The sequence below is a fragment of the Streptomyces sp. NPDC056480 genome, assembly GCF_042795405.1.
GTDB lineage: Bacteria > Actinomycetota > Actinomycetes > Streptomycetales > Streptomycetaceae > Streptomyces.
Genome location: NZ_JBHTSA010000020.1, coordinates 1 through 56,922, shown reverse-complemented (window position 1 = coordinate 56,922; position 56,922 = coordinate 1). Strand labels below are relative to the sequence as shown.

Sequence of the window (56,922 nt, the reverse complement as noted above, 5' to 3'; positions counted from 1 at the left end):
GTCACGGTGATGGCCGTCGTCCTGATCGTGTCGCTCGCCGTCCCGGACGTGTTCGCGGACGCGCCGGGCGGGCTGCCGACGCCGCTGGTGTTCGTGCTCTGCTACGGCGCGGTGCGTGTCCTGCACCTGGCCTCGTACTGGATCTCCAGCCCCGACGACCCCGCCCTGCGCGCCACTCTGCGCCGCACGGCCCTGACGTCCGTCGTCCCGCCGCTGGTGCTGCTCCTGATCGGCAGCGCGTACAGCGGCCGGGTCCAACTCCTGCTGTGGCTGGGGGCGGTGGCCGTCGACTACCTCGGCATCTTCGTGACCGGCGCGACCGGCTGGCGGGTCAACTCCCCCGGGCACTTCTCCGAGCGGCACGGCCTGATCGTGATCATCGCGCTCGGCGAGTCCATCGTCGCGATGGGCGTCGGCGTGTCCGGCTTCCCGCTGACCTTCGCCGTGCTCGGCGCCTCGGCGGCCGGGCTGCTGCTCTCGGCCGGGCTGTGGCGGCTGTACTTCCGGCAGCTCGGCGAGGCGGCCGAGCACCGGCTCGCCGGTCTCCACGGCGACGACCGCACCCGGTTCGCGCGGGACGTGTACACGTTCCTGCACCTGCCGCTGGTCGCGGGCGTGGTGCTCACCGCGCTCGGGATGAAGAAGGTCCTCCAACAGGTCGCCGACACCGGGCACTACGGCCTCGCCGAGCCCCTCCACGGCGTCGTCGCCTGGTCGTTGACCGGGGGCGTCGGTGTGTATCTGCTGGGCGCGGCCGCGATCGTGCTGCGCACCACGGGCCGGCGGCCGACGGCCCTCGCCCTGGGCGGCGTGTGCTGCCTGGCGGCGGGCCCGCTCGTCGGTCTCGTCCCGGCCCTGGTGGCGCTCGTGTCCCTCGCCACGGTCGCGGCGGCCCTGGTGTGGCTGCACGGACGGCGGCGCGCGGCCCGGCCGTTCGAGGCCGTCGAGGCGGCCTGAGCGAGGGAGGGGGAGGACGGCCGCTGCCTCGCCCGCTGCCCGGTCTCAGTACGCCGCCGGCCGGTGGCCGATGAAGGCGCGCAGCCGGGTGGTGTCGGCGGCGGTCCAGCCGGGCGGGGGGAGGACGGCCGCCCAGCCGTCCACGGCTCCGGCGCCGTAGCGGTGGCCGTGCGGGGCGTCGACCCCGTACGAGACGGCCATGTCGACGGAGGTCTGCCAGAAGGCGACGAAGGGGAACCAGGTGATCTCGGGGGTGATGTCGGGCCCGAGGGGTTCGTCCAGCCAGGCGGGCCTGTCGAGGAGGAGGTCGGGCGACCACCAGACGACGGGGTCGGAGGCGTTCTGCAGATATACCGCGCGCGGGTGTTCCCATGCGGCGGCCGGGCGGGCGAGGTCGGTCTCGGGGAACTGGGCGAAGCGGATGTGGGCGCCGTCCCGGTACTGGGGGCGCCAGACGGGGCTGCCCGGGTCGCGGTCGCGGCGGATCTCGCGGGAGATCGGGGAGAAGTCGGGGGCGCCGAGGAGGAGGGCTCCGTCGGTGGAGGCGAGGAGGTCGTCGGCGCTGTCGAAGGAGGCTTCGACGGCGTAGGCGCCGAGGCTCTCGCCGGTGACGACGAGCCGGGGCCGGTGGCCGTCGGGGAGGGTGTCGAGCCTGGCGCGTACGGCGTCGACGAGGGCCCGGGTGGCCTGGCCCGCCTTCTCCTTGTCGACGAGGAAGGAGACCCAGCTGGGGAGGTACGAGTACTGGACGGCGACGATCGCGCTGTCCCCCTCGTACATGTACTCCAGGGCCTCGGCGACGTTCGGGTCGACCCAGCCGGTGCCGGTGGTGCCGGCGACGGCGAGCACGGCGCGGTCGAAGGCGCCGGTGCGTTCGAGTTCGCGGACGGCGAGCCTGGCCTGGGCGGCGAAGGGGCTGTCGTCCTGGAAGGCGGCGGGCAGCGCGGACGGTATGTAGACGCGGACGGGGTCGCGGGCGGGCCGGCCGGTCCAGGCGCTGAGGGTGTCGCGGGTGGGGGTGGAGCCGGCGAAGTTACGGCCCTGGTAGCCGAGGTCCTCCCAGGGGATGAGGGAGCCCGGTCCGCCGGAGACGAGCCGGGAGGCGGGGCGTCTGATGCCTTCCTTGGTCCCGCCGTTGGTGGCCTCGGCGATGCGGTCGGCGATGTCGACGACTCCTCGGTCGAAGACGATGTCGCGGACGCCGACGAGGACGAGGAGGGCGGAGACGACCACGCCGACGGCGAACGCGACCGGCCGGGGCATGAGCCGGCCGAGCTGTCGTATCAGGGTGACGGAGCCGAGTCGGACGGCGCGGGCGACGAGGAGCGCGGCGAGCAGCAGGCCGAGGGCGATGAGGGCGATCATCGGCGTGTGCCAGGTGAGGGCGGGCGGGAGCCCCTGGAGGACCCGGAGCTGACGCTGCATCCGGGCGCTCTCGGAGATGAACCAGACGGCGAGGACCGGGCTGAGCAGCCAGTACGCCTGCCAGCAGCGGGTACGGAACCGGGTGGGCGGCCGCCACGGGGCGACCGTCCGGTAGAGCCAGGCGAGGCCGGAGCCGAGGGCGTATCCGATGACGGCGGTGATCCCGCCGACGAGGCCCTGGAGGTACCAGGGGCGGGGCACGAGGGACGGGGTCAGGCTCGACCAGAAGAAGACCGTGGCGAGGCAGAGCGCGGTGAGGTCGGGCCAGCGGCGGATGCGGTACGAGGGGTCCGGGCGGTCCCAGTAGGGTCGCCGCGCGAAGGCGAGGAGCCGTTCCGCGGCGCGGCGCGGGAAGGGCGGACGAGGCGGGGGGCCGGCGGTGGCCCCGGGTCCCCGCAGCACCTCCCGCTCCTCGCCGGACGCGGGTCCGGCGGACCGATCGGGGCTGGTGTTCCGGGTCGGTCGAGGTCATCGGAACACCCTCGTACGCCCGGACACCGGTACGCAATCGGATTCGCCGCGGCCCGCGTCGGGGCGTGACGGAGGGTCAGCGGAGGCGTTCGTCCCGGTACGCGGGCGGCTCGGGTGCCGGCTCCGGGGCGGGATCGGCCGCCGGGGCGGCGGGCTCGGGCGCCCGGCGTTCGGGGCGCTGGGACCGGGAGGCCTCGGCGCGCAGCAGGGCCTGGAGAACGGCGAACGGGTCGACGGGCATGGCGGAGCTCCTCGTGGTGCGGGGGGGGTGATGTCGGGGCTGCGGAGAGGCGTGGGCCTCTCAGCAGCGCATCACCACGCACCGGAGCGCGTCGCCGCGCGGGCCGGGGACGGGGACGTGGGCCGGGGTGCGTCGCCGGTCCCGGGCGCCGTACGGGAGGCGGCGCGGGTGCCGGACCGGGCGGATGCCCGTCCGGTGCCGGCGGGAGCGGCCGGGCAGTCCGGCCTCGGTGCCGGCCGGGTCGTGGGTCTCGCCGCTCGGGTCGGAGGCCGGGGAGGCGGCGGCGGGCCGGAGTTCGGCCCCGCCGGTGAGCGTGCCGGCGGCCCCGGTGCCGATCAGCGCGGCGAGGACGAGGAGCAGCACGACCCAGAGGCGCCGGCCGGAGGCCGGGCAACGGCGCCGCCACCCGGGCCACGAGGACCCCGGTCGCGCGGAGTCCTGCCGCGCGCAGTCCTGTCGCGCACACCCCGGTCGCGCGCACACCTGCCGCGCGGCCCCCTGCCTCGCGCGCGCCGGGCGGCCCGCCGGGGTGGCGGGCGGCGCGGTGGTCGGCTCGGGCGCGGGGCTCACGGAGATCCGTACTGCCCCGCCGGGGTCCCGACACGCGTGTCCGGCCCGAGATCCGCCCGGGCGGCCTACGGGTGGGGACCGTGATTCACCGGTTCACCGCACGGGCGGCGATCACGTCACCGCACGGGCGGCGATCACGTCACCGCATGGGCGGCGAACACGCCGGTCAGGAGCTCGTCGTCCCCTCATCCGCGGCCGCGCGCCGCCTGCGGGCCGACATCCCCGCGTACACGAGCACGCCCACGAAGAGGAACAGCACGCCCTGGTAGACGGCTGCGTAGCCGGAGCCCGCGACCAGCCAGAGGGAGAAGCCGAAGGCCGCGAGGGTGAGGACGGTGTCGCGGATCAGCCGGGGGCGGTGGACCCGGTCGGACTGTCCGGAGAGGAGGAAGTGGAACTGCGCGGCGGAGGAGAGCAGATAGGGCACGGTGGCGGTGAAGGTCGTGACGAGGACGAGGGTCTCGAAGACGCCCGCGGTGCCTGCCGTGTAGTTGTAGACGGTGAGCAGCGAGGCGAGGACGACGGTCACGAGGACGCCGACCGTGGGGACCCCGCGCCGCTTCCTGGCGAAGACCTTCGGGAAGAGGCCGTCGCGGGCCGCCGCGTAGGGCGTCTGGGCGCTCAGCAGGGTCCAGCCGTTGAGGGCGCCGAGCATGGAGACGAGGGCCATGCAGGCGACGGCCGTGCCGCCCCAGGAGCCGCCGAACATGAGGTTGACGGCGTCCGTGAAGGGGGCGCTGGAGGCGACGAGCCGCTCGTGCGGGACGGTGCCGAAGACGGACAGGGTGGTGAGCAGGTAGAGGAAGGCGGCGGCGAGGGTGCCGAGGACGGTCGCGCGGCCGACGTTGCGGCGCGGGTCGCGGACCTCTCCGGCGCTGACGGCGGCCGACTCGACGCCGAGGTAGCTGAAGAGCAGGATCGCGGCGGAGGCGGAGACGGCTCCGAGTGCGCTCTCGTCGCCGGCCCGGAAGGGCCCGAGGTTGGAGCTGTCGAAGAAGAGGAGTCCGCCGACGGCGACGAGCAGCAGCGGGACGAACTTGAGCACGGTCGCGACGATCTGCACGGCGCCGACGTAGCGGGTGCCGGCGAGGTTCGCGAGGGCCGGGAGCCACTGGACGAGGAGCGCGGCGGCGAGGGTGGCGGGCATCGATCCGTGCAGCGGGATCAGCACGTCGAGGTAGCCGACGGCGGCGACGGCCAGGGCGGCGTTGGAGACCCACGCGGTGATCCAGTACGACCAGGCCGTCAGGAATCCGGCGAAGTCGCCGAAGGCCTCGCGGGCGTAGACGTACGGTCCGCCGGTCCTGGGGTGGCGGTGGGCGAGGCGGCCGAAGACGAGGGCGAGGGCGATCGCGCCGAGGGTGAGGATGCCGAAGGCGACGAGGCTGATGGTGCCGTAGGGGGCGACGGAGGCCGGCAGCAGGAAGATTCCGCCGCCGATGATGTTGCCCATGACCAGGGCGGTCGCGACGGGGAGGCCGAAACGGCGGGAGTGCTTGCCGTCTCCCCCGGCGGCTCCGGAGGTTCCGGTGACTCCGGTGACTCCGGTGACTCCGGTGACTCCGGTGGCCTTGGGGGTTCCGGTGGCCTCGGTGAGCCCTGGGGTCCCCGGGGCTTCGGTGCCGCTCTGTGGAGTTGTGGTGGCCGTGCTCATGCGGTGGTGCGCCTTCCGTCGTACATTCCGGGCCATCGTCCGGTAGCGGCGAACAGGCGTCCAAATCAGCGGTTTTTGTCCTGTGTGACCGGCCCATCAACCGGAAGAAGTGATTCCGATCCGTCCGTGGGCGGCGAAATCTCCAGCGGGACCTGCGGCCCCGAGCACTCCCGCAGCCAGCGCCGCAGCACCCGGTGCACCTGCTCCGCGCCGACCAGCTCCTCCCCCGCCCCGACCGGCGGCGACAGCTCCGGCGGCGAGAGGAGGAAGGGATACGACTGCTCGCCGCCGAGGCCTCCGTGCGAGCCGATCTGCTCCTCGAAGGCGTGCACGGTGCCCGTCGCCGGGTCGTACATCGAGTTGACCATGATGTCCGCGACGTGCGGGAAACCGTCCGTACGCCGTACCGCCCGCGCCGCGCCCCGGCCGAAGACGGCGAGCGGTCCCCCGTCGTCGAGATCGGCGACCGGCACCTCCACCCCGTCGCGGGCCAGCACCACCGAGCCGTGCTCGGCACTCGCGACCAGGACGAATCCGATGCCCGGATGGTGGGAGAGGGCGCGGAGCAGCGCCGGGTGACGCCGGTCGATCTCCTCCCGGGTCATCCGGTGGGGCACGTCGGGGAACGAGATGAGACCGAGGTTGCCTGAGGCCAGGACGAGCGGCTCGGAGAGCCGGGCGGGCAGCTCCTTCGCGGTCTCCCCGCTCTCGTCCACCGGCCGGTGCAGCGCGAGGCGCAGCGCGTCCCTGGCCGCGTCCCGCGCCTCCGACCCTCCCCCGGACTCCGTCCGGGGGTACCCCCCGCGGATCCTGCGAACCCGGCGCGGCACCGGAAGGCCGCACCCGGCCCTGACCAGGTCCTTGAGCGTCAGCCCGTACGCGCCCTCGAAGGTCTCGCCGGGACTCTGCCCGTGGTCCGAGAGCAGCACGATCCGGTACGGGCGCGGCGCGTGCTCGGCGACGGTGGCGATCAGCGCGATCGAGCGGTCGAGGCGGCGCAGGACCTGGTCGGTGTCCCGGCCGTGCGGGCCCGAGTGGTGGGCGACCTCGTCGTAGGCGACGAGGTCGGCGTAGACGGCGGTCCGCCCGGCGAGCATGTCCCCCATCACGGCCGAGACGACGACGTCCCGCTCCACGACCGTCGCGAAGGCGCGCACGAAGGGGTACGTGCCGCCGCGCGAGACCCGCGGGGTCTCGCGGCGCAGCAGGGCCCGGGTCGACTGGAACACCTCGCGGCCGCACTCGGCGACCAGCGATCCGGCGGTGCGGACGGCGTTGGCCGGGTCGGAGAAGTACGCGAAGTAGCCGGCGCGCGAGCGGTTGCGCGGGCCGCGGCGGGCTGCCATCGACAGGACGAGCGCGAGTTGGTCGGCGCCGCCGCTGAACAGGTTGCCGCGCGAGGCCCCGTCGACGGTGAGCAGGCCGCCGTCCCCGGTGCGGCGCACGGCCCTGCGCTGGAGCTCCACGGCACTGGCCGGGCGGTTCGACACCATGAGCCGGCCGGTGTCCTTCTCGTACCAGCGGAAGGCGGGCACGTCCTCGTTGGAGCCGTGCAGGATGCCGAGCTGGCTCGCGCCGGTCTGGCTGGACCAGTCGGTGCGCCACGGGGTGAGCCGGTGGCCCGCGTCGATCCAGGACGCCACGGTGGGCATGAGCCCGTCGGCGACGGCGCCGCGCAGGACGTCGTGGCCGACGCCGTCGAGCTGGAGGAACACCGTCCCGGGGACGTGCTCGGGCGCGTCGTCCGACGCGCGGGGCCGGGTGCGGCCGGTGAGCCGGTAGAGCCTGCGCCGGTAGGCGTCGTCGTCGCGGACGGCGAGGGCGGTGGAGGTGGCGGAGGCGACGGCGGACATGACGGCGGCGACCACGACGGCGGTCTCGGGGTTGGCGGCGCCCCGCCCGTCGGGGATCAGCCAGAGCGCGACGAGCAGCATCGAACCGTTGAGGAAGAACACGAGCAGACCGAGCACGAGCGCGGGGACCAGCAGCAGGCCCCGCACGATCACCGGCCACACGAGGGCGCCGAGCAGGCCGAAGGCGCCGGCCGCGGCGGCGGCGGTGAGCGCCGTCCTCGTGAAGGTGTCGCCACCGGCGGACTGCAGCTCGAAGTCGGGGAGCAGCCCGGCGAGGATCAGCATCGTGAGCGTCGACACCGCCCACACCACGATCACCCGCCCCAGCGCCCCGCCCGCGGACCGCCAGCGGTCGGCGCCACCCCATCGCCCGTCACCCACGCCCGCTACACCTTTCACCCGTTTCCTGCCTCAAGCGTGGCACAACGCCCACGGGTGGCGGGGAAAACGAGTGACGGCGATCGGCCCGGGTGTGTCAGGTCGTACGTGCCGCGTACGTCGGACCGCGTGTGAAGAGGTGGGTGGGAGCGCGCGTGAAGACACGGGTGGGAGCGCGTGTGAAGACGTAGGCGGGTGGGCGCGTGAAGGCGTAGGCGGGGGCGCGCGTGAAGACGTACGAGAAGTCGTACATGAGGTCGCGGGAGAGGTCGCCGCCACGGATCGCTCCGTCGGGGCGCCGTGCCGGGTCGCCGGGCGCGCGGAGGCGGTCTCAGCAGCCGTCGTACCCGGCCGTCGGCATCGAGAGCCGCCGGTGGACCCCCGCCTTGGCCGCCGCGTCGTACTCCGGCTCGCACGCCGGCCCGTCGGAACAGGCGGTCTCCACCCGCACCCCGCGCCGCGCGCACTCCGCGCGGAAGCCGGGCACGGAGGTCAACGCGCGCGCGAGGACCCGCTCGTTGGCGGCGACGAACACGTCGACCGCCCCCGCCTCCACGTCCACCCACAGGGCCTCGTGATCGGGCCGGATCCCGTAGAACAGCAACTGGCGGGCGACCACGTACCCCTTGTCGTCGGCCCAGCGCGCACACACCGCGTGCTGGCGGCGCGTGTCCACGAGGAAGGGGTCGCTGTCCAGCTCTTCGAGCGGGGTGAGGCTGGCGATCGCCGCCACCCGAACGTCGTCCATGCGCCGACCCTACTGCGGGACGGGACGGCCGAACATCCTCCGGCGCCCGCTCCGGACATTTACCCTCGATACGGAGTGAGGGTACGAGCGCGGACATCGTGAACGGCGGTGGACGACGGCCGGAACCCGAGACGACGGAGGGCGGCATGCCGGTGGAGGTCACCTGGTGGGGTCACGCGACCTGCACGGTCGAGGACTCCGGGGTCCGCTTCCTCACCGATCCGCTGTTCGCGCGGCGGCTCGCGCACCTGCGGCGGCGGCGCGGCGCCCTGCCGCCGCCCGAGGCCGCGGTCGCCGAGGCGGTCCTCGTCTCGCACCTGCACTCCGACCATCTGCACCTGCCGTCGCTGGCCCGGCTCGCGCCCGGGACGCTCCTCGTCGTGCCGCGCGGCGCCCCCGCCGCCGTACCGGGGCTGCGCAGGCTCGACGGGAACGGGCTGCGGCTCACCGAGGTGGAACCGGGCGACACCGTGACGGTCGAGGGCGTGACGGTACGGGCCGTGCCGGCGCTCCACGACGGACGGCGGCTGCCGGTGGGACCGCATCGCGCCCCTGCGCTCGGGTACGTCGTCGAGGGCGAGGCACGGACGTACTTCGCCGGGGACACCGGCCTCTTCGACGGGATGGCGGATGCGGTGGGCTCGGTGGACGTGGCGCTGCTGCCGGTCGGCGGCTGGGGCCCGTATCTGGGGCACGGCCATCTCGACGCGGGCCGGGCGGCCGAGGCGCTCGCCGCGCTGTCGCCCGCCGCGGCGGTCCCGGTGCACTACGGCACGTACTGGCCGATCGGGCTCGACGGGATCAGACCGCACGAGTTCCACGCGCCGGGCGACGAGTTCGTACGGCACGCGGCGCGGCTGGCGCCGAAGGTCGCCGTCCATCTGCTCGGGCACGGCGAGCGGGTACGTCCGGAGGTGGCCCGGTGAGCCGGCGGACGAGGGGTGGGCGGACGGCGCGGTCGGGGGGCGGCCGGTGATCCACGGGCTCACCGGGGTCGTGACGGCGGTGCGGGAGCTGCCGCCGGAGTCGACGCAGCAGGCCGTCGGCTATCCCTCCCTGTTCCTCCTCGTGGCGCTCGGCGCCCTGGTGCCGGTCGTGCCGACGGGCGCGATCGTCAGTTCGGCGGCGGTGGTCGCCTTCCACCAGAGCTCGCCGCTCGCGCTGCTCTTCGTCTTCCTGGTGGCGGCGTTCGCGGCGCTCCTCGGCGACACCGCCCTGTACTGGCTGGGGCAGCGCGGGGTGCGCTCCCGCAACGGCTCGCGGTGGCTCGCCGCGCTGCGCGGCCGGGTGACGCCGGAGCGGCTCGCCCACGCGCAGGAGCGGCTCGACACGCATCAGGTGTCGGTGCTCGTCCTGTCCCGGCTCGTGCCGGCGGGGCGGATCCCGGTGATGCTGGCGTGTCTGCTGTCGGAGATGCCGCTGCGGCGGTTCGTGCGCGGCGACCTGGCGGCCTGTCTGGCGTGGGCGGCGACGTACCAGCTGATCGGGATCCTGGGCGGTTCGCTGTTCCCGGAGCCCTGGCAGGGTGTCGTCGCGGCGGTCGGCCTCACCGTGCTCATCAGCGCCGTCCCGGGGCTGTGGCGGCGGTTCCGGGGGCCGCGGGCGAAGGTGGGCGAGGCGTCGGGGCGGTAGGCGCGGGGCGGAGTCGGGCGAGGCCTCGGGGCGCGGTGCCGGGCCGCGGTGCCTGGGTGTGGTGCCGGGCCGCGGTGTCGGGCTGTGGGCCCGGGGGCACGGGAGGTGGGGGCGGGGTGGGGGCACGCCCTTGTCAGGGCGCGAGCACCCGTGAGCCGCCGACCGGCAGGTCCCACAGGTCCTCGCGGCGCAGCCCGGCCTGCTCCCAGGCGGTCCTGACCCGGGTGAGGGGTTCGAGGACGGGCTCCGAGGACAGCACGAAGGTCGCCCAGTGCATCGGGGCCATCCGCCGCGCCCCCAGGTCCTGGTGGGCGCGGACCGCCTCCTCCGGGTCGGTGTGGACGTCGCTGAGCCACCAGCGGGGGTCGTAGGCGCCGATCGGCAGCAGGGCCAGGTCGATGCCGGGGTACCGGCGGCCGATCTCGGCGAACCAGTGGCCGTACCCGGTGTCCCCCGCGAAGTGGACACGCCGCCCGGAGCGGTCGGTGAGCACCCAACCGCCCCACAGGGAGCGGCAGGTGTCCAGGAGGGTGCGCTTGGACCAGTGGTGGGCGGGGACGAAGTCGAAGCGCACGCCGTCGAGTTCGGCCGCCTCCCACCAGTCGAGTTCGGTGACCCGGCTGAACCGGCGGCGGGCGAACCAGCGGCCGAGGCCGGCCGGGACGAAGAGGGGGGTGTGCCGGGGAAGCCGCTTCAGGGTCGGGGCGTCGAGGTGGTCGAAGTGGTTGTGGCTGATGACGACGGCGTCGATGCGCGGCAGGTCCTCCCAGCGGACGCCGACGGGGGTGAGCCGGGCGGGTGTGCCGAAGATCCGGCGGGACCAGACCGGATCGGTGAGGACGGTGAGCCCTCCCATCCGCAGCACCCAACTGGCGTGCCCCGCCCAGGTGACGGCGAGGGTGTCGGGTCCGGCGGGCGGCAGCGGACCCGGCTCGAAGGGCAGCAGCGGGATGTCACGGAGGCCTTCGGGGCGGGGGCGTACGGCTCCCTCGCGGGCGAGGCGGGCCAGGGCCCGCACGCCGGGGAGCGGGGCGGTGAGCCGGTCGGAGAAGCTGCGGGGCCAGTCGAGGCGCAGGCGGCCGACGGGATGGAGGACGGGCGCGGGCGCGGGGGAAGGGGCGGGAGCGGTGGCGGGATCGGGCTGGTACGGGGCGGCCTGGGCGGCCCGCGTGGGGTGTGCCGTCCGTTCCGTCATCTGCGGGCTCCGTTCTGCGCGGATGGTTCGGCTCGTGCGGAGGGTGGTCGGTCTGGTCCGGGTGATGCGGAGGGGCGGGGGCGGCCGGCCCGTACGGTGCGCACGGTCCGTACCGCGCTCACGGTCCGTACGGTGCGCTGGACCCGTACGACCACGGCTCCCGCGGCGTGCGCGGGTCGCTTCGGCGGGCGGCCGACCGGGGGTGCTGTCACCGGAGTTCCTCCAGCATTCCTCCGAACTCCGCCAGCTTCGCCGCCACATGGGGAAGCGTCTCCGGGTCCCTCGCTCCGAGCGTCTCCGCCCGTTCCTCCTCCGTACCGCCCAGGAACATGCCGGTGCCGAACCTGACGCGCAGGGCGCCGAGTTCGTCGCCGAAGCGGTGGCCGCCGGTCGCGGGGGCGCCGAGGCGCGCGCCGAGGTGGCTCTCCAGCTCCAGGGAGTCGGTGACGCCCCGGGCGGCGAGACCGGCCCGCAGGGGCCCGAGGTCGGCGTACAGGTGGCGGCCCGCCTGCGGCGGCCGGGCCAGGGCCCCGGCGGCGAGTACCGCGCGGTGCGCGGCCGCGGCCAGCCGGCCGTGGACGGCGGCCGCGCGCCGGGCTCGTACGGTGACGTCCTCGGGTTCGTCCAGGGCGTGCGCGGCAGCGGGGGCGACGGGCCCGGGGACGACGGCCCCGAGGGCGGTGAGTACGTCGAGGACGCGGGCGCGGCGATCGGTCCAGCGGTCGGCGCGCGACGGGTCGGTGGGCGGGAAGCGGGCGACGGCGCAGGGCCAGGCGGCCGGGGTGAGGGCACCCCCGAGGTCGGAGAGGACGGTCACGTCGTCCGGGCACATCTCGGCGGGGCTGAGGAGCACGGTGTCCTCGGGGTGGTGGCGGGTGTCGCGCCAGGTCTCGTCGCTGATGACGTGCAGTCCCTCGGCGACGGCGGCCTCGCACGCCTCGCGGACGAGTTCGGGCGGGGCGACGGTGGCGGTGGGGTCGTCGGCGACGGAGAGCAGGAGGACGCGCGGGGTGCCGCCCTCGGCGCGGATCCGTCGGACGGTCTCCAGGAGGGCGTACGGGTCGGGGACGCCGCCGGCCTCGGCGGGGGTCGGTACGTGGTAGGCCGGGCGGCCCAGGAGTCGGGCCTGCGGGGTCCACCAGGCGGGGCAGGGCCGGGGCAGCAGGAGGTCGCCGCCGTGGGCGGCGATCAGGGCGAGCAGCAGCGCGGGGGCGCCGGGGCCGGCCACGACGTCCTCGGGGTGGGTGCGCAGGCCGCGCCGCCACCAGTAGCCGGAGGCGGCCTCGCGCAGCACGGGGCCGCCGCCGGGCGGCTCGGGGGCGGTCCGTCCCGCGGCGGCCGCGAGGAGCCCGGCGAGTCCGGGCAGGACGGGCAGGCCGGTGTCGGGGGCGGGAGGGCCGTAGCGCACCGGGCCACGGCCGTCCGGAGCCGTCTGCCGCATGTCCCGTACCTCCTGAGGGCACGGGGGCGCCGGCACGGCACCCCCGTGCCCTTTATACGAAGGTTCGGCCGTTTCCGCCGCTCCAGGCGTCGGTTCAGGCGATCACGCGGACGATCGTTCAGGCTTCGGTTCAGGCTTCGGTTCAGACGACGGTCACCGGGTGGCGCACGATCGCGTTGAAGAGATAGCCCTGGGTGTTGTGGACGGCCCGCTCGGGCTGGGTGTTGCCGGCGGTGTCGGTGGTCCGCGAGAGCAGGGTGACCGGTCCGGTGGCGCGCGGGAGCCACGGCGCGCTCCAGCGGACCCAGCCGTCCCGCCGCGGGGTGTCGTGGAGGTGGGCCCGGCGCCAGTGCGCGCCGCCGTCGGTGGACACCTCGACCGCGCGTACGGGGGCGTGCGCGGACCAGGCCCTGCCGGTCAGCCGGTGGAGACGCCCGGCCTCCAGGGTGGCGCCGAAGGGGAGCTGGTAGCCGGACTTGACCGTCTGACGGCTGATCGGGGCGCTGCCGCCTGCCGGGTGGGCGTCGCCGAAGAGGCGGTACCAGTCCGTGGACCAGGGCGAGCTGAGCGGACGGGTGGAGACCTCGATGTCGCCGAGCCACTTGATGGAGGCGATGCCGACCCAGGAGGGCACCACGAGCCGCACCGGATGGCCGTGGTCGTACGGGAGGGGCTCGCCGTTCATCTCGTACGCCAGGATCACGTCGTCGAAGGCCTTGGCGACCGGCAGCGGGCGGCGGACCCGGCCGTAGTCGATCCCTCCGGAGACGTACGGGTCGTCGAGGCCGCGCGGCTGGAGGTCGACGGCGTCGCGGGCGATCCCGGCCTTGCGCAGCACGTCGGCGAGGCGCACCCCGCGCCAGCGGGCGGCTCCGACGGCGCCGAGGGTCCAGGCGGTGCCGGTGACCGGCTGGCCCTGCTGGCTCGCGTAGAGGCTGCGGCCGTTCCCGGCGCACTCGATCAGGGCCGTCCGGGTGACGGAGGGCAGGTCCCGGAGCTGCCCGTAGGTGAAGTGGACCGGGTTGCGGCCGTGCAGGCCGTCGCCCCAGAGGGTCAGGCGCCAGTCGGCGGCGTCGAGGACGGGGGTGGTGGTGTGGTTGCGGACGAAGAAGCGGTCGACGGGGGTGAGGCGTCCGGTGTCCCCGAAGCCGTCGAAACGCGCCTCGGCGTTGGTGCCCCGGACGGTGAAGTACTCGGCCGGGAGGGCCTTGACGATCCCGGGCGCGGCGAGGGGGACGGCGGCTCCGGCGGCCGTGGCGCGTGCGGGGGCGTTCGCGAGGGCGTGCCCGGATGCCGCGGAGGCCGTGGTGGCGGTGGCGAGCCCGCCGAGGGCGGAGACCGCCGGGGCCGCCGCGAGGACCTTCAGCACGGAACGGCGGGCGGGCGCGGGCGAGTTCGGCACGGGACTCCTCGGCGGGTGGGAGAGGCGCGCCACCGGGCGGCGGCGCGGCCGATCCTAGGGGCGGAAGGGCGGTCGGGACGGGCCGTTCATCGTGCTGTCACAGGGGGTTCGTCAGGTCGGTCCGGACGGTGGCCGGTCCGGCGGACCGCAGGTGCGGAGGCGGACGCGGCGAGGGGTCGGAACTGTGAAGGCGGGTCCGGGAGGCGGCCCGAAATTGCGAGGCGGCCGGGGTGTCGTGCGGACGACAATGCGGCATGCCGATTCGAGAGGCCCTTCCCGAGGACGCGGCGGGCATCGCAGCCGCGCACGTGCTGTCCTGGCGGGCCGCCTACCGCGACCTGCTGCCCGGCCCCTACCTGGACGCCCTGGACGTGGAGGAGCGCACCGCCACCTGGCGGGCCCGTCTCACCGCCCCGCGACGGCCCACGGTCCTGGTCGAGACGGGCCCCGACGAGCGGGTGCGGGCGTTCTCCTGTCTCCGCGCCTGGCCGGACGACGCGTTCGACCCGCGGACCACGGCCGAACTCGCCGCCCTCTACGCCCTGCCGGAGGTGTGGGGCACGGGAGTCGGGCGGGCCCTCCTGGCGGCCTCCACGGAGGCCCTGGTGGCGGCCGGGTTCCGCACGGCGGTGCTGTGGGTGTTCGCGGGGAACGCGCGGGGGCGCCGCTTCTACGAGGCGGCGGGCTGGCGCCCGGACGGGGAGGCCGTGCGGGAGGAGACGGGCGGCCGGATGCTCGAAGAACTCCGGTACCGGGGGGACCTGTTGACCTGAGCCACCACACCGACCTTGTCCACATCTCAAGACACGGATCTCATCATGCGACATCCCTGCGTACGGTGGTGAGCACGCACCCACACCGAGGGAGTCGCTCCGATGACGCATGCCTCCACCTCCTCCGCGCAGCCCACGGGCCACGAGACGGCCCATGAGACGGCCGTCTACACCCATGGCCACCACGAGTCGGTCCTGCGCTCGCACAACTGGCGGACCGCCGCCAACTCCGCGGCCTATCTGCTGCCCGCGCTCTCCGCGGGTCTGGACGTCCTGGACGTGGGCTGCGGACCCGGCACCATCACCGCCGACCTGGCCGCCCTGGTCGCCCCCGGCCGGGTCACCGCGGTCGACGCGGCGGAGGAGGTCCTGGCGAAGGCCCGTACCGTCGCGGCCGAACGCGGCCTGGAGAACGTCGAGTTCGCCGTCGCCGACGTGCACGCCCTGGACTTCCCCGACGACTCCTTCGACGTGGTCCACGCCCACCAGGTGCTCCAGCACGTCGGCGACCCGGTGCGGGCGCTGCGCGAGATGCGGCGGGTGTGCCGCCCCGGCGGGATCGTCGCGGCCCGCGACAGCGACTACGGTGCCTTCGCCTGGTATCCCGAACGGCCCGTCCTGGACGACTGGCTGGACCTGTACCACCGGGTCGCCCGGTCCAACGGCGGCGAACCGGACGCGGGACGGCGGCTGTTCTCCTGGGCACGGCAGGCCGGCTTCACCGACATCACGACGACCGCCGGCACCTGGTGTTTCGCGACGCCCGATGAGCGGGCCTGGTGGAGCGGCCTGTGGGCGGACCGGACGACCGGCTCCGGCTACGCCGACCTGGCCGTGACCGGCGGCCACGCGACGAAGGAGCAGCTGACGGAGATCGCGGACGCCTGGCGGGAGTGGGGTACGCGGGAGGACGCCTGGTTCATGGTCCCGCACGGCGAGATCGTGTGCCGGGTGTCCTGACCGGCCCGCGGGCCGGAGGGCGGGCGGGGCGGGCGGGGCGGGCTTCGGCGCATCCGGGGAGAAGCGGCCGTCGGGGCGGTTCCCGCCGAACCCGGCGTGGTCACCAACCGGCCCGGCGTGGTCACCGCCACCGCCCAGCCCGGGCATGGCCACGCTCGACCCTGCGTGGTCACGCTCGGCCCTGCGTAGTGACCTCCCAGCCCGGGCGTGGTCCCCGCCCGGCCCTGCGTGGTCACGCTCGGCCCGGGCATGGTCACGCTCGGCCCGGCGTAGTCACCGCTGGGCCCTTCCGTGGTCGCCGCGGAACCCGAGGCGGTCGGCGAGCGCCCGGTGGCGGGCGTTCCGGGCCTCGTCGACGGGCGCCGCGTACGTGTCCAGGAGCTGGAGGAGGAGGCGGAAGCCGAGGTCCGGGTCGACCGCGGTGACCACGTCCTCCAGGACCCGGGCCACCCCGCGCAGCCGTTCCGCGTCGGCGTGCACCGCCTCGCGCACCTCCCGCAGCACCGCCTCCGTGAGATCGGTCCTGGCGGGCGAGAGGAAGGGCGCGTAGGCGGGGTCGACCTCCGCGAGGTGGGCGTGGCACACCTGGGAGACCTGCTCCAGCCAGGCCCGCCCGTCCGCGTCGAACTCGTCCTGGTCGAGGACGTGCGGGCGCCCCGAAGCGGTCCTCCAGAGCAGGCCGACCGCCTCCTCCGGCAGGGCTGAGTCGAGGAGCCGCCAGGCGTCGTCGAGGAGCACCGCGGCGTAGGCCCCCGGAGGGTGTCCCGGGGCGTCGTCGGCGACCCGCTGGATGTGCTCGCGCGGGGTGCCCGCGTGGATCCACTCGGTCCCGCGGAGCGCGGACGCGAGCTCCGGCAGCCCGAAACGGCCGTGTGCGAAGTCGCGACGGCCCGGGTCGAGGGGGCGCCAGCGCACGGTCAGTCCCTCGTGGACGGCGGCCGGAGGGTAGGCCAGCGCGTCCCCGAGGGCGAGCAGCCGGTCGTACGCGTCCGCGTCGACCGGCACGGAGTACGCCTTGAGCGCCCTGAGGAACAGCCGGAGCCCGAGGTCGGCGTCCGCCTCCCGCACGACCCGGAGGAGGGCCGGGACGATGCCCGGTACGGCGACACGGAGCCCGAGACCGGCGGCGGCCGACTCGATCTCGGCGGCCACGGTCGTGCGCAGCTCCTCCTCCGGCACGACGGGCCGTGTCGCGTCCAGGGACCGTGCCTCGTACGGGTCTCGCTCCGGAGCGCGCGGAGGGCACAGCTCCGCGACCCCGTCCAGCCAGGTCCGGGTGTCCGTGCCCTCCTCCGCGGGGTCGAAGCAGCGGCGTACGGCCGCCAGCCACACGGTGCGGAGCACGTCGTCCGGCAGCGGGGACTCCAGGAGCAGCCGTACGTCCGCGCCGAGCCGGTGGTCGTCGTCCTCCGCCTCGGACGCGGCGACGTCGAGGACCACGGCACCGTCGAGGCGGAGGGTCGACCGGGCGCACAGGGTGCCGGCGAGTCCGCTGAGCCCGAAGTCGGCCGCGTAGTCGTAGAAGTAGACCTCCCGCGTGCGCGCCATTCCCGTACCTCCTGCCTCCCGGGCGGAAGGGGCGCCCCCCGGCGCGAAGGACGCCCCTTCCCATGGTCGGCGCAAGGCGCGTCCGGCGCCCCTTCCGCCGGAGGTGCCGGGGCGGGGATCAGCGCGGTCGGGTGGCGGGCGGCCGGTCGTCGTGGGTCACCGTGGTGGCGCCCACGAACGGCAGCAGCCGGTGGGCCTCCTCGTCCAGGGCCGCCCGGTCGGTGGCGCGGAGCGGGCGGAACGGGGCGAGTCGCAGGGTTCCGGCGTCGAGTGACCACGTTCCGTGCACCCGGCCGTCCACGAGGAAGGTGGGCCGGACCTGCGCCGAGCCCGGCATCACGCGGGGACGGTCCTCGTCGCCGATGATCCGGGTCCGGTCGGCGTGGCCGAGCAGGACGTTGTCGAACGCGGGCAGCAGTCGCACCGGGGCGGGGGTCTCGGGGTCGGGCAGCTCCGCGCCGGCCAGGTCGAACAGCTCCCCGCCTCCGGGGCCGGAGTATCGGCGCAGCTCGGCGCCCATCTCCGCGACGACCTCGCCCAGGCGGGTCAGCCCGCACCAGGCCTGGACGTCCTTCACGCCGGCCGGGCCGAAGGCGGCGAGGTAGCGGCGGATCAGCTCCTTCGCCGCGTCGCCGTCGCCGTCGCCGTCGCCGTCGCCGTCGCCGGTGGCCGCGATCGCGAGTGGCCGTCCGAGCCACGCTTCGGCGGGCGTGACGGAGATCGCCGACCGGTTGCCCCAGGCACCCCAGGAGCCCGTGGCGGGATCGTGGACGAGCGGAGTCCGCAGCTCGACCTCCCCCGCCAGGATCCGTCCGTCGTGACCGGGGTGGCGTTCGGCGAGCTGCCGGGCCAGTTCCCTGCGGGGCAACGTCCCGCCCCCGAGCAGGGCGAGCCCCTCGGTGACGAGGGACTCCGCGTCCAGGCCCGCGCCGTGCCCGGTGGCGCGGTTCCGGGTGAAGTACGACGAGCCGGCGGTGCGGTCGAGCACGGGCTGCACCAGCGGCCGCAGGCGGCGGAAGTCGCCGGCCGCGGTGAGGTGCTGGGTACTGCGGAGCAGGGCGGACCGGACGACCCTCCGGTCCTCGACGAGCGCGGTGAGATCCGCCCGGGTGAAGCCGTGGATCCTGCTCCACAGGCCGACGTAGGGCCAGTTGGGCTCCTGCGCCTGGAGGGCGACCAGACGCCCGATCACGTCGAGCGGCGTTCGGTCGGTGCGGGCGAGCAGGAACTGCCGGTCGAGGAGCGCCCGGTTCAGGACCCGGAGGGAGAGGGCGGTCACGACAGACGCACCGAGACGTTGCCCCGGTAGGCCCCCTGGAGCAGCGAGAGGAACGCGCCGGGCACGTCCTCGATGCCGCCCTCGACGACCGTCTGCGGGTGGACGAGGCGGCCCTCGCCCAGCCACGCACGGAAGTGTCGCTGCCAGGCCTCGAACTGCTCGGGCGTGAGGTGGCAGGAGAACGGCAGCAGGTCGACGCCCCTGGCCTCGGCCGCCGCGCGGTCGGGCTCCGGGAAGCGGTCCGCCGCGTCGCCGAGCTGGCTCGACAGCGAGCCGCACAGGGCGAACCGCGCCCCGGGCCGGGCGGCGCGCAGCGCGGCGTCGTACTGCTCGCCGCCGACCACGTCGAAGAACACCGAGATGCCCTCGGGCGCCAGCTCCCGGAGCCGGTCGGCCGGGGAGCCGTCGTGGTAGTCGAACGCGGCGTCGAAGCCGAGCTCGTTCACCAGGTACGCGGCCTTCGCCGGGGTTCCCGCGCTGCCGATCACCCGCGCCGCGCCGAGACACCGGGCGATCTGACCGGCCAGTGAACCGACCCCGCCCGCCGCGCCGGAGACGAACACCACGTCGCCCTCGCCGACGGCCGCGACGTCGGCCGTCCCGTAGTAGGCGGTCGGCCCCTGGCCGAGGTGATGGCCGACGTCGGGGAAGAGCGACGGGTCGAGCTTGTCGTACGCGGCGGCCGGGCCCGCCGAGTACTCGCTCCAGCCGGTCATCGACCGGACCAGGTCGCCGGCGGCGAGCGCGGGGCTCGCGGACCGGACGACCGTGCCGACGGTGGCGACGCCCACCCGCCGCCCCGGCTGCCAGGGCGGCACCGGGAGGGTGGAGTCGGCCCGCATCAGCTCCAGGTACGTCGCGGCGAGCCCGACCCGTTCGGTGCGCACCAGGACCTCGCCGTCCACCTCCGTCTCGGCGACGGTGAAGTGGCCGGGCGTCGGGACGCCGGTGATCTGAGCGGCCAGCCGGATCTCACGAGTGATCATTTCTTGGTCCTCAATCCTCACATCGGTCGCGTGGCGGGGCACCGGTGGCGATCCGGTCCGGCTCCGTCCGACCCGGCTCCGTCCGGTCCGACCCTGGCCGGTCCGGCCTCTTCGGTCCGGTCCGGTGCCCTCGACATCGACTCTAGGGACCCTTCCGGTCACTTTCCGGCCGGAACTCCGGGCAGTATTCCGGCATGGCGAACACCAGCTCACGGACCCTCAGGCTGCTCTCCCTGCTGCAGACCCACCGCCACTGGACCGGCCCCGACCTGTGCGAACGGCTCGGGGTCTCCGAGCGGACCCTGCGCCGCGACATCGACCGGCTGCGCGAGCTCGGCTATCCGGTCGGCGCGGCCCGTGGCACGGACGGCGGCTACCAGCTCGCGCCCGGCGCCGTGCTGCCGCCGCTCCTGCTCGACGACGAGGAGGCGGTGGCCCTCGCCGTCGGCATCGGCGACGCGGCGCAGAGCGGGATCTCGGGGATCGAGGACGCGTCGCTGCGGGCGCTCACCAAGGTGGTGCGGGTCCTGCCGCCCCGGCTGCGGGCCCGGGTCGACGCCCTGCGGACGGTGACCGTCTCCGCCGCGGCGCCCGGGCCGGCCGTCGCGGCGGCGGTGCTCACCACCGTCGCGCAGGCGTGCCGGGACGAGGAGCGGCTGCGGTTCGGCTACACCGCCCGGGGCTCCGCGGTCACCGAACGCGAGGTCGAGCCGCATCGCGTGGTCGCCCTCGGCGGGCGCTGGTACCTGGTCGCCTACGACCTGGACCGGCAGGACTGGCGCAGCTTCCGCCTCGACCGGCTGACCGGGCCGACGGCGACCGGAGCCCGCTTCCGGCCGCGTCCGCTCCCGGCCGAGGACGCCGCGGCCTTCGTGCGGGCGGCGAGCGGGGCTCCGGTGCCGCACACGGTCGAGGTCCTCGTCCACGCGCCCGCCGCGCGGGTGCGGCAGACGGTCGGCCGGTGGGGCACGGTGGAACCGGTCGGCCGGGACAGCTGCCGGCTCACCATGACCTCGACGTCCCTCGACTGGCCGACGCAGGCGCTGGGCAACGTGGGAGCCGAGTTCGAGGTGCTGGGGCCGCCGGAGTTCGCGGCGCACGTCCGGGAGTGGGGTGCCCGCTTCCTCCGCGCGACCGCTCAGAAGACGTCGTGATACCCGATGCAGTCGGGGTCCTGGAGGGGGCAGCCGGGGTGGGGCGTGCGGTCCGGCTCCGGGGGCGGGGGCGGCTCGTCCGCGAGGGCCGGAGCCGGGGGCAGCTCGAAGGATCCGCAGAGGCAGCCGTCACAGGTGCCCGAGAAGCGGGGTTCCCCGTGCCGGAATCGCGGATGCCCGCACCGGCACTCCTGTGTCGCCCATGCCGCCATCCCCGGACCTCCGCTCCCCCACGGTCTCCGTCCCCTCCAGGGTAGCGACCGCGTCCCCGGACCGCCCCTGTCCTCAGCTCGGTCGCATCCTGAACTCGTACGCGTCCGGCAGGAGTTCGTCGGTGATCCGCTCCCAGAGCTCGCCCAGGATCTCGGCGCCCTCGCGCAGGTCCGCGACCTCGAAGCCCTCGTCGAAGACGGCCCGGGCCTCGTCCGGCCGGCCCTCGGCGAGCAGCAGCCGGACTTCGAGCAGCCGGAAGGCCCCGCGCCGGCGGGCGGAATCCGGCAGCCGGTGCCAGAGGGCGCGGGCCCGGTCGGGCCGGTCGACGGCGAGGAGCGCGTCGAACGCCTCACGGCCGAGGGCGGCGGAGACGAGCGCCCACGCCCCGTCGCTATCCACGCCGGCCGCCACCCCCTCGGGACCCGTGGAGCCCACGGAACCTGTAGAGCCCTCGGGACCAGTGGACGCCTCGGCGCCCGTGGAGCCCCCGGGACCCGTCGAGCCCTCGGGACCCGTGGGCGCCTCCGCGGCGGCCTTCGTCGCCTCGTGGTCGGCGAAGGCCTCCGTGAAGTGCTCGGCGGCTCGTTCCGGGTGGCCGTCCTCCCGGTCGGCGACGGCCAGGCAGTACAGCAGGGGCCAGCGGGTGGTCGCCTCCTTGAGTCCCCGCTCCCAGCTCCGTACCGCCTGGGCCCGGTCACCGGCGTGCCACTGGGCGATGCCGAGCTGGTACTCGGTGGTGGGGTCGGCGGGCGCGGTCTCCAGCATGTCCCGCCAGGGGGACGCGACCAGCGGCGCGACGAGCGGCGCGATCCGGGGCGCCGCGCCCTTCGCCGGGGGCGGCAGGACCCCGGTGCGGAGCAGTTCCCGCCAGGGTTCCTGCTCGGGGCCGAGCGTCGACTCCGGGAACGGCGTACCGGGCAACTCGTATCCTCCGCGCAGGACTTCGAGCGCTCCCCAGCCGGATCCCGTCGCGAGGACCTCCTCCGGAGCGAGGTCGGCCGCGCCCTCCCGCCAGGCCGTGTACGCGGCGTCGACGGCGGCGCGGGGCAGTGCGCCGGACAGGCTGCGCTCGACGTCGGCGCGGGCGGCCGTCCAGTCGTCGCCGAGCGCCGTCGCGGGGTCGGCGGCGAGCGGCCCGTACGCCTCCAGCCAGCTGAACTCCGCACCGCCCGCGAGTTCCAGGTGTTCCAGCTGGGTGCGGGCGAGCCCGGCCTGGATCTCGGCGTAGCCGGGGGTGCCGGGTTCGGTCAGCCATTCCTGCCAGCGCCGCCCGCCGCGCCCGGTGCCCCACACGAAGAGCTTGCGGCCGCGCAGCGGGTCGGTGGAGGTCTGGACGAGTCCGCTGCCGTCCGTGTCGAGGGCGGCGATCCAGCGGCGCTGCCCCTCTGGCAGGTCGTAGAACCAGTCGGCGGCGTGCGTGCTGTTCAGCGGGTACGTGCGGTCGGTGCCGTCCTCGGTCACCGGGACGGGGACCCGGCTCAGGCCCCGCTCGTAGCCGTGGTGCCAGGCCGCGTCGGCGGGCGCGAGGACGCGGCGGTCCTCGGGGACCGCGATGTTGGACCACCAGTAGACGGGGGCGGTGCGCTCGTGGGGGTTGCGTATCCGGACCCCGACGTACAGGAAGTCGGAGCCCTCCGGGAGCCAGAGGTCGACCTGGAAGGGCAGGTCGCGCAGTCGCTCCCACTCCCAGAGACGGAGCATCGGGCCGCCGTCGGGGGCGCGGACGGTCGCCGCGTGGAGCGGCGAGCAGGAGAGGGCGGTGTGGCCGGTGGCCCCGATGTTCCACTCGACGCCGCCGGAGAACCAGGCGCCGTTGAGGGCGAACGCGGCCGGCTGGAAGACCGGGTTGCGGTAGAGGAGTTCGCGCCCGGTGGGCTTGTGGTGGAGGGAGTGGACGCGGCCGCCGAGTCCGGGCAGCACGGTCACCCGGAGCCGGTCGTTCTCGATCACGATCGTGTCGAGGTCCGCGGGCCCGCGCTCGCGGCCGTAGCCGTCGCGCACGGGCGCGGGCAGCAGGCTGCGCAGCGGGTCCCGGCCGATGCCCCTGGCCATGTCGCGCGGGAGTTCCTCGAGGGTCCGCGGGTCGACCGCGTGGGCCCCGGCGCCGGCGGGGGCCCGCAGTGCGGGAAGGGGGTTGTCCGGGCCCAAGGGGGCGGCGGGCAGCGTCAGTACGGCACGTCGTACGGTCGTCATCGCCCCATGGAACACGCCCGGAGGCCTTCCTGACCAGGGGTTCTCGGCCTCGGGCTTCGGCCGGTCCCGAGGCGCGGGGGCGCCCGGAAATTCCCGGCGGAGCGGCCGGCGGCCGTCCTAGGGTGGACGGTCGGTACGCCGTCGGGCGGCCGGGGAACCAGGGCACAGGGAGTACGAGCAATGGGCACGCAGCACACCTACCGGGTCATCGTGCGCGGCACGTTCGACGGTCTGTCGGAGGAGAGCCGGGGCCGGCTGCTCGCCGAGGTGGACGCGCACGGGCTGACCGCGATGCAGTTCACGGAGGAGGGTTCGCTGGCCTACGACCGGACGCTGAAGCACTTCTCGTACCGCCTGGTCGTCGTCTCCGACGCGGAGGACGGCGACGAGATGGCGGGCGCGCTCGCGGAGGAGCGGGTGGAGACCGCGCTCGGGGAGCTCGGCCACGGGTACAAGGGGCTGCGGTCGACGGTGACCGACCTCGACACGATGAAGATCAACTACAAGCGCTGAGCGGTGCCTGCCGGGGGGGGGCGGACGGGGGGCCGCCCACCGGCAGGCCACCCACCGACGGGCCACCCACCGACGGACCGCCACCGACGGGCCACCAGCGCTGCCGGGCCGCCCACCGACGGGCCACCAGCGCTGCCGTGCCGCCGAGCGACGGGCCGCCCAGCCGTGCCGGGCCGTCCACCGCGGGGCCATCCAGCGTCCGGCCGCCCATCGCCGGGTGCCGACCAGCGGTGCCGGGCCGTCAGCCGAGGGGGGCCCGCGCGGCGGTGCCGGGCCTTCAGCGCCGTGCCATGCGCACCCGGGGCGGGCAGCTCTCCCCCTTCCGTACGACTCCGATCATGACGGTGGTGCGGCGGTCGAGGCCCGTGCCCGCCGCCGGGTACTGCGTGACGACCCGCCACCGCGGCGGCCAGATCACCCGCCGGTCCCGCCCGCTCACGTCGTGGACGTCGAGCCGGGTGCGGCGGTCCAGCCGGGTGAAGACCCGCCACAGGCCGCGGCCGAGGAAGTCGGGCACCGGGCGGGTGCCGTCGTCGGCCGCGGCGGCCTCCTCCGTCGAGGTGACGGCGACGGCCGCGAGCGCGAGGACGGCACCCGCCCCCACGACGGCGCGCCGCTTCACTTCCGCCTCCGGGCCACGACGTAGGAGCCGCAGGCGGCGCCGATGAGCGCGGTGGCGAGCAGGGCCAGATAGAGCGGCATGGACACCTCGGGGACGAGGAGCCGGATCTTGACCTCCCGGGTGTTCTGGAAGATGAAGACCAGGGTGACGATGGCGAGCACGGCCATCCCGATCCGGCCCGGGGTGAGGGCGTCGGCGAACCGGGACCCACCCCCGCCCGATGCCCGTGACGTCTCGTTCGGACTCATGCCCGGCCCTCTCCTCCGTCGTGCCGTCGGTCGTACCCGGCCACAGCCGTGGGACCAGAATGAGGTGAGTGGAGCCTCACCGTGACGGCGAGGAGAGCCGTACGGGTGACTTGTCAGACAACGTGGGCCGACTACCGTGGTGCCGGACACCGTCGGAACCGGGCGCACGGGACCCACCGGGACCCGCAGGGACCACCGGGACCACCGGGACCACCGGGACCACCGGATCCACAGGAATCACCGGACCACCGGAACCGACCGGAATCGAGACGAGGAGCGGCCGTGGCGGTCAGCGGGCATCGGCGGCGACCGGTCGTGGCACTCTACGAGCGGATCGCGGACGCCGTCCACGACGGCACCTACCCGCCGGGCTCGACGCTCCCCTCCGAGCCGAAGCTCGCCGCCGAGCTGGGCGTGAGTCGGCCCGCCCTGCGCGAGGCGCTGCTGCTGCTCCAGGAGGACGGTCTGCTGTCCGTACGCCGCGGGGTGGGACGGACGGTCAACGACCGGCCGCCGCGGCGCGGGTTCGAGCACGTCCAGCCGCTGGAGGAACTGATCGGCGCGGGCACGCCGCTGCGGGTGCGGGCGCTGCTGCGGACGGTCGAGGAACCGACCGACTTCACCACCCAGCACCTGCTGGCCCCGGCCCGCGCGGAGCTGCGCTTCTGGGAGTCCGTGCTGGCCGGGGAGGGTACGGCGGCGGCGCTGAGCCACGAGTGGGCGGCGGCCGACGAGCTGCTCGACCGGGTGCACCCGGAGTTCGCCCGGGCCCTGCGGGCGGCGGAGGAGCGCACCGCGCGCGGGCCCGCCGTCTCCATGCTGTCGGTCCTGCTCGGGGCCTCGCGGGAGACGGCGCTCAGCGCGCACAGCGGCATCACGGCGACGCTGCTCGGGCGGCGTCGCGGGGACCAGCTGGGGCGGCCCGCGGACACCCCGGCCGTACTGGTCACCCAGGTCGTACGGGTCGGCGAGACCCCGGTCCTGGCCGCCAAGCACATGCTCCCGACGGGCGCCCCCGCGCTGCCCGTCCTGCAGTCGCACTAGGGGGGCGTCCTGTCGATCCGGCGTGATCGACAGGACGTTCCCAGGGCCTCTCCGGCCTGGATCCGCCGGGTGGGCGCCGCCCGCGAACGGGGCTCCCGACAGGCCGCCCCGGCCTCCCGCCCCACCCCCTGTCGGGCCTGTCACAGCGGGCCCGGCGCCCGTGGCGTACACTTCCCCGCCATGCACTTGTCTGACAACCCTGCCACGCCTGCCGCCGCCACCGTCTCCGAGTGGATCCGCCGGGCCCCCAAGGCCGTCCTCCACGACCACCTCGACGGTGGGCTGCGCGCCGCGACCATAGTCGAGCTGGCACGGGAGTGCGGCTACACCGCGCTGCCGACCGAGGATCCCGCCGCGCTCGCGGTCTGGTTCCGGGACGCGGCCGACTCCGGTTCGCTGGAGCGCTACCTGGAGACCTTCGCCCACACCTGTGCGGTGATGCAGACCCGCGAGGCGCTCACGCGCATCGCGGCCGAGTGCGCCGAGGACCTCGCGGCGGACGGTGTCGTCTACGCCGAGATCCGCTACGCCCCCGAGCAGCACCTGGAGGGCGGTCTCACCCTCGACGAGGTCGTCGAGGCCGTCAACGACGGTTTCCGTGAGGGCGAGCGCCGCTCCGGCGGCCGTATCACCGTCCGCACCCTCCTCACGGGCATGCGCCACACGGACCGCTCCCTGGAGATCGCGCGGCTCACGGTCGCGCACCGGGACAAGGGCGTGGCCGGCTTCGACATCGCCGGCGGCGAAATCGGCAACCCGCCGGCCCGCCACCTCCCCGCCTTCCAGCACCTGAAGCGGGAGAACTGCCACTTCACCATCCACGCGGGCGAGGCCGTCGGCGCGGAGTCGATCCACGAGGCCGTGCAGGTCTGCGGCACCGAGCGGATCGGCCACGGCGTGCGGATCACGGACGACATCGCCGAGGACGGCACGCTGGGCCGGCTCGCCTCGTACGTCCGGGACAACCGGATCGCCCTGGAGGTCTGCCCGACGTCCAACCTCCAGACGGGCGCCGCGAAGGACTACGCCTCGCACCCGATCGACGAGCTGCGCCGCCTGGGCTTCCGGATCACGCTCAACACGGACAACCGGCTGGTCTCCGGCACCACCATGAGCGAGGAGTTCCAGCACATGGTGGACGCCTTCGGTTACGGCCCCGAGGTCTTCGAGGAGTTCACGGTCGCCGCGCTGGAGGCTGCCTTCCTGCCGCTGCCGGAGCGGCAGCGGCTGATCGACGAGGTCGTCCGCCCCGGATACGCGACCCTCCGGGCCGTCTCGGTCTAGCCCACCCGCCCCTGGACCAGGGGCAGTTCGAGGGTCCCCGGATCGCCGGGGACGCCGACGACGGTCACCGGCTTGATGCCGCGGTTGCCGGAGTACGCCGTGTCGCTGCCCGCGATCACCAGCTCCAGCCGGTGGCCGGTCTCGTAGCGGTGGACGACGGCGGGCAGCTCGACGGTGAAGGTCCGGGTGACGTCCGGCACCCGGACCGGTGCGACGAGGCGATTGACCAGGGTCTTGGTGCCGTCGGGGGCGATGTCGTAGAGCTTGGCGAAGAGCACGAGCTTGTCGGCGGCGTCGCCGGAGCCCTGGACCCGCTCGGCGGCCGGAGAGTCCACCTTCAGGGTGGCCCTCGGGGCGCCGACGAGGTCGACGGGCGCGGTGAGCGGTGCACTGGTCCAGCCGAGGTAGGTGCCGGCGGTGTCGTACGGCCGGGGGTCGGGCAGTCCGATCATCCCGGCGAGCGAGGACTCGGAACGGCTCGTCGGGAAGAGCCGGTTGCTGTAGGTGCGTGAACCCCCGGCGACCTTCGCGCGGTTGTCGACGAGCTTGCCGTCGCCGGAGAGGTACAGCCGCTGGCTGAGTGCGGGCACGCCGGCGGCGGTGCCGTAGCCGCTCTGCCAGTCGCGGTACCAGGCGAAGGCGGGCCCGGTGTCGGCGGCCCGGTTCTTCCGCAGGTACCGGTCGAACCATCCGAGGATGCGCTGTCCGACGTAGCTTCCCTCCAGGTTGCCCTGCCCCAGGTCGAGTTCGCCGGGCTTCTGGCCGCCGCTGTGTCCCCAGGACTGCCAGATCATCCGGGTGTCGACACCCCTCTCGCGGAGCCGGTCGTAGGTGGCGTTCGCCTCGTTGAGGTTGAAGAGGGTGTCGGCCTGGCCCTGGACGATCAGGGTGGGGGCGGTGATCCGGTCGGTGTACGAGACCGGGGAGACGCCGCGGGCGTAGGCGAGCATCTTCTCGGTCTCGGCCTTCGGGTAGCGGCCGGAGTTGAGGAGCCGCACGGTGTCGCAGGCGTCGGTGACGAAGTGCAGGCAGCGGAGCGAGTTGATCCGGCTGGGGTCGAGGGAGGGGACGAGCAGCGGCTGCCCCTCGCCCATCAGGTAGAAGGCGTTCGCCCACTGCCATTTGAAGACGCCGGGGGTGGCGCGGTCGGCGGCGTTGGGGGCGAGGGAGTAGGCGAGGTCGTTCCAGGTGATGAGGGGGACGAGGGCGTCGATACGGGGGTCGACGGAGGCGGCGGCGAGCTGTACGGCCCCGCCGTAGGAGCCGCCGATCATTCCGACGCGCGGGTCGCCCGCCCCGTCGCGGGTGACGAAGTCGGCGCGGGTGCCGTCGTCGGCTGCCCGGTCGCCGGCGAGGAAGTCCACGAGCCGGGCGGCGGCGCGGCCGTCGATCTCGGGGTCGTCGAGGGAGATCAGGCAGCCGGACTTCCCGAAGCCGAGTCCGGAGTAGACGAGACCGACATAGCCGCGCTGGGCGAAGGCCCTGCCGATGGCGTCGGTGGACCCGTCGCTCTTGCTGCCGCCGAAGCCGTTGGTGGCGAGGACGGCGGGCGCGGGATGCGCGGTGTCCACCCCGGCGGGCCGGTACAGGTCGGCGTCGACGGCGCAGCTCCGTCCGCCTGCCTCGACGGTGAACCGCAGCGGGGTGACGCTGTACGGGGCCCCGGCGCCCTGCGCGGGCGCGGCGAGCGTCAGCGGCCCGGCGAGCGCGGCGGCTCCGGCCACGAGCGCGAGGGCCTTGCGGGATCGGGGCACGAGCGCGAGGGCCTTGCGGGATCGGGGCACGGCACGGGACACAGAGACCTCCACGCTGAGGACGACGCCGAGAGACCCACGACACCTACCGACTGGTGGACACCAGGGCAGCGCCCATGCTGTGACACGTGTAAAAGCCCGTCAATGAGCCGGACGAAGGTTGTTGACGGAGGTTCAGTGAAGGTCCGTCGCGGGGCGGCCCGTACGGCCCGGGCCCCTCGTCCGCCGCTCTTCCACCCCTCGTCCCGCCGCTCAGCGCAGGGCCGGGACGTCCAGGGTGAGGGTGTTCTCCTCCGTGTCCAGGACGGCCGGCACGCCGAGCGGCATGGTCAGGGCGGTCTCGCTGTGGCCGAAGCCCAGTTCCTCCACGACCGGGACGCCGAGGTCGCCGAGGCGGTCCGTGAGGACCGCGCGGATCCCCTCGTACGGGCCGCACTCCGCCCAGGAGCCGAGGGCGATGCCCGCGACGCCGTCGAGCCAGCCGGAGCGGAGGAGCTGGGTGAGGATGCGGTCGAGTCGGTACGGCTCCTCCCCCACGTCCTCCAGGAGCAGCAGTCCGCCGCGGGCCGAGGGGCGGGCCTGGGGGGTGGCGAGGTCGGCGGCGAGGAGGCTGACGCAGCCGCCGAGGGTCACGCCGCGGGCGCGGCCCGGTGCCAGGGTGCGGGCCGTGTCCAGACCGAGGGTGCGGACCGACTCGGGCGCGAACAGCGTGGCCCGCAGGGACTCCTGGGTGCGCGGGTCCGAGAGGAAGGTGCCGGCGGCGACCATCGGGCCGTGCAGCGTGGAGTAGCCGGCCCGGACGGCGAAGGCCTCGTGCAGGGCGGTGATGTCGCTGTAGCCGACGAACGCCTTGGGCCCGGCCTCCCTGATCGCCCGCCAGTCGACGAGGTCGACCATGCGCTGGGCCCCGAATCCACCGCGCGCGCAGAGCACGGCGGAGACCGAGGGGTCGCACCAGGCCTCGGTCAGGTCCCGTGCCCTGGCCCGGTCGGCGCCCGCGAGGTGGTCGAGGGAGGGGTGGGTGTCGAGGACGTGCGGGGCGACGACGGGGGCGAGGTCCCAGCCGCGGAGGATGTCGAGCCCCGCCCTCAGCCGCTCCTCGGGGACGGGTCCGGCGGGGGCGACGACGGCGACCCGGGCGCCGGGGCGCAGCCGCTCGGGCCGGGTGAGCGAGCCGACCGCGGGACGTGCCTCCGCCCGGGCGGGGAGGGCGGGATCGGGTGCCGTCACGTGCGGTACTCCAGGTCGGGCACGTCCGTCCGGGCGATGCCGAAGGTCCGGGCGTACAGGGAGAGTTCGGCCTCCAGGGCACGGACCATCGTGTCGGCCCTGCGGAAGCCGTGGCCCTCGCCCTCGAAGGCGAGGTAGGCGTGCGGGACGCCCCGGCCGGCGGTGCGGGTGAGGAAGCGCTCGGCCTGCGCGGGCGGGCAGATGACGTCGTCGAGGCCCTGGAGCAGGAGGAAGGGGGCGGTGACGCGGTCGACGTGCTCGATGGGCGAGCGCTCCTTGTACCGGGCGGGGACGTCGTCGATGGATCCGATGAGCCCGTGGAGGTACTGGGACTCGAAGTCGTGGGTCTCGTCGGTGGCCCAGCCCCGCAGGTCGAGGATGGGGTAGATGATCGTGCCGCAGGCGTACACGTCGGTGGAGACGAGGGAGGCGGCGGTCGTCCAGCCGCCGGCGCTGCCGCCGCGGACGGCGAGCCGGGCCGGGTCGGCGGTGCCCTCGGCGGCGAGTGCCGCGGCGACGGCCGCGCAGTCCTCGACGTCGACGACGCCCCACTGCTCGCGCAGCCGCTCGCGGTACTCCCGGCCGTAGCCGGTGGAGCCGCCGTAGTTGACCTCGGCGACGCCGATGCCGCGTGAGGTGAAGTAGGTGATCTCCAGGTCGAGGACGAGCGGGGCGTGGCCGGTGGGGCCGCCGTGGGCCCAGATCACATAGGGCGGGAGTTCGCCCTCGGGGCCGGTGAATCCGGGGTGGTGGGGCGGGTAGATCTGCGCGTGGATCTCGCGTCCGCCGGGGCCGGTGAAGGTACGGACGCGGGGTTCGGGGTGGTGGGCGGGGTCGACGGCGTCGGTGTGGGGTGCGCCGACGACCCGGGTGCGGCCGGTGCGGGTGTCGAGTTCGACGAGCTCGTAGGAGCTGTGCGGGGAGGCGGCGATGCCGACCACGCGGCTGCCGTGGGCGGCGAGGGTCGGGGCCCATTCGGTCCAGGGGCCGACGGCGTCGACGAGCGCGCCGCGGTCGGGGTCGAGGATGCCGAGGCTGGTGGTGCCCTTGCCGTGGACGACGGCGACCAGGCCGCTCTCCAGGGGGGTGAACCAGTTCAGCCCGATCTTCCAGAGCGGTCCGCCGAACTCCTCGGCACGGGGGCAGAGCGCGGCCGGTTCGCCGAGACCGCCGTCGGCGTCGACCTCCGCCCGGTAGAGGTTCCACCAGCCGGTGCGGTCGCTGACGAGGAGCAGGCGTCCGGCCGCGTCCCAGTCGACCTGCGGGATCGACTCGGCGGGGCCGCCGGCGACGGTCCCGGCCCGGTGGAAGGTGCCGTCGGGGGTGACGTCGGCGAGCTGGACCTCGGTGCCGTCCCAGGGCATCCGGGGGTGGTCCCAGCCGATCCAGGCCGCCCGGCGGCCGTCCGGGGAGAGCCGGGGGCCGGTCACGAACCGGTGCCGCCCGTCGGAGAGTTCGCGTACGGCCGTGCGGTCGTCGGCGGCGGAGCCGTCGAGGGGTACGGCGACGATCACCCGGCGCACGTCGGTGGGGGCGGGGCCGGTGAACTCCTCCAGGACGCACCACACCTCGCCCCGGTCGGGGTGGATGACCGGGTCCACCCAGCGCAGTCCGCCGCCGGTCGCGGACAGGGGGGTGAGGGGCCGGGGCCCGGCGTCGGGGGCGGCGTCGGGCTCGTAGGCGTAGAGCCGCTGGTCGGGGAAGTGGCAGAAGACGGCGAGGGGTCCGCCGGCCGGGCGCGGGACCGCCGCCCAGGGCAGGCCGCCGTACTCGATCACCCGGCTGCGGACGTTCCACGGGGAGGGCAGCAGGCTCTCCTCGGTGCCGTCGGCGCGCCGTCGCACGAGGGCGCGCCTGCCTCCCTCGGCGGGGCGCGGCGCGGTCCACCACAGCTCGTCGCCGACGACGCCGGGGTACTCGGGCCGCCCGTCGTGGGCGGCGGCGAGCGCCGCGTCGACGGGCGACGGCCAGCTGCCGTGGGCGGCGATCGTCTTCATCCCAGCTCCCCCTGTCACGGTGTTACGCGAACGATGACGGCCCTACGCCGACTTCAGGTAATGGTCGAGCACGCGGACGCCGAAGTGCAGGGCGTCCACGGGGACCCGTTCGTCGACGCCGTGGAAGAGGGCCCCGTAGTCGAGGTCCGGGGGCAGCCGGAGCGGCGAGAAGCCGTAGCCGGTGATGCCGAGCCGGGAGAACTGTTTGGCGTCGGTGCCGCCGGACATGGTGAACGGCACGACGTGCCCGTCCGGGTCGAAGCGCTCGACGGCGGCCCGCAGCTTGGCGAAGGTCGGCGAGTCGACGGGGGCTTCGAGGGCGACCTCGCGGTGGTGGAACTCCCACTCCACGTGCGGGCCGGTCAGCTCGTCCATGGTCGCGGCGAACTCCTCCTCGGTGCCCGGCAGGGTCCGTCCGTCGATGTAGGCGACGGCCTGGCCCGGGATGACGTTGACCTTGTAGCCGGCGTCGAGGATCGTCGGGTTGCTGCTGTTGCGGACGGTCGGCGCGACGAGGGCGGCGGCGGGGCCGAGCTTGTCGAGGAGGAGGTCCACGTCGAGGTCGGGCGCGTGGGTGTCGATGTCGAGGGCGTACAGCGCGGAGAGTTCGGCGAGGGCGGCGCGGACGGTGGCGGTGAGCCGGACGGGCCAGGTGTGCGAGCCGATCCGGGCGACGGCGTCGGCGAGGCGGGTGACGGCGTTGGCCGTGTTGACCTTGGAGCCGTGGCCCGCGCGGCCGTTCGCGGTGAGCTTGAGCCAGGCGGTGCCCCGCTCCCCCGCGGCGATCGGGTAGAGGGTGGTGCCGGGCTGCGGGTGGAAGCTGAAGGCCCCCGACTCGCTGATGCCCTCGGTGCAGCCCTCGAAGAGGGCGGCGTGGCGGTCGGCGAGGAAGCCGGAGCCGTCCTCGGCGCTCGCCTCCTCGTCGGCGGTGTAGGCGAGGACGATGTCGCGGCGCGGCCTGATGCCCTGCCGGGCCCAGGAGCGGACGACGGCCAGGACCATCGCGTCCATGTTCTTCATGTCGACGGCGCCGCGGCCCCAGACGACCCCGTCGCGGATCTCGCCGGAGAAGGGGTGGGTGGTCCACTCGGCGGGGTCGGCGGGGACGACGTCCAGATGGCCGTGGACGAGGAGGGCCTCGGCCGAGGGGTCGGTGCCGGGGATGCGCGCCACCACGTTGGTACGGCCGGGTGTCCGCTCCAGGAGGGTGGGTTCGATGCCGGCGGCGGCGAGCCGCTCGGCGACGTACTCCGCGGCGGGCCGTTCACGGCAGTCGCCGCCGCCCCGGTTGGTCGTGTCGATGCGGATGAGCTCGGAGGTGAAGGTGACCACCTCGTCGAGCGCTGTCGTGTCCGGGCCCCGGACCTCCTCAGCCATACTGCTCCTCCACCGCGGCCGAGACGATCGTCGTGACCGCTTTGAATGTGCGGATTGCCTCGTACATCGTCTCGCTGGTGTACGCGACGCGCCGCTCCGCGCCGCGCGCCACGCCGGGAACCACCGTGGCGGCCGCGCCCAGATGCTCGGCGTCGAACTCCAGCTCCACGGTGAAGGGGCCGCCGTGGACCGGCTCGTGGCGGACGGCGAGCGCGGCGCCGGTCTTCGCCGCCGCCCGGATGTCGCCGGCGGTTCTGGCCGGGGTCCGGCACACCGCGGCGTACCGCGAGACGTAGTCCTTGACGGCGACCTTGGGTGCCTCCGGCGCGTAGCCGAGGGCGTCCTCGCAGGTCAGGTCGTCGCCGGTGACGAGGACGACGGGCACGCCGTACTCCGCGACCACATGGGCGTTGAGCAGGCCCTCGCTGGCCCGCTCGCCGTTGAGCCAGACGCCGGTGATCGAGTTGGCGAGGTAGGTGTGGGCGAGGACGCCCTCGGTGCCGGCGCCGGTGTGGTAGCCGACGAAGGCGATGCCGTCGACGTCCCCGTGCTGGACGCCCTCGACCATCGAGAGGGTCTTGTGCCGGCCGGTGATCATCTCGGCGCGGTCGTCGAGCCGCTCCAGGAGCAGGTTCCGCATGGACCAGTGCGCTTCGTTGATGAGGACCTCGTCGGCGCCGCCGTCGAAGAAGCCGAGCACGGCGGCGTTCACGTCGGAGGTGAACATCGCGCGGCACCGCTCCCACTCGGGCGTGCCGGGCAGCACGTCGGCGGGCCAGGTCACACCGGTCGCGCCCTCCATGTCGGCGCTGATGAGGATCTTCATGACTGGCACCGTACGCGCAGCCCGGCGGCCGTACCACCCCTGTGGAAAACGTCATTGGCCTGGCCCATTGGCGGCCCGGAGGGGGTGCTGTGCGGGGTCCGCGCAGGTCCGGTGCGGGGTCCGGCGCCAGGCCCGGCCCGGGTCCCGTGCCAGGCCCGGCCCGGGTCCGTGCGAGGTCCGGAGGGGGTGCCACGGCGGTCCGGACGTGCGAGGACCCCCTCCGGCGGGGGATTGCGGAGGGGGTCGTTCGCGGGGGCCCGCGGCCCCCGGGGGCCGCGGGCCGCGGTCAGTGCGCCCGGGTGTCCGCCGGGGCGAGCCGCAGATCGCGCTGGACGGCCACGGCACCGACGGAGACGTCCACCGTGTGCGGGGTGTGGTCGTGCGCCTCGACCGACACCACGTACAGGCCCTGCTCGGGAGCGGTCAGGACGTAGCCGCCGTCCACGTGGGAGAGCACCCGGTCGGCCTGGCCGCCGTCGCTCGCGAGGAGGGTGATCGCGGCCCCCTCGACCGGGGAGCCGTCCGCCGTGTGGACGAATCCGTGGACGACGAGTCCGTCGTGGCCGGACTCGCTCTCCTCCGGCGGCTCGACGGCGAAGTGCGGCAGCCGCTTCTCGAGCCAGCCCGGCAGCCACCAGTTGGAGGCGCCGAACAGGTGCATCAGGGCCGGCACGAGCACGGTCCGCAGGATGAAGGCGTCCAGGGCGACCGCTCCGGCCAGGCCGAGGCCGAACATGGCGGTGGCCCGCTGTCCGCTCAGCATGAAGGCGCTGAAGACGCAGATCATGATCACGCCGGCGGCGTTGATCACCCGGCTGGACTCGGCGAGGCCGACCCGCACCGCGCGCGCGTTGTCGCGGGTGTGGACCCATTCCTCGTGCATCCGGCTGACCAGGAAGACCTGGTAGTCCATCGAGAGGCCGAAGAGCAGGGACAGCATGATGACCGGGAGGAACGCCTCGATCGGTCCCGGCCGTCCGGCGGCGAGGAACTCACCGCCCCAGCCCCACTGGAAGATCGCCACCACCACGCCGAAGGAGGCCGCGGCGGCGATCAGGTTCATGACGGCCGCCGTGAGCGGGACCACGATGCTGCGGAAGGCGATCAGCAGGAGCAGGAAGCCCAGGGCGACGATGGCGCCGATGAAGCCGGGCAGCTTGCCGGCGAGGGTGTCGGCGAAGTCCTCGCCGAGGGCGGTCCCGCCGCCGACGTACGCGCGCAGGGCACTGCCCTGTTCCGCGGCGGGCACGACGTCCTCGCGGATCCGGTCGATCAGCTCCGAGGTCTCCTCGGACTGCGGGTTGGTGGTGGGCACGACCTGCACGATGGCGACCTTGGAGGTCGCCCCCGTCGGGACGGGGACCACCTGGGCCACGCCCTCGGTGCTCCGCAGCCGCTCGACCAGTCCGTCCAGGGCCGTCCGGTCCTCGGGGCCGGGCACCTCGGCCACGACCTGGAGCGGACCGTTGAAGCCGGGGCCGAAGCCCTCGGCGAGCAGGTCGTACGCCTGGCGGGTGGTGCTGGTCTCCGGGTTGTTGCCCTGGTCGGAGGTGCCGAGGCGGAGCGAGAGGGCGGGCACGGCGATCACCAGCATGGCCGCGAAGGCGGCGACGGCGAGGACGCGCGGGTGCTTCTCCACGTACAGCGACCAGCGGGCGGTGAGCCGGGCCTCGTTCTCGGCCTGCGGGCCGTCGGCGGCGAGCCGGCGGCGCTGGCGGCGGCTGAGGACGCGCATGCCGAGGACGCCCAGCATCGCGGGGAGGACGGTGATGGAGGCGATGACGGTGATGACGACGGTGAGGGCCGCCGAGATCGTGACGCCGTTGAGGAAGCTCATGCGCAGGGCGAACATGCCGAGGAGCGCGATGCAGACCGTGCCGCCGGCGAAGATGACGGCCCTGCCGGAGGTGTTGACGGCGGTGACGGCCGCTTCCTCCGGAGCCTTGCCCGCGAGGATGCCCTTGCGGTGGCGGGTCACGATGAAGAGGGCGTAGTCGATGCCGACGCCGAGACCGACGAGCATCGCGAGCCAGGTCGACACCTCGGGCACCGTCGTCACCCGGCTGAGCAGGGCGATGGTGGCGGAGGCGGTGCCGACCGCGAACAGGGTCGTGATGATCGGCAGGAGCATGCCGAAGAGGGAGCCGAAGGCGAGGAAGAGGACGACGGCGGCGGCGAGGACGCCGACGATCTCGCTGAGGTGGGCCGGGGGCGCTTCGGCGAGCGCCACGGTGGCGCCGCCGACCTCGACCGCGAGCCCGTCGCCGGCCGGGGCCCTGGCCGTCTCGATGAGGGCCTTCATCTGCTCGATCTCGAGCTCGTTGCCCTGCTTGGTGAAGGTGACGCTCGCGTAGGCGGTGCGGCCGTCCTCGCTGATCTGCGCGGCACCGGCCTCGCCGTAGGGGCTCGCGACCGAGCCGACGTCCGGCTGCGCGGCGACCTTCTCCAGGGCGGCGGCCATCTTCGCCCGGACCTCGTCGTCACGGACGCTGCCCTCGTCGACCCGCCAGACGACGGTGTCGGTCTCGCCGGCCTGCTCGGGGAAGGCCTCCTGCATCAGCGAGATCGCCTTGGAGGAATCCGTCCCCGGCAGGTCGAACACATTGGCGTACTTGTCACCGAGCGAGCTGCTCGCGCCGATCGTGCCCACCAGCACGACGACCCACAGCGCGATCACCACCCACTTGTGCCGGAAGCACCATCGGGCCCACGTCCCCACGTCCATCACTCCTCGTCCGGTCGAACTCGGTTCGCTCTTCGATCTGTTGATCAGCCTGAGCGGCGGCGGACGGGGGGACCAGAAGCTCCTGGAGTCTCCCCGGGTTCTCACAGGGAACTCTCAACCAGCCGTCAGCCGTTTCCCCAGAAGGACGCGACGGGGCGGCCCGATACTGGGTGCATGGACCTCGACACCAGCAGACCCGCCACGGTGCTCATCGTGGAGGACGAGCCCGGCATCGCCGATGTACTGGGCATCACGCTCAAGTTCCACGGTCTGTCCGTACTCTTCGCCGAATCGGGCAGCCAGGCGCTGGAGTTGGCGGAGCGTCACCGCCCCGATCTGATCCTGCTCGACGTGATGCTCCCCGACGGCAACGGCTGGACGGTGTGCCGCCGGCTGCGGGGCGAGCGGGAGAAGTCCTGGGACACCGCGATCATCTTCCTCACCGCGCGGGACGCGCCGCAGGACATCGTGAGCGGGCTCGCGCTCGGCGGCGACGACTACATCACCAAGCCGTTCAACGTGGACGAGGTGGTGGCCCGGGTCCGCTCGGTGCTGCGCCGCACCCGGCGGAGCAGCGAGGAGCGGGCTCCCCGGGACGTGCTCCGGCACCTCGACGTCGAACTGGACGAGGCGACCTTCACCGTGCGACGGGCGGGCCGGCCCGTGGACCTCACCCCGACCGAGTACAACCTGCTGCGCTACCTGATGCGCAACGCGGACCGCGTGGTCACCAAGGAGCAGATCCTGCGTCACGTCTGGAGCTACGACTCGGCCGTGGAGTCGACCGTGGTGGAGACGTACATCAGTTATCTGCGCCGGAAGCTGGACCGGTTCGGCGCGCCCCTCATCGTGACGCGGCGCGGCGTGGGGTACGGGCTGCGGGCGGCGACGGGATGAACGGGGCCGTGAAGGCGACGGAGCCCGTCGCGGCCACGCCGCTCGCCGCGGGCCCGGCCTCTCCGGTGAAGTCGGCCTCACGCAGGCCGCGTTCGCTACGGGGCAGCCTGACCCTCGTCAACGTGGCCCTGCTCGCCCTCGGCCTGCTCCTCGCCATGGCCGCCTCGCTCGTCGGGGTGTGGACCATCCTGATCGGGCAGCTCGACGACACCCTGCGCCAGGACGTCCAGGAGGTCCGGAACGTGCGGACCTCCGCCTCTCCCGACCCCTGCGCCGCCGTGCCCTCCGTGGTCCTGCACCGCTCCGCACCGTACGCGCTGCTCGACTCCGGCGGCCGGGTCGTCCGTTCCTGTGTACGGGAGTCGGACGGGCCCCGGCGGAACGCCGACGCCCTGGCCGCCTCCGTCGCCCCGGTCGCGCTCGCGGACCGGGGCGAGGGAGCCTCCGTACGGCTGGACGGGGAGGTCTACCGGGTGGGCGCCCAGCGGGTGACCGGGGGCGGCATCCTCCTCAGCACCGCCCCGATGGCCGGAATGATGGCCACGGTGAAGAAGCTCTTCCTCCTCGAACTCCTGGTGAGCGCAGCCCTGTTGACCCTGCTCGCACTGCTCACGCAGCGGGCCGCCCGCCGCCGGCTGCGCCCGCTGGAGGACATGGTGCAGACGGCCTCGGCGATCGCGGCGGGCCATCTCGGAAGCCGGATCTCGACCGCCGGCGGCAGCAGCGAGGTCGCCGAGCTGCGCACGGCGCTCAACTCCATGCTCCAGCAGGTCGAGACGGCCTTCCGCTGCCGGGAGGAGGCGTCGGAGCAGGTGAAGCGGTTCGCCGCCGACGCCTCGCACGAGCTGCGGACCCCGCTGGCCACCATCCGCGGCTACGCCCAGCTGTTCGACAAGGGCATGCTCGGCCCCGAGGAGCAGGAGCGGGCCATCGGCCGGATCGCCTCGGAGGCCGACCGGATGAACCGACTGGTGGAGGAGCTGCTCGCGCTGGCGCGCCTGGAGCAGCAGCCGCAGCCGCAGCGGCGGCCGGTGGATCTCGCCCTGCTCGCGCGGGAGGCTGCTGTGGACCTGCTGGCGGTCCAGCCGGGGCGGCCGGTGACGGAGGCGGGGGCCCTCAAGGTGGAGGACGAGCGAGTGCCCGTCCTGGGCGACGAGGGGCTGCTCCGACGGCTCGTGGCGAATCTGCTCAGCAACGTCTCCGTGCACACCCCGCCCGAGGCCCCGGTCACGGTGGAGGTGACCCGCGAGGACCAGGCCGTACTGCTCCGGGTCCGGGACGACGGTCCCGGGATGCGGCCCGAGGACGCGGCGCGCATCTTCGACCGCTTCTTCCGGGCTGACCCCGACCGGGCCCGCAGGACCGGCGGCAGCGGCCTCGGCATGTCCATCGTGCAGGCGGTGGTGCAGGCGCACGACGGCACGCTGCGGGTGGAGACCGGGCTCGGCGAGGGCATGACGGTCGAGGTCCGCTTCCCGGACACGGAGCTCACGGCCTGACGCGGGCCGTGGCGGGGACGGCGTGGCGGGGACGGCGTGGTGGGGCGCGGGCGGGGCGGCCGGGGGTGGCCCGCCCGCGCCCCCGTCACGGGGCCCGGTGCGGGCTCTGCGCGAGCGTGCCGAAGGCCCTGTCGTAGTAGACGAGGGGCTCGCCGGGGCCGAGCCGGACGTCGTCCACCCGCCCGATCATGATGGTGTGGTCGCCCGCGCGGTGGCGGGCGTGGAGCGTGCAGTCCAGCTGACCGATCGCCCCGCCCACCACCGGCAGCAGCGAAGGCGTGTGGGCCTGTTCCCCGTCGGGGAACCGGTCGGCGCCGGAGGTCGCGAAGAGCCGGGCGACGGCCTCGTCCTCCCGGCGCAGGATGCTCACCGCGAACTCCTCGCACGCGTCGAAGTCCGGGAAGGACGAGGAGGAGTGGGCGAGACAGACGAGGACGAGCGGCGGGTCGAGCGAGAGCGAGCAGAACGAGGTGGCGGTGAAGCCGCGGGGGCTGCCGTCGGCGGCCCGGGTGGTCACCACGACCACGCCGGCGGCGAACCGCGCCATCGCGGCGCGGAAGTCGGCGGGGTCGACCCCGGCGGTGACGTCGCGAGCGGGTCCGCTGTCAGGACCGTGTGCGGCTTCGCGAGCGGGTCCGCTGTCAGGACCGTGTACGGCTTCGCGAGCGGGTCCGCTGTCAGGACCGTGTGCGGCTTCGCGACCGGGTGCGGTCAGGGCGTGGGGGCTTCGGCTGGTCACGGCAGCAGCACCACCTGTCCGGCGAAGTTGAGTCCGGCGCCGAAGCCGAGGAGCAGGGCCGGTTCGCCGCTGCGCGCCTCGCCCCGTTCGAGCAGGGCGTCGAGGGCGAGGGGTACGGAGGCGGCGGAGGTGTTGCCGGTCCGCACCACGTCCCGGGCGACGGCGGTGCGCCCGGTGAGGCCCAGGCGCTCGGCCATCAGCTCGATCATCCGCAGATTGGCCTGGTGCGGGACGAAGGCCCCGAGGTCGGCGGGAGCGACACCGGCGAGGTCCAGGGCGCGGGCCGCCTCGGGGGCGACCTCCTCCATGGCCCAGCGGAACACCCGCCGCCCGTCCATCCGCATCCAGGGACGGCCGGTCTCCCCCGGGGCCTCGGCGAACGCGTCCCAGCCCGCTGTCATGCGCAGCGCGTGGGCGTGGGCGCCGTCCGCCCGCCGGACGACAGGTCCGATGCCGGGGGTGTCGGAGGGGCCGACGGCGACGGCTCCGGCGCCGTCGGCGAAGAGGAAGGAGATCGTACGGTCCTCCGGGTCGACGATGTCCGTCATCCGCTCGGCGCCGATGACCAGGACGTGCCGGGCGCTGCCGGCGGAGACCGCGTCCGAGGCGACGGCGAGGGCGTGGCAGAAGCCGGCGCAGGCGGCGGACAGGTCGATTCCGGCGGCGCGGTGGGCGCCGAGCTCGTGGGCGACCCGGACGGCGAGCGGCGGGGTCTGGAGGAGGTTGGACATGCTCGCGAGGAGGACGAGGTCGATCTCGGCGGCCGGCACGCCGGCATGGGCGAGTGCCTTGCCCGCGGCGGAGACGGCCATCACGGGCAGGGTCTCGTCGGGCTCGGCGAACCGGCGTTCGCGGATGCCGCTCCGGGTCTCGATCCACTCCTCGGTGGAGTCGATCCGCGTGCAGATCTCGGCGTTGCCGACCACCCGTCGCGGCCGGTGACCGCCGACCCCGAGGATGCGGCTGTGACCGTGCGCGGGGGTGCGCAGGCTGACTGGGGGCATCGTCGACTCGTTTCCGCGGCCGGCGCTCGGCCGGTTGCCGCTGTGCGGGGAGGTGCGTGCGTACGGCTCCGCCCGGATGCGGGTGGTGGGTCGGGGCCTCTCGTTCGGGCCGGGCCGGATGGGCTCGGATCGGCTCGGATGGGCTCGGCTCGGATGGGCTCGGCTCGGATCCGACCCCTCCCGGGAAGGGACAGGTCGGCCGGCGTCGGCTCGGCTCAGGTCAGGCCAGGCCAGGCCAGGCCAGGCCAGGCCAGGTCCGGTCGTCTCTGATCGGGTCAGGTCGTCTCAGATCGGCTCAGGTCGGGGTCGGATCGAGCCAAGCCGGGCCGGGCGGGACCGGTAGTCGTCGAGCCCGGCGGGCGGGCGTAACGCCGGAGCTCGCCGAGGAGTTCGGCCTGGCGCAGGACGGCCGGGTCGGGGGCGGACCGGGCGCGGACGGCGGTGACGAGCGCGGTGAGGGCGCGTTCGACCTGGTCGGCCGGGGCGAGGGGGATGTCGCGGCCGCCGTCGGGGCCGTACAGCCGGACGCGCGGGGCGAGGTCGGCGGGTGGGGTGTAGGCGCGGTCGACGGTGATCCGGCCCGTACTGCCGTGGAGTTCGTAGCGGGCGCGGTAGGCGTGGGCCATGCCGAAGGTGAGCTGGGCGGTGACGCCTTCGGGGGTGCGCAGCAGGGCGGCGCCCGCGGTGTCGACCCGGCGTCCGGTTCCGGAGGTGAGTGTGGCACCGGCGACGGTGAGCCGGGGTCCGAGGAGGTGGAGGGCGGCGCGGAGCGGGTAGACGCCGACGTCCCACAGGGCGCCGCCACCGAGTTCCGGCCGGTGCCTGATGTCGTCGTCGGACGGCTCGGGGACGGTGAACGTGGCGTGCAGGGAGCGGAGTTCGCCGATGGCTCCGTCGGCGACGAGGCGTCGTACCGCCTCGTGCTGGGGGTGGTGGACGAAGAGGACGTTCTCGACGAGGGCGAGCCCCCGGTCGGCCGCGCGGTCGAGCAGCCGACGGGTGTGCTCGGCGTCGAGCGTCAGCGGCTTCTCGGCCAGGACGTGCTTGCCCGCGTCGAGGGCCGCGGCGACCCAGGTCTCGTGGAGGGCGGCCGGGACGGGGGCGTAGACGAGGTCGACGTCCTCGGCGGCGAGCACGGCGTCGTACCCGGCCGTCGGCCGGCCGCCGAAGCGCTCGGCGACGGCCTTGGCGCGATCCGGGTCGCGGCTGCCGATCACCGCGATCTCCAGGTCGGGGTGGGCGGCGACGGCGGGCAGCATCCTGCGGACGGCGATGTCGGCGCAGCCGAGGAGGCCGAGCCGGAGCGGCCCGCTCATCGCGGCTCCCGGGTGGCGTGCAGACAGGCGAGCAGGGTGCGGGCCTGGACGTTGACGTAGTGGCCGTGCCGGACGAGGGAGGTGAGCTGGCCCTCGGAGACCCAGCGGAAGCCGGGCGGCGGCTCGGCGGCGAGGGTGGTGTCGTCGGCGTCGACGAGGAGGTAGCGGCTCTCGGCGTTGAGGAATCGCCCGCCCTCCTCGGAGTGGACCGCCTCGTAGCGGATGCGTTCGGGGGCGGCCGCGAGGATCGCGTCGAGGAAGGGAGGCCGGTCGGCGCCGGTGAGGTGGGCGTGGTTGTCGGGGGTGTACTGGACGGTGGGGCCGAGTTCGACGGTGTCGAGGAAGCCGCCCTCGACGCGGGCGTGGGCGAGGACGTGGCGGACGCCGCCGGCCTCGCGGACGAGGAAGGCGGTGACGCCGGTGGCGACGGGCTCGAAGAGGGGCTGGCTCCAGCGGGTCACCTCGCGGTTCCCGGCCCGTACGTCGACGGCGACGACCCGGAAGTACCGGCCGTCCTCGTGGTCGATGGAGTAGGCGCCGCGGTGCCAGCCGGAGGTCTCGGCGAGCGGGATGCGCCGGGTGTGGACCTCGTGCCGGGAGCGTTCGGCGGTGAACCAGGACAGCAGCTCGACGTCGGAGTGCAGGGCGCGGGGGTCGCCGCCGTGCGGCAGACAGGACAGGACGGTCCGGGCGTCCATGTTGACCGTGTTGGACTCGTGCAGGAGCGCGTCTATCTGACCGAGGGTCAGCCAGCAGAAGTCGTCGAGGAGGGGTACGTCGTCGACGGCCTCCACGATCATGTTGCGGTTGGACTTGCGCAGGAACCACGAGCCGTGTTCGGACTGGAGCACGTCGGCGAGGACGCGGCCGCGGCCGGGGCGGACGAAGTGGTCGATGTACTTCACGTCGGCGCCGCGGTGCACCTTGGTGTAGTTGCTGCGGGTGGCCTGGACGGTGGGCGAGAGCTGGAGCAGGTTGCGGTTGCCGGGTTCCATCTTGGCCTGCAGGAGGAAGTGCAGGACGCCGCCGAACTCCTTGACGACGATGCCGAGGATCCCGACCTCGGGCTGGCTGATGATGGGCTGGCGCCACTCGGGGAACGGCCCGTCCTGATGGGTGACGTGCATGCCCTGGACGGTGAAGAACCTGCCGCTGTGGTGTCCGAGGTCGCCGGTGTCCGGGTCGAACGACCAGCCGTCGAGGGCGCTGAAGGGGATCCGCTCGACCCCGAAGACGGTGGCCTCGGCGCGCTCGGCGAGCCAGCCGGCGATGTCGCGGGGGCCGGGGGCCCGGCTGACGCGCTCGCGGGCCGAGCGGGCCAGCCGGGCGGCGATGTCCGTGTCCTCGCGGGAGGTCAGGGGAGCGCCGTCGAGGAGGGTGCGCGGGGGGCGTGTCGGGGTGGCCCGGCTCATCCGCGGGCCTCCACGAACTCCTTGACGGAGCCCACCACGTAGTCGATCATCTCGTCGGTCAGCCCCGGGTAGACCCCGATCCAGAAGGTCTGGTCGGTGATGACGTCGCTGTTGACGAGGGAGCCGACGACCCGGTGCGGCTGGTCGATGTAGGCCGGGTGGCGGGTGAGGTTGCCGGCGAAGAGCCGTCGGGTGCCGATGCGTCGGCCTTCGAGGAAGTCCACGAACTCGGCGCGGGTGAAGGGGGCTTCGACGTCGACGGTGAGGGCGAAGCCGAACCAGCTGGGATCGCTGCGCGGGGTGGCGCTGGGCAGCAGCAGATGGGGGACGCCGGCGAGCCCTTCGTGCAGCCTGCGCCAGTTCCGCTTGCGCGCGTCGATGAAGGCGTCGAGCTTGGCGAGCTGGGTGAGGCCGAGGGCGGCCTGGATGTCCGTCGCCTTCAGGTTGTAACCGACGTGCGAGAAGATGTACTTGTGGTCGTACCCGGCCGGCAGGGTGCCCATCTGGTACTGGAAGCGCTTGAGGCACTTGTCGTTCTCACCGGGCTCGCACCAGCAGTCCCGGCCCCAGTCGCGCAGCGACTCCACGATGCGGGCGAGCGCGAGGTTCGAGGTGAGGACGCAGCCGCCCTCGCCCATCGTGAGGTGGTGGGCCGGGTAGAAGCTGACGGTGGTGAGGTCGCCGAAGGTGCCGGTGAGCTTGCCGTCGTAGAGGGATCCGACGGCGTCGCAGTTGTCCTCGATGAGGAAGAGCTCGTGCTCCTCGGCGAGTTGGGTGATCTCGGCGACCTCGAAGGGGTTGCCGAGGGCGTGCGCGATGATGATCGCCCGGGTCTTGGGTCCGATGGCCGCGGCGACCCGGTCGGCGGTGGTGTTGTAGGTGCCGAGGTCGACGTCGACGAAGACCGGTACGAGACCGTTCTGGAGGATCGGGTTCACGGTCGTGGGGAATCCTGCGGCGACGGTGATCACCTCGTCGCCGGGCCGCAGCCGGCGGTCCTCCAGGTGCGGGGAGGTGAGGGCGGACACGGCGAGCAGGTTCGCCGAGGAGCCGGAGTTGGTCAGGTGGGCCTTGCGGCGGCCGAGCCGGCGGGCGAAGGCGGACTCGAACTTGCGTGAGCTGCGGCCCGCGGCGATCCGCATCTCCAGCGCGGCCTCGACGAGCGCGAGCCGGTCCTCCTCGTCGAGGACCGCTCCGGACGGCCAGATCTCGGTGACGCCGGGCTCGAAGCCCCGGTCGGCCTGCTGCTCCTGCTCCTGGTGGTACTTGCGCACCTCGTCGAGCACAAGCGCCCGGTGGTCGCTCATCGCGTTGTCCTTCCTGCCGTGCCGTTGCCGGCGGATGAGGCCGCGAGGAGGTCCCGCAGCGCGTGGTCGAGGGAGTGGCCGGGGTGCCAGCCGAGCAGCTCGGCGGCACGGGTGATGTCGAGCTGCTGCCACTCCGTGTCGTGCCGGGCCGGCGCTCCGGGCACGGTCTCCTCGACGGTCCTGACGGGGAGCCCGCTGAGGTCGACGAGCCGCTGGACGAGCTCCCGGGTGTGGACGGCCGCCCCGCCGCCGATGTTGATCACACGGCCGGAGACCCGGTCGAGCGGGGCGGTGAGGGTCCGCAGGACGGCGTCGGTGACATCGCGTACGTCCACGAAGTCGCGCCAGGCCCGGAGCGGCGGCAGTCGCAGCTCGACCGGGGTCCGGCCGGCTCCGCCGTCCGGGGCCGTGTCGAGGGCGTGGGCGACGGCGGTCAGCCGGGCGGCCACCGAGCCGAGCAGGCTGCCCGTGGGGGCGCCGGGCCCCGCCACGTTGGCGATCCGCAGCACCGTGCCGGAGACCCGGCCGGTCACTGCGGCGGCGAGCACCGCCTCGGTGCCGAGGAGCTTGGTGCGCCCGTACGGGGTGACCGGGGCGGGCGGGCTGGTCTCCGGGGTCGGTGTGCCGCTGGTGCCGGCGCCGTACTCGTGGACCGTGCCGAGCTGGACGAGCCGGGGCGGGCGGGCGAGGAGGGCGAGTGCCCGGACGACCCGCGCGGGGAGTTCGGCGTTCCCCGCGCGCATGCCCGCCTCGTCGGTGTTCCAGGCGCGGCCCGCGGCGTTGACGACGGCGCCGTGGTCGGTCCCGTCGGGGTCGCCGAGGGCGTCGGCGACGGCGACGGCGATCCGCCCGGGGGCCGCCGAGGCGAGGTCGAGTCCGCCGGCGCCGGTGCCGGCGAAGGACACCACCCGGTGGCCCGCGTCGCTGAGGCCGCGGTGCAGGTGGGCGCCGAGGAAGCCGCCGGCGCCGAGGAGGACGACGTTCACCCGGTGCCGTCCTCGGTGTGCTTGGCCGCCTTCCACCAGTCGGGGTGGTCCCGGTACCAGGCGACGGTCTCGGCGAGTCCGCGGTCGAAGGGGGTGCGCGGGGTGTAGCCGAGCTCTTCGCGGATCTTGGTCTCGTCGATGGAGTAGCGCAGGTCGTGGCCCTTGCGGTCGGCGACCCAGCGGATCAGGGAGGCGTCGGCGTCGCAGAGGTCCAGGAGTCGTTCGGTGATCTCGATGTTGGTCTGCTCGTTGCCGCCGCCGATGTTGTAGACCTCGCCGGCCCTGCCCCGGGTGAGGACCAGCTGGACGGCCCGGCAGTGGTCGTCGACGTGCAGCCATTCCCGCACGTTGCGGCCGTCGCCGTAGAGCGGCACGGGCCTGCCTTCGAGGAGGTTGGTGACGAAGAGCGGGATGAGTTTCTCGGGGTGCTGGTAGGGGCCGTAGTTGTTGGAGCAGCGGGTCACCGAGAGGTTGAGGCCGTGGGTGCGCCAGTAGGAGCGGGCGATCATCTCGGCGGCCGCCTTGGAGGCCGCGTAGGGGGTGTTGGGCAGCAGGGGCCAGTCCTCGGTCCAGGAGCCTTCGGTGATGGAGCCGTACACCTCGTCGGTGGAGATGTGGACGACCCTGGGGACTCCGGTGCGCAGGCAGGCCTCCAGGAGGGTCTGGGTGCCCAGGACGTTGGTGTGGACGAAGTCGGCGGCGGACTCCAGGGACCGGTCGACGTGGGACTCGGCCGCGAAGTGGACGACGGCGTCGTGTCCGGGGAGCAGGTCCATGAGGAGCGGCAGGTCGCGGATGTCGCCCCGGACGAAGTCGAGCCGGGGGTGGTCGGCGGGCAGGCTGTCCCGGTTGCCCGCGTAGGTGAGGATGTCGAGCACGGTGACGTGGGCGTCCTCGTACCCCTCGTATCCTCCGTCGAGGAGGGTCCGGACGTAGTGCGAACCGATGAATCCGGCGCCGCCGGTGACCAGGAGCCTCATGCCGCCACCTCCACGTGGGTGTGATCGCCGACGACGAGCCGCTGCCGCCCGGTCGCCCCGGCCGGGCCGACGGTGGCGGAGCGTCCGATGAGCGAGCCGTGGAGGCCGCTGACACCGCGGACCGTGGCCCCGTCGAGCGTGATGGAGTACGCCAGCCGGGTGTCGCTCAGGACGCAGTCCCGGCCGATGGTGGTGTGCGGGCCGACGTGGCTGTTCTCGACGAGGGTGCCGGCGCCGATGAGGGCCGGTCCGACGACGTGGGAGCCGGTGATCCGCGCGCCCGCCTCGACGATCACGGCGCCGGTGAGGGTGCTGGTGGCGTCGACCTCGCCGTCGACCCGGCCGTCGAGTCCGTCGAGCATCCGGCGGTTGCATTCGAGGACGTCCTCGACGCGGCCGGTGTCCTTCCAGTAGCCCTCGTAGCGGCTCGCCCTGACGGCGGCGCCCCGCTCGACCAGCCACTGGACGGCGTCGGTGATCTCCAGCTCGCCCCGTGCGCTGGGTGCGATGGCGGCGACGGCCTCGTGGATGGCGGGGGTGAAGAAGTACACGCCGATGAGGGCGAGGTCGCTGCGGGGGACGGCGGGCTTCTCCACGAGCCGTTCCACCGCGCCGTCGGGGCCGATCTCGGCGACGCCGAACGCGCGGGGGTCGGCGACCTTGTGGACGAGGAGCTGCGCCGCGGGGCGTGCGGTGGCGAAGTCCGCGGCGATCTCCTCGATGCCGTCGGGCAGCATGTTGTCGCCGAGGTACATGAGGAAGTCGTCCTCGCCGAGGAAGTCCCGGGCGATGGCCACGGTGTGGGCGAGGCCGCGGGGGGCGTCCTGGGGGATGTACGTGATGTCCAGGCCCAGCCGGGAGCCGTCGCCGATGACGGCGGCGATCTGCGGTCCCCGGTCGCCGACGATGACGCCGACGTCGACGATGCCGAGCGCCCGGACGTTCTCCAGGACGTGTTCGAGCACCGGTTTGTTGATGATGGGGATGAGCTGTTTCGGCATGGAGTAGCTGAACGGTCGCAGCCGGGTGCCGGAACCGCCCGACAGCACCAGAGCCTTCATCGGAGTTCCTCTCATGGGGGTGGCGTCCTCTTCCGCCGGCTCGGACCACGATCCTGCGCCGGTCTGCTGGAGTCGGCCTCGAACGCGGCTCACACCGGCCGCGTGTCCCGCACCCGTCGCTCCAGGTCCTGGACGACGCGGGCGGGGCTGGGCATGTCCTCCATCTCCGCCCGCAGCTCACGGGCCGCGGCCGTGTGCGCGGGCTCGCGCAGGATGCGGTCGAGGGCCTTGTGCAGCTCCTCGGGATCGTCCTGGCGGGCCGCTTCGGCGAGGGTGACGGCGGCGCCGCGGGCGGCGAGCCGTTCCCCGGTGGCGAACATGTCCGCCAGCTGCGGCAGGACCAGTTGGGGCAGGCCGTGGGCGATGGAGGTCATGGTGGTGCCCGCGCCGCCGTGGTGGACGACCGCGTCGCAGGAGCCGAAGAGCAGATGGAGCGGGGTGGGGTCGATGAGCCGGACGTGGTCCGGCAGCGGGCCGATGGCCTCGCGGTACTCGGGCTCGACGGTGGCGATCGCCTCGGTGTCGTCGAGGCCGTCGAACGCCTGGAGGATGCGGCGGACGTGCGGGACCCCGCCGAGGGTGAGGGTGCGCAGGCCGAGCGAGACGGCGACCCGGCGGCGCGTTCGGCCGGTGCCCCATTCGCGGCGCCGCCACTCGGGGACCTGTCCGTTGCCGTTGAAGGGGACGGCCCGGATCGGGGTGCCGGGCTCGGCGTCCGGGAGCTGGAGGGACGGCGGGCAGGGGTCGAGGACGAGCGTCGGGTCGGGCAGTGCGTCGAGGCCGAGCGCACGGCAGGTGTCGAGGAGCGCGACGCGCGCCTGGGGGCGGACGAAGCCGGTGAGGAAGTCGACGCTCCAGCGGTGGCGGGCGACGGGGACGCCCAGGAGGGCGCCGATCACCGGGGCGGTGTACTCCAGGAGGTCGCAGACGAGCAGGTCCGGCCGGAAGGCGCGGGCGAACTCGAGGTACTCGGGCAGCTTCGCGCTCTGGTGGCCGAACCAGAGGGCGAAGTAGTCCTCCATCACCTGGGGTTCGGGCTCGGCGTGGGTGTCGATGAGCCGCTCGTCCTCGCCGAGGTTCTCCCTGAGGACCTCCTCGACCTCGAAGCGCTCGCCGACGCTGACGGCGTTCAGCCCGGCGGCGGCGGCCATCCCCATGATGTCCGGCTGGCCGATGACGAGCACCTCGTGCCCGGCCGCCCGCAGTGCCCAGGCCAGCGGGACCAGCGGCGCGAGGTGGCTGGAGACGGGGGTGCCGATCATCAAGACGCGCATGGGTCCTCCTGCGGTGGGTGGTTCCGTGGTCCGGTCGGTGGTGCTCAGGAGGCGGCGGGCTGCCACTCCGCGAGCAGTCCGGCGGCGGCGGCCTCGACGGCGCCGGGCGCGGCGGCGTCCTTGGGTGAGATGAGCGGGGGTTCGGTGAAGCCCCACGGCAGTGCGAGGTCGGGGTCGAGCGGGTCGATGTCGATCTGGGTGCCGGGCACATGGCCGCTGGAGAGCACGTAGCAGATGGTGGTGTCGTCGGTGAGGGCGAGGAAGCCGTGCCCGACGCCCTCCGGCACGTAGACGCAGGCCCCGGATTCGGCGGTGAGGTGGTTGACGGTGTACGTGCCGAAGTGCGGCGATCCGACGCGCAGGTCGACGGCGATGTCCCGCAGGGCACCGCGCACACAGGTCACGTACTTGGCCTGGCCCGGCGGGACGGTGACGCTGTGGATGCCGCGCAGGGTGTTGCGCCGGGAGACGGAGTAGTTGATCTGGCGCACCGCGAAGGGCCGCCCGACGGCCCGGGAGAGTTCCTCGGTGCGCAACGCCTCGAAGAAGGAGCCGCGGTCGTCGCGCAGGTGGTCGGGTTCGGCCAGCCAGGTGCCGGGGACGGCCAGTTCGGTGAAGCGCATGGCGGGTTCACCGCCCCCCGGCGCGGTGGTGGGCGGTGAGGGCTTCCAGCGCGGGCACGGCGTCCAGCGGGCTGGGGCTCGCCAGGCCGTCGGCGTGCAGGGCGTCGGCGGCGGTCTGGAAGGAGGCCTCGCCGAGCAGACGTTCGAGGTTCTTCCAGAGCTCCGGTGCGGTGAAGCCGCCCGTGCCCATGGAGAGGCCGGCGCCGCGGTCCTCCAGGTACTGGGCGACGACGACGCCGTCCCCGCCCTCGACGGGCACGATGAGCTGGGGGACCCGGTAGGCGGCGGCGATGCCGAAGGTGCCGACGCTGCCGTGGTGGACGATGGCGGAGCTGGTGGGGAGCAGCTGGTCCAGGGGCACGTAGTCGATGGTGCGGACGTTCTCCGGGATGCTGCGGACGGAGGCGAGCTGGTCGCGGTCGAGGGTGGCGACCAGTTCGATGTCGCGGCCCGCGACCATCTCCAGGAGTTCGGAGATGGGGAAGCCGGCCTCCTCGGCGAACATCCTGCGGGTGCTGACGCCGAGGGTGAGGACCACGCGGGGGCGTTCGGCGGGGCCGTGGAGCCAGTCGGGCACGGCTCCCCCGCCGGTGTACGGGACGCGGCGGACGGGCTGGTAGCGGACCTCGTCGGTGATCCGCATCCCGGTGGGCATGAGGTCGACGCTCCACTGGCCGAGGAGCAGCTCCTCGTCGAACTCCAGTCCGTGGCGGTCGAGTTCGGGGCGCATGGCGGCGGCGACCGGGTCTCCCCCGGGGAGGGCGGCGGCCCGCCGGCGGTTCTCGGCGGAGCGCATCCAGCCGAAGTAGTCGATGCCCCAGAGCAGCCGCGCGTGGGCGGCGCCGCTCGCGCGGGCGGCGATCGGGGCGGCGAAGGCGAGCGGGTCCCAGAGGACGAGGTCGGGCTTCCAGGAGCGGGCGAAGGCGACGAGGTCGTCGGTGGCCGGGCCGCGCCCGGGGCCGCTGTCCTTCCCGGCGGCGGGCGGGGCGGGGTGGTAGAGGGAGAACCCGGCGAGCATGTAGTAGCGGATGACGTTGCGGCGGTTGCCGGGGTCGCCGGGGGCGATGTCGAGGGCTTCGGCGATCCGGTCGAGCCGGTCGTCGCTCGCGCAGGCGCCGACCAGGGCGGGCACGTCGACGCGGTCGCCGATCTCGACGGCCGCGAGACCGGCGGCGGTGACGGCGTCGGTGAGCTCGGGGTGGCTCGCGACCCGTACCTCGTGTCCGGCCGCGAGCAGGGCTCGGGCGAGCGGAACGACCGGGTACAGGTGGGCGGCGCCCGGGAAGAGGGTGAACAGAACCCGCATGGGCTCTCCTTTCGGGTGGGCCCGTGCCGACGCGCGGCTCAGGCGTTCCTGACGTCGATACGGCCCATCTGTCCGGCCGAGGAGTGCCCGAGCTGGTGGCAGTGGTAGACGTACTGACCGGTGTAGTCGCCCCAGGTCATGGCGATCCGTACGGTGTCGCCGGGGGCGATGACGACGGTGTCCTTGAGTCCCGCCTCACCGGGGCCCACGGGCACGCCGTTGCGGTCGAGCACCCGGAACTGCACGAGGTGGGTGTGGAAGCTGTGGTGGATATGGAAGTTCGGGGGCGGGATCGGAGCGTCGCCGTTGCGGATGGTCCAGATCTCGGTGCTGCCGACCACGGTCTCCACGTCGACCCGCTCGGGGTCGTACTGCAGTCCGTTGATCTGCGGCCGGGGCACGAGGCCGAGCACGAACTCGCGCTCGGTGCCGGAGGTGGGGACCGGGGGGAGTTCGCTCAGCCGGCGGGGGACGCCGCTGAGGTCGAGCGCCGTGCGGACGATGTCGAAGCGCAGCACCTCGGGCCGTTCGGTGGCGGTGGCCGCGGTGTTCTCCAGGACGAGGGAGGAGCCGACCCGGTGGCGGGAGAAGTCGACGACGATCTCGGCGCGTTCGGCACCGGCGAGGGTGATCTCGGTCCGCTCCACGGGCGCTTCGAGGAGACCGCCGTCGGTGGCGATCTGCTGGAAGGCGGAGCCGTCGGCGAGGCGGAGGGTGATGTGCCGGTTGACGGAGACGTTGTAGAGCCGGAAGCGGTACCTGCGGGCGGCGACCTCGAAGTACGGCCGTTCCTTGCCGTTGACCAGCAGGTGCGGGCAGAGGTCGGGGCGCGTGTAGGTGAGGGTGCCGTCCGCCTCGACGCGGGCGTCGCGGATGACCAGCGGCACGTCGTACCGGCCACGGGGCAGCGGCAGGGCCGACTCCTCGGCGTCGCCCAGGAGGTAGGTGCCGTGCAGTCCCCGGTAGACGTTCTCCGCCTCCAGGTGGTGGGCGTGGTCGTGGTACCAGAGGGAGGCGGCCCGCTGGGTGTTGGGGTAGCGGTACTCGCGGTACGCGCCCGGCTCGATCACATCCATCGGGAGGCCGTCGTGGGCGGAGGGCACGTGCCCGCCGTGGAGGTGGACGGCTGTCTGCACGGGCAGGTCGTTGTACTGACGGATGATCACCTCCCGGTCGCGGAAGGCACGGAGGGTGGGGCCGGGGAGGCTTCCGTCGTACGTCCGCACCCGGGTCCTGACGCCCTTGACCAGCTCCGTCTCGGCCTCGCGCATGCGCATCGCGTAGACGTCCGCACGGGCGGTGACCGAGACCGGCCGCAGCACACGGGGCAGCGGCATCGGATGGGCGAAGACCTCGGACCCGGCGAGGGCGCCGAGGGCCGCGGGCGCCCGCTGACCCGCCGCGGCGTGCTCCCCGTCGGCCGCGTGGCCGCCGTGGCCGCCGGCTCCCGCGTGGCCGGCGACGGTCTGCTCGCCCTCCGGCCCGCCGATGGCGAGCCCGGCGGGGACGAGGGCGACGGCACCGCCCGCGACGGCGGCTTTCAGGACGACTCTGCGATTCGGCTTCACAGGGCGGGAAGTTAGGCAGCGGGCCTCAACTGCCGCTCGACGGACGCTAGAAGAGTCTTCACCTGGTGCGCGGCGGGGCCGCCGCCACCCCTTGACGGGAGCCTGCGTCGGACCCCTTCGCCAGACGCCCCGGGCTGATTATGATCACCGGGTGAGAAGGGGGACTCATGATTCGCATACTCCTCGCCGAGGACATGCACATGGTGCGCGGGGCCCTGGCGGCCCTGCTGAGCCTCGAACCCGATCTGCTGGTCGTGGCCCAGGTCGAGCGGGGTGACTTCATCGTCTCGATGGCGGAGCGGCACCGTCCCGACGTGGCCGTGATCGACGTGGACCTGCCGGGCATGGACGGGATCGCCGCGTCCGAGGAGCTGCGGGAGCGGCTGCCGTCCTGTCGGACCTTGATCCTGACGAGCCTGGACCAGCCCGGCACCCTGCGGCGGGCGATGGCTGCCGGGGTCGGCGGCTATCTGCTGAAGGACGCTCCGCCCCACGAACTGGCCGCGGGCGTACGGCGGGTGGCGGCCGGGCATCTGGCGGTCGCGCCGGAGCTGGCGATGTCGGCGTGGGAGAGCGGGGGGCAGCAGCCGCTGACGCCCCGGGAGACGACGGTGCTGCGGCTGGCCGCGGACGGTGCGGACGTGACCCAGATCGCCGAGCAGCTCCATCTGTCGGCGGGCACGGTCCGCAACTATCTGACGTCGATCGTCTCGAAACTCCACGCGCGTAACCGTCTGGACGCGGTGCGCATCGCGCGCGACGCCGGGTGGCTGTAGGGGGCGGGCGCTCGCCCGGAGGGCGTCCCGCCCGCCGGGCGTCTCAGCAGGCGCCCCGGGCCAGCGGCGGGGCCGGCATCTTCGGGGCGGTGTCGGCGGGGCTGCCGATGGGGCACTCGGCGATCAGATGGAACCAGCCCTCGCCGTCCTGCGAGGAGTTGAGCGTGCCGTCGACACCGGCCAGGCGCTCGGCGAGGTTGGCGAGGCCGCTGCCGTTGCCCCCGTCGTACGGCACGGCGGCGAGCCCGCGGCCCGGGTGGGATCCGTCGTTGGAGACGGTGAGGGCGACGACGCCCCTGCGCCGGCGCAGGGAGATCCGGCAGTGCCGGACCGTGGAGTGCCGCAGCATGTTGGTGACGGCCTCCCGCAGGACGGTGGCGAGGACCGCCTCCCGCCGCTTCCCCAGTTCGCCGATGAACGACTTCTCGACGCTGACGTCCACGTCCGCGGTGGTCAGGACCTTCTGGACGGCGACGAGTTCGTCGTCGAACACCATGTCGCGGTAGCCGCGGGCCACCGTCCGGACGTCGGCGAGGGCCTCCCGGGAGATGTCGAGCACCTCGACGATCTCGTCCCGGGCGCGGTCGTCGTGCAGGCCGATGAGCCGGTGGACGAGCTCGCTCTTGAGCGTGATCGCGGAGAGGCTGTAGCCGAGGAGGTCGTGCAGGTCGCGGGCGATGCGGAGGCGTTCCTCCGTGGCCGCGAGCCAGGCGGACTCGGCGCGCTTGCGTTCGAGTTCGATGATGAGGTCGACCAGCCTGGAGAGGCAGAAGACGATCAGCCCGGTCAGCAGGGTGGAGATCACGATGTACGTGAGGTCGACCGGTCCGTAACCGGAGGCGAGGGCGCTCCCCCCGTTGACGAGCGCGACCGAGACGAAGAGCACCCAGGCGAGCCTGCCGCGCACCAGGAGCAGGATCGACCCGGCGAGGAAGCCCGCCATGCCGCCCCACATCACTCCGTAGAGGGGCAGGGGGCCGAAGGTGAGGACCGCCTGGAGTCCGAGCGTGAGTCTGCCGTACCGCTCCCGCAGCGCACGGGTGCGCTGGGCGGAGTGGAACAGCTGGAGTAAGAAGAGGCAGCCGAAGGTCGCCAGTGAGGCGCCGAGGACCCCCTCGCTCTGGTGGGCGTCGAGGATGTTGAGCATCCCCATCACCCCGAAACCGGTCAGCACCGCCATCAGCATGCCGATGGCGAGACGCTGCGGCAGGTGCTGCCATCTGGCCGCCGGCGGCTCCCCGCTCGCGTCTCCCCCGGACCGCCTGTGGCCGCCGATCATGTCGCCCCCTCGACTCGATGGTGTTTCCGGTCGAAAGCCTAAGCCCCCACGATTGAAGGGAGGTTACGGATTTCGAGCGCTCCGCGACCTCTCTCCGCCGGGTGGCGACAGGCCGATCGCCCGGGTAACACCCCCGGGCGATCGGAGTCAAACAAACAGAGGAATGGGATTGAGTTCCTCGAATCGGGTCGGTTCGGACAGCCTGCCCAGCGACACGGGGATGTCGAAAAGACGACCTGGTGCGAAACGGGCCCAGAAATGTCTCATTCCGGGGACCACGACTTTCACCACCGGCAATCCGATATCCGGACGGGTCTGGTCGAGGACGAGAAGATCAAGGCCTCTGGCCCGGACGGTTTCCTCGGCCCACCTCACGTCCGCGCGCAGATCCGTCGTTCGAATGGCGGGAAAATCCCCTGGACGGGCCGGTTCCGCGTGGCGGTCGGGGAGCAGGTACGGCTGGTCGGCCACCGTCGCTCCGCCCCACCAGCGCAGCAGTTCCGGGTCCCGCACCGCGTATCCGTCTCCCTCCCCCGCCCCGGCCACGGCCGGCATCAGCTGATTCATCTCCGTGAGGGCGCGGCGCAGCGCGATGTGCGGGTCGCGGTGGGCGCCGAAGCCGAACATGATGTCCTCGGACCTCTTGTCGGTACGTCTCGACAGTGCGGCGAAGACCGGGATGCCGAAGTCCGAGGTGAGGTCGAGGGCCCAGACCTCGCGGCGCAGCTCCCGGTAGACGCCGATCAGTTCCTCGGCCCACCGGTCTCCGAACGAGGCGATGTCGACGGCGGGCATCCGGGTGCGGTTGTACCACCACAGCGCGACCGCGTCCCGCTCGACGACCTCGAGGAAGCCCTGGAGGATCGCGTCCTCCAGGCTGCTGCCGGCCGCGCTGCCGTTGGAGTCGGCGCGGACCGCACCGCTCCCGGCGACGGGCGCCACCCCGGCCTCCGTACCGGGGTCGAAGTAGAGGAGTCCGGTCGGCAGCAGCCGGTGACGCCGCTCGGTGAGGGACCAGACGGGCGTCCAGTCCACCGGCGCCTCGGGGTCGAAGGGCTCGGGGATCTGCTGGAAGGCGCCCTGCCGGGCGTTCCAGTCGTGCCGGTCGCGGTACTGGCGGGGGTCGAAGAGCAGCGTGCGGTCCGGGGTGACGGCCTCGTCGCCCAGCGCGCGGGCGCTGTCCCGCACCCGGGCCTCGTCGCCCTGGAGCGTCCCCGAGTACCGTTCGAGCGCCTCGCACAGCGCGCTGACCTCGGCCTCCAGGGCGGTCGTCCCCTTCCCGCCGCTCACCGCCCGCAGTCCGGCGCGGAGTTCGGCGAGCCGGGAACCGCCGAGCGCGAGGTTGCGGCCGGAGGTGTAGCAGTGGAGGAAGGAGGGCGCCCGGGTGTCCCGGCGGACCTCCTTGACCACTCCGGTCACCGGGCCCACCAGATGTCCCCAGCGGTCGAGGACCTCCTGCGGGCCGAGCGCGCGGTGACCGCCGCCGCTGAACGCCGCCTTCGGCCGGGAGCGCAGCTCGACCGGACGCCGGGCCCGCGCCGCGACGAGGTTCGCGTCCCCGCAGGACGGACACTGCGGACGCCGCTCGACGGCGTGGTCGGCGGTGCTGAGCGCCAGCCCGTCGAGGGTGCGGACGGCCGACTGGCCGGCGGAGCGGTGCCCGGCCAGCCACTTGGCGGCCTCCAGAGCGACCAGTTGGAGCGCCGCGCCGCGGAAGGCCGGGTGCGAGACGCGGGGCCGGGGCACCGGCCCGGCGAGACCGAGGGCCCGGCGCACCGGCTGCTCCGACATCCGATGGGCCCGCAGCCGGTGGGCGAGACAGTGCCAGCAGGGTCCCTCGCCGGGGCGGAGGAAGGGACCGAGCCAGGCCGTGGCGCCGTCGGGGCGTGCGAGGAGCCAGGGCAGGCCGAGGCGTCTGGACCGTGCGTCCACCTCGGCGAGTTCGGGCGCGAGGTAGTCGTCGGTGACCACGACGAGGAGGCCGGCGGCGTCCGCTTCGGTGGCCGCTCCCCCGTCGGTGTCGCCGACCGTCAGTCCCGCGGTACGGAGGGCCTCGCGCAGCCCTCGGTCGTCCGCTCCGCCCACGGCGTGCACCACGACGGCGGCCGGGCTTCCGTCGGCCGTCACTCCCGCCAGGTCCCAGTAGGCCGCCTGCTCGGGAGCGGGTGCGGAGCCGCGGGCGGGCCGGTCGTCGTCCAGGCC

General features: G+C 74.1%; 47 protein-coding genes (1 of these 47 only partly in view). 12 read left to right on the top strand and 35 right to left on the bottom strand.

All coding sequences use genetic code 11. The features are described 5' to 3' along the window. Positions 1-957, top strand: the 3' portion of a protein-coding gene (locus ACFQ79_RS11985) for a low temperature requirement protein A (RefSeq protein WP_383581807.1). 255 nt of this gene lie to the left of the window's left edge; only the last 957 of its 1,212 coding nucleotides appear in the window; its start codon lies off the left edge, out of view; the stop codon is at positions 955-957. Positions 958-1,002: 45 nt separating this feature from the next. On the opposite strand, the gene ACFQ79_RS11980 is transcribed toward ACFQ79_RS11985, so the two are convergent. From ACFQ79_RS11980 to ACFQ79_RS11955, 6 genes are all read right to left on the bottom strand, one after another. Beyond that, positions 1,003-2,784 (bottom strand): alpha/beta hydrolase, encoded by a 1,782-nt coding sequence (locus ACFQ79_RS11980; RefSeq protein WP_383581804.1) that lies wholly within the window; start codon positions 2,782-2,784, stop codon positions 1,003-1,005. A 145-nt stretch (positions 2,785-2,929) separates the two neighbouring features. Continuing rightward, positions 2,930-3,094: a hypothetical protein gene (locus ACFQ79_RS11975; RefSeq protein WP_383581801.1), complete on the bottom strand. Its 165-nt coding sequence runs from the start codon at positions 3,092-3,094 to the stop codon at positions 2,930-2,932. A gap of 60 nt (positions 3,095-3,154) precedes the next feature. Beyond that, positions 3,155-3,457 (bottom strand): hypothetical protein, encoded by a 303-nt coding sequence (locus ACFQ79_RS11970; protein ID WP_383581799.1) that lies wholly within the window; start codon positions 3,455-3,457, stop codon positions 3,155-3,157. A gap of 373 nt (positions 3,458-3,830) precedes the next feature. Continuing rightward, positions 3,831-5,318 carry an amino acid permease gene (locus ACFQ79_RS11965; RefSeq protein WP_383581797.1) on the bottom strand — a complete coding sequence of 496 codons (1,488 nt, stop codon included), beginning with the start codon at positions 5,316-5,318 and terminating at the stop codon, positions 3,831-3,833. A 65-nt stretch (positions 5,319-5,383) separates the two neighbouring features. Continuing rightward, positions 5,384-7,552, bottom strand: a complete 2,169-nt coding sequence (locus ACFQ79_RS11960) for a phage holin family protein (protein ID WP_383581795.1) — start codon at positions 7,550-7,552, stop codon at positions 5,384-5,386. Positions 7,553-7,880: 328 nt separating this feature from the next. Further along, positions 7,881-8,297 (bottom strand): hypothetical protein, encoded by a 417-nt coding sequence (locus ACFQ79_RS11955; protein WP_383581793.1) that lies wholly within the window; start codon positions 8,295-8,297, stop codon positions 7,881-7,883. Positions 8,298-8,443: 146 nt separating this feature from the next. On the opposite strand from ACFQ79_RS11955, the gene ACFQ79_RS11950 reads away from it, so the two are divergent. Both ACFQ79_RS11950 and ACFQ79_RS11945 read left to right on the top strand, forming a co-directional pair. Further along, positions 8,444-9,223: an MBL fold metallo-hydrolase gene (locus tag ACFQ79_RS11950; protein ID WP_383581791.1), complete on the top strand. Its 780-nt coding sequence runs from the start codon at positions 8,444-8,446 to the stop codon at positions 9,221-9,223. 46 nt (positions 9,224-9,269) lie between these two features. Next, the gene (locus tag ACFQ79_RS11945) at positions 9,270-9,929 is read left to right on the top strand and encodes a DedA family protein (RefSeq protein ID WP_383581788.1); all 660 of its coding nucleotides are present in this window, start codon (positions 9,270-9,272) and stop codon (positions 9,927-9,929) included. Between the two features lie 133 nt (positions 9,930-10,062). Here ACFQ79_RS11945 and ACFQ79_RS11940 read toward each other — a convergent pair whose 3' ends face one another. From ACFQ79_RS11940 to ACFQ79_RS11930, 3 genes are all read right to left on the bottom strand, one after another. Then, the gene (locus ACFQ79_RS11940; protein ID WP_383581786.1) at positions 10,063-11,124 is read right to left on the bottom strand and encodes an MBL fold metallo-hydrolase; all 1,062 of its coding nucleotides are present in this window, start codon (positions 11,122-11,124) and stop codon (positions 10,063-10,065) included. A 208-nt stretch (positions 11,125-11,332) separates the two neighbouring features. Beyond that, the gene (locus ACFQ79_RS11935) at positions 11,333-12,565 is read right to left on the bottom strand and encodes an aminotransferase class I/II-fold pyridoxal phosphate-dependent enzyme (RefSeq protein WP_383581784.1); all 1,233 of its coding nucleotides are present in this window, start codon (positions 12,563-12,565) and stop codon (positions 11,333-11,335) included. A gap of 142 nt (positions 12,566-12,707) precedes the next feature. Beyond that, positions 12,708-13,967 carry a sulfite oxidase gene (locus ACFQ79_RS11930; protein WP_383581782.1) on the bottom strand — a complete coding sequence of 420 codons (1,260 nt, stop codon included), beginning with the start codon at positions 13,965-13,967 and terminating at the stop codon, positions 12,708-12,710. Between the two features lie 254 nt (positions 13,968-14,221). Here ACFQ79_RS11930 and ACFQ79_RS11925 point away from each other — a divergent pair, with 254 nt between their 5' ends. Both ACFQ79_RS11925 and ACFQ79_RS11920 read left to right on the top strand, forming a co-directional pair. Continuing rightward, positions 14,222-14,740 carry a GNAT family N-acetyltransferase gene (locus ACFQ79_RS11925; protein ID WP_383581780.1) on the top strand — a complete coding sequence of 173 codons (519 nt, stop codon included), beginning with the start codon at positions 14,222-14,224 and terminating at the stop codon, positions 14,738-14,740. Between the two features lie 102 nt (positions 14,741-14,842). After that, a complete protein-coding gene (locus ACFQ79_RS11920) occupies positions 14,843-15,700 on the top strand; it encodes a methyltransferase domain-containing protein (protein ID WP_383581778.1) in 858 nt (285 codons plus the stop codon). Between the two features lie 273 nt (positions 15,701-15,973). On the opposite strand, the gene ACFQ79_RS11915 is transcribed toward ACFQ79_RS11920, so the two are convergent. The 3 genes from ACFQ79_RS11915 to ACFQ79_RS11905 all read right to left on the bottom strand — a co-directional run bounded on the left by ACFQ79_RS11915 (position 15,974) and on the right by ACFQ79_RS11905 (position 19,513). After that, on the bottom strand, positions 15,974-17,248 hold the full coding sequence (locus ACFQ79_RS11915; protein WP_383581776.1) for a hypothetical protein: 1,275 nt from the start codon (positions 17,246-17,248) through the stop codon (positions 15,974-15,976). Positions 17,249-17,366: 118 nt separating this feature from the next. Then, a complete protein-coding gene (locus tag ACFQ79_RS11910; RefSeq protein ID WP_383581774.1) occupies positions 17,367-18,527 on the bottom strand; it encodes a winged helix DNA-binding domain-containing protein in 1,161 nt (386 codons plus the stop codon). Beyond that, positions 18,524-19,513, bottom strand: a complete 990-nt coding sequence (locus ACFQ79_RS11905; RefSeq protein WP_383581772.1) for a zinc-binding dehydrogenase — start codon at positions 19,511-19,513, stop codon at positions 18,524-18,526. The genes ACFQ79_RS11910 and ACFQ79_RS11905 overlap by 4 nt, the downstream gene beginning before the upstream one ends. Positions 19,514-19,707: 194 nt before the next feature. Between ACFQ79_RS11905 and ACFQ79_RS11900 the strand changes: the two genes are divergently transcribed. Then, the gene (locus ACFQ79_RS11900) at positions 19,708-20,667 is read left to right on the top strand and encodes a helix-turn-helix transcriptional regulator (RefSeq protein ID WP_383581769.1); all 960 of its coding nucleotides are present in this window, start codon (positions 19,708-19,710) and stop codon (positions 20,665-20,667) included. A 285-nt stretch (positions 20,668-20,952) separates the two neighbouring features. Here ACFQ79_RS11900 and ACFQ79_RS11895 read toward each other — a convergent pair whose 3' ends face one another. After that, a complete protein-coding gene (locus ACFQ79_RS11895; RefSeq protein WP_383581767.1) occupies positions 20,953-23,073 on the bottom strand; it encodes a DUF5107 domain-containing protein in 2,121 nt (706 codons plus the stop codon). Between the two features lie 180 nt (positions 23,074-23,253). Here ACFQ79_RS11895 and ACFQ79_RS11890 point away from each other — a divergent pair, with 180 nt between their 5' ends. Continuing rightward, positions 23,254-23,586: a DUF6204 family protein gene (locus tag ACFQ79_RS11890; protein ID WP_383581764.1), complete on the top strand. Its 333-nt coding sequence runs from the start codon at positions 23,254-23,256 to the stop codon at positions 23,584-23,586. A 277-nt stretch (positions 23,587-23,863) separates the two neighbouring features. Here the strand turns inward: ACFQ79_RS11890 and ACFQ79_RS11885 are convergent, their stop codons facing one another. Together ACFQ79_RS11885 and ACFQ79_RS11880 are read right to left on the bottom strand one after the other, a co-directional pair. Continuing rightward, the gene (locus ACFQ79_RS11885; RefSeq protein WP_383581761.1) at positions 23,864-24,208 is read right to left on the bottom strand and encodes a hypothetical protein; all 345 of its coding nucleotides are present in this window, start codon (positions 24,206-24,208) and stop codon (positions 23,864-23,866) included. Further along, entirely contained in the window at positions 24,205-24,456 is a 252-nt protein-coding gene (locus tag ACFQ79_RS11880; protein ID WP_383581759.1) for a lipopolysaccharide assembly protein LapA domain-containing protein, read from the bottom strand. The genes ACFQ79_RS11885 and ACFQ79_RS11880 overlap by 4 nt, the downstream gene beginning before the upstream one ends. Positions 24,457-24,738: 282 nt before the next feature. Here ACFQ79_RS11880 and ACFQ79_RS11875 point away from each other — a divergent pair, with 282 nt between their 5' ends. Both ACFQ79_RS11875 and ACFQ79_RS11870 read left to right on the top strand, forming a co-directional pair. Further along, positions 24,739-25,500, top strand: a complete 762-nt coding sequence (locus ACFQ79_RS11875; protein WP_383581756.1) for a GntR family transcriptional regulator — start codon at positions 24,739-24,741, stop codon at positions 25,498-25,500. 180 nt (positions 25,501-25,680) lie between these two features. Next, positions 25,681-26,784, top strand: coding sequence for an adenosine deaminase (locus ACFQ79_RS11870; protein ID WP_356552255.1), 1,104 nt, complete (start codon positions 25,681-25,683; stop codon positions 26,782-26,784). Here ACFQ79_RS11870 and ACFQ79_RS11865 read toward each other — a convergent pair. From ACFQ79_RS11865 to ACFQ79_RS11840, 6 genes are all read right to left on the bottom strand, one after another. After that, on the bottom strand, positions 26,781-28,538 hold the full coding sequence (locus tag ACFQ79_RS11865; RefSeq protein WP_383581884.1) for a CocE/NonD family hydrolase: 1,758 nt from the start codon (positions 28,536-28,538) through the stop codon (positions 26,781-26,783). The genes ACFQ79_RS11870 and ACFQ79_RS11865 overlap by 4 nt on opposite strands. A 252-nt stretch (positions 28,539-28,790) precedes the next feature. Then, a complete protein-coding gene (locus ACFQ79_RS11860) occupies positions 28,791-29,768 on the bottom strand; it encodes an LD-carboxypeptidase (RefSeq protein ID WP_383581753.1) in 978 nt (325 codons plus the stop codon). Continuing rightward, positions 29,765-31,765, bottom strand: coding sequence for a prolyl oligopeptidase family serine peptidase (locus ACFQ79_RS11855; protein ID WP_383581750.1), 2,001 nt, complete (start codon positions 31,763-31,765; stop codon positions 29,765-29,767). The genes ACFQ79_RS11860 and ACFQ79_RS11855 overlap by 4 nt, the downstream gene beginning before the upstream one ends. Before the next feature lie 42 nt (positions 31,766-31,807). Continuing rightward, entirely contained in the window at positions 31,808-33,142 is a 1,335-nt protein-coding gene (locus ACFQ79_RS11850; RefSeq protein ID WP_383581748.1) for a M20/M25/M40 family metallo-hydrolase, read from the bottom strand. Then, a complete protein-coding gene (locus ACFQ79_RS11845; RefSeq protein ID WP_383581746.1) occupies positions 33,135-33,968 on the bottom strand; it encodes a M55 family metallopeptidase in 834 nt (277 codons plus the stop codon). The genes ACFQ79_RS11850 and ACFQ79_RS11845 overlap by 8 nt, the downstream gene beginning before the upstream one ends. 286 nt (positions 33,969-34,254) lie before the next feature. Beyond that, positions 34,255-36,693 (bottom strand): MMPL family transporter, encoded by a 2,439-nt coding sequence (locus ACFQ79_RS11840; RefSeq protein ID WP_383581744.1) that lies wholly within the window; start codon positions 36,691-36,693, stop codon positions 34,255-34,257. 174 nt (positions 36,694-36,867) lie between these two features. Here ACFQ79_RS11840 and ACFQ79_RS11835 point away from each other — a divergent pair, with 174 nt between their 5' ends. Both ACFQ79_RS11835 and ACFQ79_RS11830 read left to right on the top strand, forming a co-directional pair. Then, positions 36,868-37,590 carry a response regulator transcription factor gene (locus ACFQ79_RS11835; RefSeq protein WP_383581742.1) on the top strand — a complete coding sequence of 241 codons (723 nt, stop codon included), beginning with the start codon at positions 36,868-36,870 and terminating at the stop codon, positions 37,588-37,590. Between the two features lie 8 nt (positions 37,591-37,598). Further along, positions 37,599-39,089: a sensor histidine kinase gene (locus tag ACFQ79_RS11830; protein WP_383581740.1), complete on the top strand. Its 1,491-nt coding sequence runs from the start codon at positions 37,599-37,601 to the stop codon at positions 39,087-39,089. Positions 39,090-39,174: 85 nt separating this feature from the next. Here ACFQ79_RS11830 and ACFQ79_RS11825 read toward each other — a convergent pair whose 3' ends face one another. From ACFQ79_RS11825 to ACFQ79_RS11770, 12 genes are all read right to left on the bottom strand, one after another. After that, positions 39,175-39,636 carry a flavin reductase family protein gene (locus ACFQ79_RS11825; protein WP_383581738.1) on the bottom strand — a complete coding sequence of 154 codons (462 nt, stop codon included), beginning with the start codon at positions 39,634-39,636 and terminating at the stop codon, positions 39,175-39,177. Positions 39,637-39,824: 188 nt separating this feature from the next. Beyond that, positions 39,825-40,832 carry a beta-ketoacyl-ACP synthase III gene (locus ACFQ79_RS11820; protein WP_383581735.1) on the bottom strand — a complete coding sequence of 336 codons (1,008 nt, stop codon included), beginning with the start codon at positions 40,830-40,832 and terminating at the stop codon, positions 39,825-39,827. 275 nt (positions 40,833-41,107) lie between these two features. After that, complete coding sequence (locus tag ACFQ79_RS11815) at positions 41,108-42,148, bottom strand: Gfo/Idh/MocA family protein (protein WP_383581733.1); 1,041 nt, start codon at positions 42,146-42,148, stop codon at positions 41,108-41,110. Continuing rightward, on the bottom strand, positions 42,145-43,560 hold the full coding sequence (locus tag ACFQ79_RS11810) for an NDP-hexose 2,3-dehydratase family protein (protein WP_383581730.1): 1,416 nt from the start codon (positions 43,558-43,560) through the stop codon (positions 42,145-42,147). The genes ACFQ79_RS11815 and ACFQ79_RS11810 overlap by 4 nt, the downstream gene beginning before the upstream one ends. Next, positions 43,557-44,867 (bottom strand): lipopolysaccharide biosynthesis protein RfbH, encoded by a 1,311-nt coding sequence (gene rfbH / locus ACFQ79_RS11805; protein WP_383581728.1) that lies wholly within the window; start codon positions 44,865-44,867, stop codon positions 43,557-43,559. The genes ACFQ79_RS11810 and rfbH overlap by 4 nt, the downstream gene beginning before the upstream one ends. Further along, positions 44,864-45,853, bottom strand: coding sequence for an NAD-dependent epimerase/dehydratase family protein (locus ACFQ79_RS11800; RefSeq protein WP_383581725.1), 990 nt, complete (start codon positions 45,851-45,853; stop codon positions 44,864-44,866). The genes rfbH and ACFQ79_RS11800 overlap by 4 nt, the downstream gene beginning before the upstream one ends. Further along, positions 45,850-46,833 (bottom strand): dTDP-glucose 4,6-dehydratase, encoded by a 984-nt coding sequence (gene rfbB, locus ACFQ79_RS11795; protein WP_383581723.1) that lies wholly within the window; start codon positions 46,831-46,833, stop codon positions 45,850-45,852. Before rfbB ends, ACFQ79_RS11800 begins: the two co-directional genes overlap by 4 nt. Beyond that, on the bottom strand, positions 46,830-47,894 hold the full coding sequence (locus ACFQ79_RS11790; RefSeq protein ID WP_383581881.1) for a glucose-1-phosphate thymidylyltransferase: 1,065 nt from the start codon (positions 47,892-47,894) through the stop codon (positions 46,830-46,832). The genes rfbB and ACFQ79_RS11790 overlap by 4 nt, the downstream gene beginning before the upstream one ends. Before the next feature lie 89 nt (positions 47,895-47,983). Next, positions 47,984-49,168 carry a nucleotide disphospho-sugar-binding domain-containing protein gene (locus ACFQ79_RS11785; RefSeq protein WP_383581721.1) on the bottom strand — a complete coding sequence of 395 codons (1,185 nt, stop codon included), beginning with the start codon at positions 49,166-49,168 and terminating at the stop codon, positions 47,984-47,986. Positions 49,169-49,212: 44 nt separating this feature from the next. Next, complete coding sequence (locus ACFQ79_RS11780) at positions 49,213-49,791, bottom strand: dTDP-4-dehydrorhamnose 3,5-epimerase family protein (RefSeq protein WP_383581719.1); 579 nt, start codon at positions 49,789-49,791, stop codon at positions 49,213-49,215. 7 nt (positions 49,792-49,798) lie between these two features. Continuing rightward, the gene (locus ACFQ79_RS11775) at positions 49,799-51,097 is read right to left on the bottom strand and encodes a nucleotide disphospho-sugar-binding domain-containing protein (protein ID WP_383581717.1); all 1,299 of its coding nucleotides are present in this window, start codon (positions 51,095-51,097) and stop codon (positions 49,799-49,801) included. Positions 51,098-51,135: 38 nt separating this feature from the next. Further along, on the bottom strand, positions 51,136-52,665 hold the full coding sequence (locus ACFQ79_RS11770; RefSeq protein ID WP_383581714.1) for a multicopper oxidase family protein: 1,530 nt from the start codon (positions 52,663-52,665) through the stop codon (positions 51,136-51,138). A gap of 167 nt (positions 52,666-52,832) precedes the next feature. Here ACFQ79_RS11770 and ACFQ79_RS11765 point away from each other — a divergent pair, with 167 nt between their 5' ends. After that, positions 52,833-53,441, top strand: coding sequence for a DNA-binding response regulator (locus tag ACFQ79_RS11765; protein WP_383581711.1), 609 nt, complete (start codon positions 52,833-52,835; stop codon positions 53,439-53,441). 43 nt (positions 53,442-53,484) lie between these two features. Here ACFQ79_RS11765 and ACFQ79_RS11760 read toward each other — a convergent pair whose 3' ends face one another. Next, positions 53,485-54,720, bottom strand: a complete 1,236-nt coding sequence (locus ACFQ79_RS11760) for a sensor histidine kinase (RefSeq protein WP_383581709.1) — start codon at positions 54,718-54,720, stop codon at positions 53,485-53,487. 147 nt (positions 54,721-54,867) lie between these two features. Further along, positions 54,868-56,922 (bottom strand): TOMM precursor leader peptide-binding protein (locus ACFQ79_RS11755; protein ID WP_383581707.1); only part of this gene is annotated, 2,055 nt, incomplete at its 5' end.

Coding starts and splice junctions, on each gene's coding strand:
- ACFQ79_RS11880 (WP_383581759.1), bottom strand. CDS start 24,456: ATGAGTCCGAACGAGACGTCACGGGCATCGGGCGGGGGTGGGTCCCGG.
- ACFQ79_RS11975 (WP_383581801.1), bottom strand. CDS start 3,094: ATGCCCGTCGACCCGTTCGCCGTTCTCCAGGCCCTGCTGCGCGCCGAG.
- ACFQ79_RS11760 (WP_383581709.1), bottom strand. CDS start 54,720: ATGATCGGCGGCCACAGGCGGTCCGGGGGAGACGCGAGCGGGGAGCCG.
- ACFQ79_RS11840 (WP_383581744.1), bottom strand. CDS start 36,693: ATGGACGTGGGGACGTGGGCCCGATGGTGCTTCCGGCACAAGTGGGTG.
- ACFQ79_RS11940 (WP_383581786.1), bottom strand. CDS start 11,124: ATGACGGAACGGACGGCACACCCCACGCGGGCCGCCCAGGCCGCCCCG.
- ACFQ79_RS11925 (WP_383581780.1), top strand. CDS start 14,222: ATGCCGATTCGAGAGGCCCTTCCCGAGGACGCGGCGGGCATCGCAGCC.
- ACFQ79_RS11935 (WP_383581784.1), bottom strand. CDS start 12,565: ATGCGGCAGACGGCTCCGGACGGCCGTGGCCCGGTGCGCTACGGCCCT.
- ACFQ79_RS11790 (WP_383581881.1), bottom strand. CDS start 47,894: ATGAAGGCTCTGGTGCTGTCGGGCGGTTCCGGCACCCGGCTGCGACCG.
- ACFQ79_RS11905 (WP_383581772.1), bottom strand. CDS start 19,513: ATGATCACTCGTGAGATCCGGCTGGCCGCTCAGATCACCGGCGTCCCG.
- rfbB (WP_383581723.1), bottom strand. CDS start 46,833: ATGAGGCTCCTGGTCACCGGCGGCGCCGGATTCATCGGTTCGCACTAC.
- ACFQ79_RS11845 (WP_383581746.1), bottom strand. CDS start 33,968: ATGAAGATCCTCATCAGCGCCGACATGGAGGGCGCGACCGGTGTGACC.
- ACFQ79_RS11815 (WP_383581733.1), bottom strand. CDS start 42,148: ATGAGCGGGCCGCTCCGGCTCGGCCTCCTCGGCTGCGCCGACATCGCC.
- rfbH (WP_383581728.1), bottom strand. CDS start 44,867: ATGAGCGACCACCGGGCGCTTGTGCTCGACGAGGTGCGCAAGTACCAC.
- ACFQ79_RS11920 (WP_383581778.1), top strand. CDS start 14,843: ATGACGCATGCCTCCACCTCCTCCGCGCAGCCCACGGGCCACGAGACG.
- ACFQ79_RS11820 (WP_383581735.1), bottom strand. CDS start 40,832: ATGCCCCCAGTCAGCCTGCGCACCCCCGCGCACGGTCACAGCCGCATC.
- ACFQ79_RS11900 (WP_383581769.1), top strand. CDS start 19,708: ATGGCGAACACCAGCTCACGGACCCTCAGGCTGCTCTCCCTGCTGCAG.
- ACFQ79_RS11895 (WP_383581767.1), bottom strand. CDS start 23,073: ATGACGACCGTACGACGTGCCGTACTGACGCTGCCCGCCGCCCCCTTG.
- ACFQ79_RS11950 (WP_383581791.1), top strand. CDS start 8,444: ATGCCGGTGGAGGTCACCTGGTGGGGTCACGCGACCTGCACGGTCGAG.
- ACFQ79_RS11855 (WP_383581750.1), bottom strand. CDS start 31,765: ATGAAGACGATCGCCGCCCACGGCAGCTGGCCGTCGCCCGTCGACGCG.
- ACFQ79_RS11955 (WP_383581793.1), bottom strand. CDS start 8,297: ATGGACGACGTTCGGGTGGCGGCGATCGCCAGCCTCACCCCGCTCGAA.
- ACFQ79_RS11850 (WP_383581748.1), bottom strand. CDS start 33,142: ATGGCTGAGGAGGTCCGGGGCCCGGACACGACAGCGCTCGACGAGGTG.
- ACFQ79_RS11825 (WP_383581738.1), bottom strand. CDS start 39,636: ATGGCGCGGTTCGCCGCCGGCGTGGTCGTGGTGACCACCCGGGCCGCC.
- ACFQ79_RS11835 (WP_383581742.1), top strand. CDS start 36,868: ATGGACCTCGACACCAGCAGACCCGCCACGGTGCTCATCGTGGAGGAC.
- ACFQ79_RS11775 (WP_383581717.1), bottom strand. CDS start 51,097: ATGCGGGTTCTGTTCACCCTCTTCCCGGGCGCCGCCCACCTGTACCCG.
- ACFQ79_RS11810 (WP_383581730.1), bottom strand. CDS start 43,560: ATGAGCCGGGCCACCCCGACACGCCCCCCGCGCACCCTCCTCGACGGC.
- ACFQ79_RS11890 (WP_383581764.1), top strand. CDS start 23,254: ATGGGCACGCAGCACACCTACCGGGTCATCGTGCGCGGCACGTTCGAC.
- ACFQ79_RS11765 (WP_383581711.1), top strand. CDS start 52,833: ATGATTCGCATACTCCTCGCCGAGGACATGCACATGGTGCGCGGGGCC.
- ACFQ79_RS11915 (WP_383581776.1), bottom strand. CDS start 17,248: ATGGCGCGCACGCGGGAGGTCTACTTCTACGACTACGCGGCCGACTTC.
- ACFQ79_RS11965 (WP_383581797.1), bottom strand. CDS start 5,318: ATGAGCACGGCCACCACAACTCCACAGAGCGGCACCGAAGCCCCGGGG.
- ACFQ79_RS11780 (WP_383581719.1), bottom strand. CDS start 49,791: ATGCGCTTCACCGAACTGGCCGTCCCCGGCACCTGGCTGGCCGAACCC.
- ACFQ79_RS11870 (WP_356552255.1), top strand. CDS start 25,681: ATGCACTTGTCTGACAACCCTGCCACGCCTGCCGCCGCCACCGTCTCC.
- ACFQ79_RS11785 (WP_383581721.1), bottom strand. CDS start 49,168: ATGCGCGTCTTGATGATCGGCACCCCCGTCTCCAGCCACCTCGCGCCG.